This window comes from Penaeicola halotolerans (assembly GCF_016464625.1).
Taxonomy (GTDB): Bacteria; Bacteroidota; Bacteroidia; order Cytophagales; family Cyclobacteriaceae; genus Penaeicola; species Penaeicola halotolerans.
The window spans coordinates 460,746-518,416 of the sequence record NZ_JAEAGO010000002.1; the positions used below are offsets into that span (position 1 = coordinate 460,746).

Consider the following 57,671-nt stretch of genomic DNA (forward strand, 5'->3'; position numbering starts at 1 on the left):
TCCTACGACTAATTTGGCCAATGTGCAAAGCATCGAAGCATTGAAAGGGCCAGCTTCCGTATTATTTGGACACTCAGCCCTAGGCGGAGTTATCAATATCACTAGAAAGCAACCAACAAGGGAGTTTAGCGGAGAGCTCAATGCAGCAGCTGGCAGCTACAATACCAAGCGTCTTTCTGCTGGTGTGGGAGGACCTATCAATGATAAGCTTCGCTACAGACTAGACTTTGGGATGTCCGATACGGATGGTTTTAGAGGGGCAGGCTTTCAAACAAACAATGTTTACCTAGCCTTAGATTATCAGCCGACAGCCTTTGATGTCATCCAGCTGAAAGTGCAAGTCAACAAAGACCTATACGATACCGATACAGGAGTACCTACTGTGGGTGGTAGGCTACCAGATGGGTTTGATGTGCGTACGCGTCTGAACGATCCGCAGGATTATCTAGGACATACGCGCTATGACTATCAGCTGAGGTATGAGCGTACTTTTAGAAACGGAATGGTCTTGTCTAATCTACTTTCCTACTATGATGATGATATCGATTATTTCTCTACGGAAGAGTTGACACTCAATGCATCCTTAGACTCTGTACAACGTACTTTCCCATTTTATTTTAATCACGAGACCAAGCCTATCCAAAATCAGGTAGAATTGACGCAGACGTTTAATCTTGCGGGGATGCAGCTCAAGAGTTTGGTAGGGCACTCATTCTCCTACATGGATCGCAAAACCTACAATGGCACTATCTCCGGGCCTGGCAGAGGAGCTAGTACTTCCCTGATAAACCCAGTGCTCAATCAGGGGGCATTGTTTATCACGGACACGAGGTATCAGGCTAGACTTGAGACAGTTCATGGGATTTACATGCAGCATTGGTTAGAAATATCCCCTAAATTAAAAGCTTTGATTGGTGGGCGATACGACATTTTTGATGGTTTGTATTTTACGGATCAAGTATCTCCCAATAGGGAGGTAACCAGCCGTGGGGATCGGGTAGACTACAATAGAGCAGCTTTTACATATAGAGCTGGTTTAGTGTATCAGCCAACTGAGCAATTGAGTGTATTTGGTTCATACTCGACTTATTTCAAGCCGACACGTACTGTTACCCTACAGGGTGAGATATTTGACCCAGAGACAGGCTATCAAGGGGAGTTTGGTGTGCGATATGAGCTAGATGATGTTTGGAGCGTACAGGCTTCTGCCTTTAAGCTTGTGAGGACAAATATCTTGGAAAATCTAGGTAGTGGCATCCAGCGTAATGTAGGGGAAGGGCAGTCACAAGGTTTTGAAGCGGAGCTGATAGCTAATCCGATCAAAGGATTGAATATCCGTACAGGCTATACTTATGCTGCTACAGAGATCATTGGTTTTGACACGGACATCGCTACCAATCCAAATGCAGGCAACAGACTGCCAAATGCCCCTCAAAACTTATTTACCAGTTGGGTAAACTATCAATTCAGCGAGGGACCTCTAAAGGGCTTTAGCATCGGAGGTGGTACGTATCACCTTTCGGAAATATTTAATAATGCAGCCAATACAGCGGTGCTTCCAGCATATTGGGTGATAGACACTACTATTGGCTATAAGTTTGGCAATTCGGAGCTAAGACTCAATGTCAATAATGTAGCTGATCGATTGTACTATACGAGTGCAATATACAACACGCAGTTTGTCGTGGGTAATGACCGTAATTTCATGTTGTCATTTAGACACCAGTTTTAAAATAGAAAAGGGGAAGCATCATCAGGCTTCCCTTTACTAGCTCAATACAATTTGAATGAATAAAAAGCTCAAAAAAACGCTCACTAAGGTCATATTGGTGACTCACCAATACACTGGCTTTTTCTTTTCATTACTTTTTTTGATTTGGTTTTTATCGGGCTTTGTCTTGATGTATAAGGATTTTCCTTATCTACAGGAAGACGAGAGATTATCGAAAATCAGCCCATTGTCCGTTCAGCAGGTTTTGGCGCCTCAGTATGTGGTGCCTGCTGAGGACATAGGAAGTGTCGAATCTCTAAAGTTGCTCATGCTGAGAGATAGACCTATCTATCAATGGGAGGTAGATGGTGTACCCTATCAAGCCCATGCTGATGATGGCACTGAGGTCTCTAAAGTTAGCAAAGAAGAGGCTGAAGAGATAGTTCGTGCCTTTGATCAAAAGGACTATCAGGTAGCCCAAAATGAATCTTCGCTAGAGATGGATCAGTGGACGGTCAGGACACGGTTTGTTCCTTATTTACCTTTTCATAAGATCACTGTGGCAGACCATCAAGGCTTGACTTTCTATGTGTCCTCTCAGACGGGTGAGGTGATGCAGCGATTAGATAATGTGGACAAAATGTGGGCTTGGCTAGGTGCTATTCCGCATTGGATATACTTTAGAGACCTGAGGGTGGATACGCCTCTGTGGCGTGTGGTGGTGATATATCTATCGGGCTTTGGTATACTGATGAGTGTAAGTGGTCTGGTGATGGGAATCATCAGGCTCAAGTATCGTAAGAAACAGCCACTCAAATTTAGTCCTTACAAAAAGTTTTGGTTCAAATGGCATCACTATACAGGCTTTGTCTTTGGCTTGATTGTTTGCACTTGGATCATTTCGGGGTATTTCTCCATGAATCCGAGTAGCTGGAGTCCAAGCACTTCCTTGTCCTCTGAGGAAGCAGCTATTTGGAAAGGTGATCGTAGGAGCCTTTTTATGACTGACTCCTTGCTTGATTTGAGTCTTTTGTATAAAAAAGAGGTGCCTAAAGAAATCAAGTTTGATCATCTTGACGCTAGACCCATAGCCGTTGCTCAGTATGGTGACCGCTCTACTCAGTCGATGTATTTGGATAGTCTTCAGCTTTTTACCCTAGGAGAGCAAGAAGTGAGACAACTTATTCGAAAGTTTAATTCAAGCGAAGTCAAAGACATCAGCTTACTCAATCAATATGATGCTTACTACTACTCTAAATGGAATCGAAAGAACCTACCTGTTTGGAGAGTCAGCATGCAAGATGACCAACAGACCCTCTACTATATTGATCCTAACAAGGCAAGCGTGGAGATGAAGTATATCAAGCTTAACCGCTTCAGCAGGTGGATATATCAGGGGCTTCATAGTTTAGATTTTCCAGCACTTTTACAACGCAGACCGCTATGGGATATCGTAGTGATTATTTTGATGCTAGGTGGCACGGCTGTATCTATCACAGGAGTGGTTTTGACCTGGAAGTGGTTGAAAAGAAGCTTTAGGAAAGCTACTCGTTAGTTAATTCTCCGTTAAATGGATTCAAAGGACGCTTTAGGGCGTCTTTTTTGTGCTAGAGCATTTTTAATTAAAATTTTATTGATATTATTGAATACAGATTTCATTAAATACTTAGTGTTTTTAAGCATTGTTGATGAAAGCTTTTTGTATAGTTTAAAATGAGTTGAAATGACTGTGAAGAAAAGATTACTCAGATTTTTGAAGCGCTATTTTATAGGCTTGGCAGTGTTGTATGTAGGTGTTTTGGCAAGTGGATACTATTTGTGGGCCAAGATGGACGCCCATGTACTGAATGCACAAAAACCCAGCTTTGCTATATCCAATCATCTAGGCGGTCGGGATAAGATTACTGACTTTGAGGGGAAATATGTGCTGGTTGACTTTTGGTTTGCTGGCTGTAAACCTTGTATCAAAGAAATGCAGTATTTTCCTCAGCTTTTGGATAAATATGGAGATGAGTTGGTTATCATGAGCATTAGTGTTGATCCTCCTGAACTGTTTGATCACGTGCTCAATAGTCCCGACAGACCTTTCGACTTCATTGAGACCAATAGGGATAATTGGAGGTTTTATCGTGATTCTAAACTTACGGAAAGTTACGCCAAGGCTTATGAAGTAAGTGCCTATCCTACCTACCTTTTATACGATCCTTCAGGTGAATTAGTGGCTATTCCGATGAGTGGTGTATTAGCAGTAGAGAGCAAGCTTGGTGGGATATTTGACTTAGGACTATCATTACAGCTTTTTAAAGATATACTGGTTAAACTACCTATGGTATTGGTGCCCTATACCATGCTTGTGTTGCTTATTTTGGGTATTCAACTCATCATTTTCTTGATCAGAAAATATATCTTCAATAGCTCTACTACTTTAGTTTCTACTACTAAATCTTAATTCCTCTTCTATGAAGCATTATATTAAATTGTTATTCATCCTTTGTTTTTTCATTACAGTATCATGCTCAAGAAATGATGATAGAGCAAGTGTCAATCATCTAGACTTTACTAGTTTGAATAAGCTTGACGCTAGCTTTGATGACGTGTTAAATGATTTGAACATAATTGATTTGAAACTGCCTGACACTGTTTTTTTAGGTAAAATTGATAATGTAATATCAAACGATAATTTTTATATACTTCAAGATAGTGAATTTGCTAATGCTCTTTATTTTTTCAACAAAAAGGGGTATTTTGTTAATCAACTAAATAAAAAAGGTGACGGGCCCGAAGAGTATAGAGCTCTCTCCAATTTTGTTCTCATTAATGATACTATTAAAGTTTATGATAGAGCTTCAAGAAAAGTAGTCAAATATTTATTACCTGATCTTAAGTTTATTAGTTATAAAAACATTGACCATTACATTTTTGGGACTATATATGATGAAAATAAAGAATTTATTTTATCTATTAGTGATGAAGAAACATCAGATGTAGATTATTTAGGTATTATTATTCATGATAAAGATTTCAACATTTTAAAAAATTTCAGCAGAGCTCCTGCTATTATAGAGGCGAGTTTCACTGAAAATTTATTTATTCACGATAACAACTATTTTTATTCCGAGCCTTTTAACGAATTAATTTACAAAGTAGAAAAGGATACTCTTACCCCTTTATATAAAATTGATTTTGGTTCTTATAAACTTCCTGATGAGATTGTAAATATTTCAGATCCTGAAGAGTTTTATGATAGAATTCGTCTAGGAGAATATGCTTTTGCTATTCATCATGTAAATTTTACAAAGAATTCGCTAAGTTTTAATTTTTATCGAAATCTAGATTTTGACAACAAACTCTTGGGGATTTATAATATGAATACAGATAAAGGCGGTATTCTAAGAACTGAAAATATATTTCAAGAATATTTAGCTAATCCAATTTCTAAAAGTGGCAACCATTATTACACGATAGTTTATCCAAGTGAGAGCGAAACACTTGATGAATCACTTAAAGAGCGACTGAAAGTCAGTGCTCTAAACGATAAGCCGCTTTTGTTAGAATATAATTTTGAGTTAAAGAACTAAGTTATGGTGAAATTTAAAGTATTATTTTCAGTTTATTTTATGCTGTTGGCTTCGGTATTTGCTCAAGCCCAATCAAAGATCACTGTACGTTCTGAGGTAGATAAAAAGCCGATTCCATTTGCTTTGCTTGTAGAGAAGGAAGGTAAAAAGGGCCTAGTGGCGGATGAATCGGGTGTACTGAATATGCCTCAAGTAGCCTTAGAGGCAGGCAATACTATTATCATTTCAGCGACTGGCTATCAAGAGTTGGAGATCAAAAGCGAGGCTTTGGCTCAGTTAAAGGAAGTCTTTTTGCAGCCTAAGACTTTTGAACTGGACGAGTTTACCATCACTTCTTCGAACCTTGAGCCTGTTATGCTGGGAGATACTTTATGGCCAATATATAGATCAGAAAAGGGAATTCAGTCAGGCGATAAAGATGAAGATGCGCGTTTTGGGGGTTACCTTAATTTGAAAGACAACAAGGACAGGCTATTTTCTAATGTGTGGATTTATTTTCATAATGTTGACCTAGAAGATCCCACTAAGTTCAGGATTAGATGGTTGGTCTCCAATGAGGTAAGAAGGCCCAAACCCGCCAAGATTTATAAGAATGACCAATTCTTTGACGTGCAAAACGTAACGACTGTCTATCAAGTGAAAAATGAAGGTTGGAATAGTTTTGACTTAAGTAAGGATGAAATTGTGATTCCTAAAAACTACAAAGGGGTCTTTATGATCATTGATAAGTTGCCAGACGTCTATGGCGAGATAGACAGTACTATTATCCCTTTTCAGGATAGAGGAAAGAAGCAAATAGAGCCTGCGATCTTTAGTTCATGGGGCTTAACTGCATTGGATGATCCTTATAGTCAAGCTTTAGGTATCGCTATAGAGTATCTGCGTTGATAGTTTTTTGATTTTATCACAGCTTGGATTAATTTGAGTGATGTATCAAATATGAGGTTGATGAGCAAACGGTTTGGGCTATTGATACTTTTGATCTTTAGTGGGCAATGCTTATTTGCTCAGCGCTACCTGTCTTTGAGTGCAGGTCCAGGGAATACTTTGGCCCATCATGAGGAGATCAATGCGATCAAAGGCAATCCCTTTATCATGCGCTTGGACTATGCAGCAAAATTGCAAGGCAGGGCCTATCATGAGCGTTTGGGTAATCCACTTTCTGGCTTAAGCCTGACCTTTATTGATCATGGAGATCCTAGTACGGGTCGTTCTTATGCACTGAGTACCTTTTTGCAGCCCACGATTATCTCTGGTAAAAGGCATGCCCTTTCAGGCAGGATGTCTGTTGGAGCTGCTTATATCGAAAAGCCTTTTGACGAAGCTAGAAATCCTTTACAGTTCGCTATCGGGTCGCATCTCAACTTCTTCGTAGAAACCCACTTGGTCTATGAGGCTAAGCTATCCGAGCGCTGGGGTATGCATCTACAGGGAGGTATCCTGCATCTAAGCAATGCCGCTGCCAGACAGCCCAATGCAGGTCTCAATATCCTGACGGCTAGTGTTGGTACAACTTATCAATTGTCCTCTGAGGGGAAGCCTGCCTTAGCTTTTCTCAATCGCAAAGACTTGATCACGGAAACCAAGACTTGGCAGCACTTTTTAGATGTATCTATCGGGATGAAAACGGTGAATAGACTGGGCGATAGCCTGTATCGAGCGATCGGTGCGAGCTACAATGCGCAGTATCGCTATGGTGTCTTGAGTTCTTTGCTCGTAGGCTTAGATGTAGACTACAATGAAGGTTATATCGCAGAGCGTGCTTATCTGAATATTCAGCGAGGAGAGGGCAATGAAGTACCATTTAAAGAAGTTCGCTGGGCAATGCTACTCGGTCATGAGTTTCACCTCAACCGCGTCAGTCTGGTGATGCAAATGGGACGTTATATCGTTTTACCATTCAATGCCCATAGCCGTTATTTTCAGCGATATGGTTTGCGGTATTATCCAAGTGATAAGCTTTACGTATCAGCTACCCTACGTACGCATGCTGCCAAGGCAGATTATATGGAGTGGAGTATAGGCTATCGCTTATTTAAAAAATCAAAAGCCACCCAAAACTAGGTGGCTCTCATATTACTGCTGATTCTTTTTAGTCCAGACCAAAGAGGCCTTTGTTTAGGCTTTTGAGAGCATCTACTTTGTATTTGGAGTCTACAAGTAGCGAAACATTGTGTTTGCTCCCTCCATAGGAAACCATACGAAGAGGGATCTCTACCATAGCATCCATGATATTTTTGATCACGCCTTTGCTTTCGGCTACCAAGTTGCCTACGATACAGATGATGCTTTGATTTTCATCAACTTCTGCGGTACCGTATTTTTTGAGTTCTTCGAGGATCTGAGGCAAATAAGTGCGGTCATCGATGGTCACTGATACAGCTACTTCAGAGGTAGTGATCATATCGATAGGCGTTTTGTATTTTTCAAAAATCTCAAAGACTTGTCTCAAGAAACCATAAGCTAGTAGCATTCTGCTAGACTTGATCTTGATGGCGATGATTCCATCCTTAGCCGCGATGGCTTCTACGCCTGCTCCTTGCTCTTCAGCTGTGATGGTCGTTCCTGCCGCTTCTGGTTGCATGGTGTTGAGTAGTTTCACTGGGATATTGTGCAACTGTGCTGGCCAGATAGAGGCTGGGTGTAGGATCTTAGCACCAAAGTAGGCTAGCTCAGCAGCTTCCTCGAATGATAAATGTGCGATCGGTCTTGTCTGCTTAACCACTCGAGGATCATTGTTGTGCATGCCATCGATGTCTGTCCAGATCTCGATCACGGAAGCTTTGATCGCTGCTCCGATGAGAGAGGCAGAGTAGTCACTGCCCCCTCTTTTGAGATTGTCTACTTCATTGCGGCTGTTCTTGCAGATGTAGCCTTGTGTGATGAAGAGCGTGTCTTGAGGATATTTAGCCAAAAGGGCTGTCAGGCGTTCTCCGATTTTGCCTAGTTCTGGCTCATTGTTTTCATCGATTGACATGAAGTCGAGCGCTTGCAATAAGACTGACTTGATCCCAGCTTCTTTGCAGTAGATGTGGAAGAGTTTGGTAGACATGAGTTCTCCCTGCGCGAGGATGTCACGGTTGATCGCCTCATTGAAAGAAATCTTGAGGATGATATTGAGAAACTCAAAATGCTCATCAATGATCTGGTGTGCTTCAGCTCGGTAACTATCAGATTGTAGTAAATCTTGGATGAAAGTTTTGTAGTGCGCGTGTAGCTGATCGATGATGGCTTTAGCTTCTGTTTTTTGACCTGCTGCTAGGCTTTCACCGATTTGAACGAGTGTATTGGTAGTTCCTGATAGGGCAGATAGCACGACTATTTTAGCTTGTGCATCTGCGGTCACGAGCTTGGCTACTTGGTGCATGCGCTGAGGCTGACCCACTGAGGTGCCTCCAAATTTCATGATTCTCACTTGAGTGCTGATTAAATAGGTTTTTGAATGAATTAGAATCCGAGCATTTTGATGGCAGTGATGGCTGCTTCATCTCCTTTGTTGCCATGCTTTCCTCCTGCTCTGTCGAGGGCTTGCTGCTGTGTATTGGGCGTGAGGACTCCAAAGATCACGGGCTTGTTGTACTTCAAGCTCACGTTAGTGATCCCATGGGCTACGGCATCACAGATAAAGTCAAAGTGACGCGTTTCTCCTTGGATCACGCAGCCTAGACAGATGACAGCATCGATTTCTTCTTTTTGAGCCATCCACTGTGCAGCTAGGGTGAGTTCAAAGCTGCCTGGGACATTTTTGCGGATGATATTTTCGCGTGTAGCCCCATTTTTTACGAGGGTTTCATAAGCACCACTGTAGAGGGCTTCGGTCACACTGTCGTTCCACTCGGAGACGATGACTGCAAATTTTTTGTCAGCGATGGCTGTGATATTTTTATCACTGTGCTGGCTGAGGTTTTTTAGATGAGTTGCCATGATAGATAGATGTCTCTTAGGTATAAAAAAAGAGTAAGACCCACATCGGTCTTACTCTTCTTCGTAAAAACTTATATAGCAAGCTTTACTTAGAGGCAAGACCTTCTAAGCGCGCTTTATGCTTTCGTGCTGTAGTAAATTCAGCTGATTCGCTGTATTTAGTGATGATCTCATCATAGGCTGAGATGGCTGCTGCATTGTTGCCTGCAGCTTCTTCTGCTACTGCTATTTTGATCAAATAGCGTGGAGATGTGTACTTATTCGTATTGTTGTCCAAGGCTCTGTTGTAGTATTTCACTGCCTCAGAAGTATTGCCCAACTCCATGTGTGCATCACCGATGAGTGAAAGTGCTCTGGCTTGTACTAAGTAGTCGTCTGAAGAAAATGACTGTAAGTGATCAAGTGCCTTTTCAAACTCACCCTCTCTCATGTAGATGATACCAGTGTAGTAGTGTGCTAGGTTCGCAGCTTCTGTTCCGCTGTACTCTTCGATGATTTGAAGGAAACCTTTCTGTGCTCCTAGGTCTTCGATCGTTTGGAAAAGCTCTTCACGGTTGGTTTCCCAAAGTTGTGCTGTGTTGTACTCAGCTGGATCTAGGCTACCATATAATGCTTGGTCAAAGGCATCTTCTTCAAAGAAATAAACTGCTTGAAAGATCTCATTTTGAGCCTTTGTATTTTGGTTGCTGATGTAGTAATTGTATCCTACGATACCACCCACTACCGCGAATATCAAGACAAATACTCCTATAACGAGCGCAGAATTTTTCTTTAAGAAATCTTCTCCTTTGGATAGTTCCTGAGCGATTACATCAGGGTTTTCCATGAATTCCGCACCTGTTTTTCCTTTTTTAGTTTGCTTTGTAGCCATTTTTTCAAAATTTCGAACGCAAATATATCAAATTTATCGAATCTCCAAATCTTGGATTACTCCATGATGTAAGGATAGTCCTCTTGGTAGTAATTGTCCTTGAAGATTTCTTCAGGATCTGGCCAAGGAGACTCTTCGGCAAATTGTACCGCGTCATTTACTTGTTGTTTTACTTTGTCATTGATCGCTTCGATTTCTTCTTCTGTAGCGATTTTATTGTCCATGATGGTCTTGAGTACCATTTCGATTGGATCTTTCTTTTTGTACTCGTCTACTTCCTCTCTAGATCTGTATTTCTGAGGGTCAGACATTGAGTGACCTTTGAATCTGTATGTTCTAAACTCTAGCAGAGTAGGACCATCCCCTTTTCTAGCGCGCTCAGCTGCTTCGGCTACTGCCTCATGCACTGCTTCTACGCTCATCCCGTCTACTGGGAATGAAGGCATGTCGTAAGACTCACCTATGGTGTATAGTTCCGTCACGTTAGATGATCTGCCTACAGCAGTACCCATGGCGTAACCATTATTTTCAATGACGAAGATCACAGGCAGCTTATATAGCATGGCCATGTTGAAGGCTTCGTGTACGGCACCTTGTCTGACAGCACCATCACCCATGTGACAGATGCAAAGATTTTTAGTGCCATTGTATTGTTCTGCAAAGGCGATACCTGCACCCATAGGGACTTGCGCCCCTACGATACCGTGTCCACCGATGAAGTTGACGTTCTTATCAAATATGTGCATCGAGCCGCCCTTACCTTTGGTGGTACCAGTAGCTTTACCATACAGTTCCGCCATGACTGCTCCAGGATCAGTACCTAGTCCTAGTGGGTGTGCGTGATCTCTATAGGCTGTGATCCACTTGTCATCCTTTTCCAAAGCTGTGATCGCTCCAGAAGCACAAGCTTCCTGTCCGATATAGAGGTGGCAAAAGCCTCTGATCTTTTGCTGACCATATAACTGGCCTGCCTTTTCTTCAAACTTCCTCATGAGTAGCATGCTCTCATACCAGTACATGTAGGTTTCTTTTGAATATTTAGCTTTAGATTTTACTTTTGTCGAAGTCTTCTCTTTACTAGTCGCCATATCTTTTGTAATATTCTTTATTTCAAAGCCAAGCGCCAAATATAGGCAAATCAGCTCGATAAAATCACTTTAACGCTGCGAAATTAGTCAAAAAGGCCTAACAAAGAAACTTATGCACCTCGAAAATATCAGTTTGACTCATTTCAAAAATTACGCGTCTCAGGAGGTAGCATTTTCACCACAGATCAACTGTTTCGTAGGGCCAAATGGCAGCGGGAAGACCAATCTGCTGGATGCCATCTACTACTTGTGTTTGACCAAGAGTGCCTTCAATGCAGTAGACATGCAAAATATCCAGCACGAGGCTGATTTTTTTACCATCCGATCAAGTGCTGTGAAAGCAGATAAATCGTATAAGCTAGCCTGTATACAAGAGCAGGGCAAAAAGAAACAAGTCAGTAACAATGGCAAAGCCTATGACAGAGTTAGTGAGCATATTGGGGAGTTTCCCTGTGTGCTCATTGCTCCAGATGATACGCAGCTCATCAAAGAAGGTAGTGAAGAGAGGCGTAAGTTCTTTGATGGAATCCTATCGCAATTGGATAGAGTTTATTTGGATCAGTTGATGCAGTACGGGCACTACTTGAAGCAGCGCAACGCCCTGCTGAAGCAATTTGCGGAGCGACAGTATATCGAACAAGACCTCTTGGACTCTTATAATTCGCAACTTTTTAGACTGGGACGATTGATCTATGAGAGGCGAAGGGAGTTTATTTTATCCTTCATCCCAATCTTTGAAAAGCACTATGCCATGCTCTCTGATGACAAAGAGCAAGTTGGTGTACGCTATGAATCAGACGTGGCTGCTGCTGATTTTGAACAGGCGTTTAGGCAGAGTCAGCGCAAGGACTTGATCTTGAAGCGGACGACTATGGGCGTGCACAAAGATGAATTTGTCTTTGAGATCGATGGCTTTCCCATCAAGAAGTTTGGATCTCAGGGACAGCAAAAGTCCTTTTTGATTGCTTTGAAACTGGCTCAATTTGAGATATTGGCTGCTGAGAAGGGAACGAAGCCCTTGCTACTGCTAGATGATATCTTTGATAAGCTGGATGATCAGCGCATTGCTAAGCTACTGGAATTGGTGGCAGCACAGACTTTTGGGCAGATCTTCGTGACAGATGCGAGGCCAGAGCGGTCTAGAGAAATACTGGCTAGCATCGAGGCCGAGGTTCGGTTTTTTGAGATTCAATCGGGTAGGGTAGCACTTATCAATTAATTTTTGAGACTTATTATTTTGTTGAATATTTCTCCTGATTTTGGCTTCAATATTTAAACAGAATTTCCTTAAATTAAGCGAAATTGCAAATTATGGACATCAAGGGTATCGTGGGAATAGGTGCCTCTGCAGGGGGATTAGAGCCTTTGGAGACATTTTTTAGTCATGTACCCCAAGGTTCAGGATTGGCTTTTATCGTGATACAGCATTTGGCGCCTCATCATAAAAGTATGATGAATGAATTGCTTAGTCGCTATACTACGCTGAAGATCAGTGTGATCACTGATGGGATGAGCATAGCGCCAGATCATATCTATCTCAATCCACCTCAGAAGTTTGTCTACATTACTAAGCAGCAGACCTTTCGATTGATAGATAAGCAAGACAAGGCACTGAGCTTTCCAATCAATTCATTTTTTATTTCTCTGGCAGATCAATTTTCTGCTAAGGCCACTGCGGTTATTCTATCAGGTACTGGAAGTGATGGCTCTGAAGGCATCAAGCGGATCAAGGAAAATGGAGGTTTAGTCGTAGTCCAAAGCCCAGAGGATGCCAAGTTTGACGGGATGCCTAAGAATGCAGTATTTACAGGAACGGCTGATCTGATCCTCCCAGTGCTGGAAATACCTCAGCGAATCATCGATTACTATCAAGGTCTCCCTATCCTGTCAGAAGAAGGCGATGAGCAAAGCATCGAATCAGAGCACATACATAAGATATTAGGAGTTCTCTATACTACTTCAGGGATTGATTTTATTGGTTATAAGGTCTCTACGATCTACCGAAGGATACAGCGCAGGATGTCCATATTAGGTATCAAGCGTTGGAAAGACTACATCACATTGCTCAAGGAGTCCTTTGATGAAGCGCAGATTCTGACCAAAGATTTATTGATAGGAGTGACGAAATTTTTTAGGGATGCGGATGCCTTTGAAGCGATCAGAGATCAAGTATTACCGGAGATATTGGCTGGTAAAAATAAGCCTGATGATGCACTCAGGGTATGGATTCCTGCTTGTTCTACTGGTGAAGAGGCCTACTCAATTGCGATGCTGATCAAAGATTTTTTGATAGAGCACAAGCTTTCTCTTCAAGTATCCATCTTTGCTACCGATTTAGATCGAGAGGCTATCAAAACAGCAGGGAATAGGGTTTTTCCTGATAGTATCATTCATGAGGTGCCTGAGCATATTTTAAAACGCTTTTTTGTGCCGGTTGCTGGAGGCTTTAAGGTGACCAAGGAGATCAGAGAGATGATCGTATTTTCTGTGCATAATATCCTCAGCGATCCACCTTTTTCTAGGATAGACTTAGTCTCTTGTCGTAATTTCCTCATCTACCTGAAGCCAGAGCTACAGCAGCGGGTTTTTTCCTATTTCAGATATACTTTGGTGGATGGAGGCTTTCTCTTTTTGGGAGCTAGCGAGTCTTTAGGTGCTTCTCAAGATTACTTCACAGAAGTTGACAAGAAGTGGAAAATCTATCGTAACAAAAAAAGTTTGCCACTGGCAGAAACACCTTCACTCAAATATCCAAAGATCACCCCTATCAGCACTGATAGCTCGGGAGGTGGCCTCAAAAAATATAAAGAAGCCAATCAAAGACAATTGATAGAGCAGATCAATAAACAGCTGATACAGAAATTTGTCCCACTATCGGTGATCTGTGATGATACGGGTAAGATCATCCATACAACGGGGAATGTTTTTGAGTTTTTGAAAATCGCTCCAGGTGAAGTCAGTCTCAACCTGATCGGTATGCTGCCAAAGGAGCTTTCTTTGACATTTGATGTAGCGATGACCAAAGTTTGGGCTACAGGCCTGAGCTTGAATATAGATCATGTACATATCCATCATCATAGAAGTTATCATTTTTCCGTGAGGCTTTCACTCATTGAGTTGGATGAAGTGGGCAAAATGATCATTGTGCTGTTTGAAGAGCGCTTAGACGATGATAGCAAAGAAACCAATACTGTCACTCAGTCTATAGATCTGAGCAAGGATGCTCAAGAGAAACTTCACGCACTGGAACGCGAGATTCGTGTCACCAAAGAAAATCTCCAAACGACCATTGAAGAGTTAGAATCCAGCAATGAAGAGTTGCAAGCAGCCAACGAAGAACTCCAAAGCTCCAATGAGGAGTTAGAATCTGTCAATGAAGAACTCTACACTGTCAACTCGGAGTTTCAAGAAAAAGTCCAAGAACTCTCCGTAGTCAATGATGATCTCAATAACTTGATCAATAGCACTGATATCTCCATGCTATTTTTGGATGAGGACTTGATGATCAGAAAGTACACCCGCTCTATGCAGGGTATCTTGAGTATCAAAAAGCAAGATATCGGAAGGCATATTAGTGACTTGAAAGAGCATCTGAAGATCGATAATTTTCTAGGAAAAATCGAAGAGGTACTGCGTACCTTGATCTCCTCTGAGGAGGTAGTGGAGGACTTTTCAGATAAAAAGTATTTGCTCAAAATCAACCCTTTCAGAACAGGAAAAAATGAGATCAAAGGAGTGGTCTTATCACTTTTAGATATCTCTCAGCTAGAACTGACTAAAGATAAACTTTCTCAATCAGAATCTAATTTGTTTGCTGCCAAACAACGTATCGCAGAGCAAGAAGATCTCTTCAAAATGATTGCCCTGCATTCAAGTGACTTCATCGGAGTACATGATGTGGATGGTCGTTTCGAATATGTTTCTCCAAGCTGTAAAGAGTTGACGGGTTACACGCCTGAGGAGTTGATCGGTAGAGATCCTTATGATTTTTTCTACCCTAAAGACCGCGAGCGTATCCGAGAGATGAGTCATCAGCCGGTAGCTAAGCAGAAGCAGAACACTGCCATAGAATATCGCTACGTGACTAAGTCGGGGGATTTGAAGTGGTTTGAGACGACTTCTAGTGCGATCACTAATGAGTCGGGTGAAATCGTCAAAATACTTACCGCTACCCGAGATATAACGAAGGGTAAAACCTACGAAAGAGAGTTAGCGCTACTTTCTCTGATCGCTACAGAGACAGCCAACGCGATCATCATCACAGATATCAAAGGTCAGATCACTTGGGTTAATCAAGGATTTGTGAAATCAACGGGTTATACCTTAAACGAAGTCAAAGGCAAAAAGCCTGGTCAAATACTCCAAGGAGAGGAGACTGAGCTAGACAAGGTCCAAGAGATGAGCGAGGCGATCAAAGCAGTGAGGCCATTTGATGTAGAGCTGTTTAATTATAAAAAGAATGGTGAGAAGTTTTTAAGCAAGATAGTTTGTCAGCCATACAATGGAGAAGATGGTACGCCAGATGGCTTCTTTGCTATACAGACAGATATCACGCTAGAGCGTCAGTATCAGTTTGAGATAGAAAAGGTTAATACGCAACTCGAGCAGCAAAATCAGAAGCTGGCTATGATCAATAATGAGTTGAAGGACTTCGCGCACATCACCTCTCATGATCTCAAGGAGCCCGTCAGGAGCATTACCTCTCTGCTAGACATCATCTTAGAAGATCACCACGAAAAGCTCGATCAAGAGGCCATGGAGATGCTCAAGCTGGCGATACAGTCAGGAAAGGGGATGATCAAGATGATCAATAACCTGCTCGAATACTCCAAGACGGGTCAAAGTGACGAGCCACTCACTGAAGTAAATCTCCAACTAGTCGCTCAAGAGTCTGTGAAACGACTCAAGAGCCAAATTAGCTCAAATCATGTCACAGTACACGTGGAAAATCTAACACATGATGTGAAGGGCTATGAGGGATTGCTTGTTAGGCTTTTTCAAAATCTGATCAGCAATGCTATCAAATACAAAAAGACAAATGTCTCCCCAGAACTTTATCTCAAGAGCGAGATAGAAGATCAGTACGTCAAAGTAACTGTCACAGATAATGGGATAGGTATTGCCCAAAAGAACATCCCTAAGATCTTCAAGTTATTTACCAGAGTAGGGAGGTATGAGCATGTAGATGGCTCAGGCATTGGCCTTTCTATTTGCAAAAAAATCATGGATCGACACGCTGGAGAGATTTCGGTCAGCTCAGCACTAGACAAAGGCACCACTTTCACTCTTAAATTTCCCCAAGCCATATGAGTCATATCCAGTTAATCATGATCGATGACAGTTCGATAGATACTCTCCTAGTGACGCAAGCGATCAAACGATTAGAGATAAAAGTTGATTTACTGGTCTTTCAAGAACCACAAAAAGGGCTTGACTATCTGCTCAGTACAGAGCGAGATGAGACCATTTCATATATTGTGCTTCTGGACTTAAATATGCCGGACATGGACGGCTTTGAGTTGCTCACCAGTTTGCGGGCATCTCACGTTCCTGCTAGTCATATTAAGGTATTGATATTCAGCACGAGTAACTATCATAATGACGTTGAAAAAGCCTATAAGTTGGGAGCAAACGCTTATTTGGTCAAACCTGTAGAAAATAAACATTACACAGAAATATTACAGGCAGTCATTGATTTTTGGTCAAAATCGATGTAAATTATGCAATAGAACAATCCCCAAACCTGCAAGCCTATGACCATTCATATATTAGAGGATAGCGCGCTTGAGTATATGATACTTTCCAAAAAACTTCTCAAAGGAGGTTACGAACCGCAACAACTCATTCAGTATAAATGGCTCAGAGATTTGCTCAAAGCTTCCGTATCAGTTGGAGACATCATCTTATCAGACCTTCATGTGCCTGATTCTAATGGAATAGAGACTGTTTATAAAATCAAGGAGCACTTTCCTGACAATCGTGTCATAGCGCATACAGGGAGCTTGTTACAAGAATTTTCAGATCAAGATAGAGCTCGTTTTGAGTTTTTGATCAAGGGCGAATACGAGACTGCTGATTTAGTGAAGTTTTTAAATAATGGTAGAAGTCACTAGCGCGATCATGCCTTAGTTTTGAGTGCTGATACTTATTGATTTTAGCTTTTACATCATCACTTGTGTTTTCCTTCTTGATTTTTCAAAAAAAGAACGTATTTTCATTGAACAGATTTTGGCTTGAAGGATGAACGAATTTGAGCCGAGACACCTTCTTATACTTTAACAAACATCCCAAACTTATGCAAACGACCACACTCGACACACAACAAGCGGAAAAGATCCAAGCACAAATCGCTGAGCTAAAAGAAAAGCTCACTGGCGATATGTTTAGTGATATGGAGATCAGAGATCAAATTCATAACCTAGAGATGGTTTTGAAGGGAACTAAGCCATCAAGCTCTGAATTTGAATGTGTAGGCTGCGGTAGCTGATGAGCCTTCGGTATTTTTTGATCTATAAGCCCTTCAACACAGTCACACAGTTTAGTGGTGAGCCACCTACGCTAAAGGAACTAGCTGATTTTCCTCCTGATGTGTATCCTGTGGGTAGGCTGGATAAGGATAGTGAGGGACTGTTGCTCATCACCAATGATAAGCAGCTTAATCATGCCCTGCTCAATCCTAGGTTTAGGCATGAAAAGACCTACTATGCTCAAGTGGAGGGCATTCCTGATGCAGAGGCGATCAGGCAGCTAGAGGCAGGCGTCACGATCACAGTAGATGGTAAGCCTTACCAAACGCTTCCTGCTACTGTACGCTTATTGGCAGAGGAGCCTGAATTGCCACCAAGAAATCCACCGATACGGTATCGCGCACAAATACCGACTGCTTGGCTAGAGATCAAAATCGTGGAGGGCAAAAACCGACAAGTGAGAAAAATGACTGCCGCTGTGGGCTATCCTACCTTGAGATTGGTTCGATGGCAGTTTGAAGGGCTGACTGCTGCTGGATTTGATAGTGGAGCGGTGCGCGAGCTTAGTCAGCAGGAAGTATATACCGCTTGTCGCATTCCTGCACGGTCTGAAGAGATTAGTTCAAAGCCGAGATTTAGCCAACAAAAGAAGCAGTTTCCTAAATTGAAGTCCAAAAAATAATGGCTGTTCCAAATTGAATTTATATTTTTAGAACCAATTAGGTTAAGTATTATGGAAAATGACAATATAGCAGCTGTAAAAGGCATTCATCAAGAGAAGATCAAGCAAGTCATAGAAGAAGTCAAAAAGGTGGTAGTGGGTCAAGACTATATGGTCAATAGGCTACTTATTGGACTGTTTACCAATGGTCACATCCTCTTAGAGGGTGTTCCGGGACTTGCCAAAACACTTACGGTCAATACTTTAGCGCAAGTGCTTCACTTAGACTTTAAGCGTATCCAGTTTACCCCTGATCTATTACCTGCGGATCTCGTGGGTACGATGATTTACAATCAGCAAACGAGTAATTTTGAGGTCAAGAAAGGGCCCATTTTTTCCAATATCATCCTAGCAGATGAGGTGAACAGATCCCCTGCTAAAGTGCAGTCAGCTCTCCTAGAGGCTATGCAAGAAAAGCAAGTGACTATCGGAGATCATACTTATCAGTTAGACAGACCTTTCCTCGTTTTGGCTACTCAAAACCCAGTAGACCAAGAAGGAACCTATCCGCTACCAGAAGCGCAAGTGGATAGATTTATGCTCAAAGTGCACATCGACTATCCTAAAAAGCAAGATGAATTAGAGGTTATGCGTAGGATGTCCAATATGCAGTTTAAGGCGGAGATCAATCCTGTACTGACCAAAGAGGACATCTTTGCGATCAGAGATGAGATCAACCAAGTCAAGATAGCCGAGTCACTAGAGCAGTATATTATTGAGTTGGTATTTGCTACGAGAAATCCAGCGGCTTATGGACTCAAAGAGGAGGCGAAGTATATTCAGTTTGGTGTGTCACCTAGGGCAAGTATTAACTTGAATTTGGCCGCTAGAGCCATTGCTTACTTTGAAGGAAGAGACTATGTCTTGCCAGATGATATCAAAGCGATAGCTGATGATGTACTAAATCACCGTATCATTCTCAACTATGAAGCAGAAGCTGATGGGGTCACTACGCATGACATCATCGCTAAGATTTTGAGCAAAATTCCTATTAACAAATAGGTAACACGCGTAAAAAACGATCAGAAAGCCCGAAAGGGCTTTTTTTGTATCCTTTCATTTTTTGACCTAGCTGAGGCTTAACAGCAAATTAACAAAGTCCATTGCTAATTAATGATTAATTAAATTCTCATGACCGATGGGTTAATATGGGAGTGTCACCTTTGTGATGAAATTTTATCTAACTCAATTAACCATTATGAAAAGACTTTCTTTATTATCCTTCATGCTCTTAGGAGCGCTACTCACGTTCACAGCGTGTAATGATGATGACGAGCCAAATCCAGATCAAGGTTCTAATGAGCTTATTGATGATTACAACAATCCAGAAGAGCTTAAGAGAAGACTTCCAGGTTCTATCACTACAGACAGAACATTGACTGCTGATACTACTTACTACATAGATGGTTATGTCTTCGTAGAGGGTGGTACTTTGACTATAGAGCCAGGTACTGTGATCATGGGTGTATCTCAGCCAACTGGAGAAAATCCAGGTAACGAGTCTGCACTGATCATCACTAGAGAGGCTCAAATAGATGCAGAAGGCACTCCTCAAGCACCTATCATTTTTACTTCTGAGTTAGACTCTGAAGCATTGGGTGGAGATATCTCTTTAAATCAAACAAATTCTAAACTTTGGGCAGGTCTTATCATCTTGGGTAAAGCTGAGATGAACGTAGGTGGAGCTACTGAAGTACAAATCGAAGGTATTCCTGACGGTGAGGCTAGAGCACTTTATGGTGGAAATGATAATGACCATAGCTCTGGTATCTTGAAGTATGTTTCTATCAGATTTACAGGTGCTGAGATCGGTCCTGGTGATGAGATCCAAGGTCTTACACTTGGTGGTGTAGGTAGAGAAACTGTCATAGAGGACATCGACATCTTCGTATCTGGTGATGACGGTATCGAGATCTTTGGTGGTACTGTAAATATCAAAAGAGTATCTGTAGCTTTTGCTGAAGATGATGCTTTTGACTTTGACCTAGGATGGTCTGGATATGCACAGTTTGTCTTTGCACTACAAGGTGGTAATGAATCAGATCACCTAGGTGAGTGGGACGGTGCTTCTCCTGACGATAGCCCGCTATACTGTACTGCGAGAATCTATAACGCAACATTTATAGGAAGAGGTCTTACAGATGGATCTAGATCAGCTGATGCTGCTACGATCTTGATGAGAGATGGTGCGGCTATCTCACTTTATAACTCTATCATCACTGAGGCAAACGGTAAAGGCTTAGAGGTAGAAGATAGAGGTGATAGCTTTGATTCTTATAACAAACTTGTGACTGAAGAAGAATACACAATCGGTGGTAACGTATGGTATGCTGGTAATGCTACTGGTATAGCAGATATGCTAGCGATCACTTCTGGTGCTACTGACGCAAACGGTCAAGCTATTATCGACCATTTGAATGCAAATGGGAATTCATTTATGAACCCAATGTTAGGTGGCATCGGTAGAACAAATGGTAGTGGGACATTGAACCCAATACCAGGTGCTGACCTAGGTGCACCAGTAGCTACTCCAACTGAAGCTGAAACTGTTAACTACAAAGGTGCTTTCAATCCTTCAGGTGCTTCTTGGATCGCTGGATGGACTACACTTGCGAGATTTGGATATCTTGCTGACTAATATTCAAGCATTAATCTAATGTTAAGGGAGTCGAAAGACCCCCTTTTTTATTTAATTTTTTGATAACCAGAATGAGGGTGATGCCTGCTCAAACAATACATAATTTTGTGCGGGTTAAATAAATAACAAATGAAAAAAATATTTCTTCTCTTATCATTATTCCTAATGACAAGTGCTTTGGTTTACGCTCAAAAAGGCACGATTACAGGAAAAGTAATTGATGAATCAAATGGAGAACCTCTTTTAGGAGTCAATGTATACATTGCCGCATTAGAAAAAGGTGTCTCTACGGACTTGGACGGTAAATTTTATTTAGAAGTAGAGCCAGGCACGTACTCGGTATTATTTTCTTATATTTTTTATCAAAAGAAAACTGTCAGTGATGTAGTCGTGACTGATGGTAAAGTAACTACGCTCAATCTTAGCCTACTTCCTGAAGATTTTCAGATGGAAGAAGTGACTGTCTCTGCAAAGAGAATGGATAATAATGAAATCGCTTTACTTCAACTACAGAAGCGTTCGCTATCTGTACAGGATGGTATCTCTGCTCAAGAAATCAATAAAGTAGGCTTCACCAACTCAGCTGAATCTATGAAGCAAGTCACTGGGGCTACTGTAGAAGGCGGAAAATACATCGTCATGAGAGGCTTAGGTGATAGATACAGTATCTCTACGATGGATGGTGTGACACTACCTAATACTGATCCTTATAAAAATAGTGCTGGTCTAGATCTTATCCCTACTTCTATGGTGGATAACCTAGTAGTTAAGAAAACATTCACTCCTGATTTACCGGGTAACTTTACAGGTGGAGCAGTCAATATCACTACTAAGACACTACCAGATCAGTATTACTTTACTTTTAATACTTCTTTTGGATTCAATGATCAAACTACCTTCAATAACGGTTTCAAAAGAGATCGCGTCAGAGGATCTTTAGATTGGTTAGGATATGATGATGGTAGCAGGGCTATTCCAAGAGGCTTTGAAAACAATCCATACCTAAGCAATACCAACTTATACAGAGTACAAATTGCTAATGGTGTGGCTTCACAGTCAGATATCGACAACTACAATGCTGCTATGAGAGGCTTTTCTGATAGGTCTTTTGAAGTAGACAATTACTCTCCTCCTATCAACCACTCAGTCAATGCTACAATAGGTAATAGAATAGCCGTTGGGGATAACTACTTGGGTTACAATGTCGGTATCAACTACAGAAGAAACTTTACTCAGTTTGATAACCGTGTCATCAATTCATACTTTGCTCAGATCAGTCCTGAAAATAGGATGCAAGATTTCTTGATCAACTCTGGTACAGAGAGTAATGAGCAGATTACACATGGACTTGTGGGTACACTTGCTTATCAGTACAAGCAAAAAAATAATATAGCGCTCAGTATGATGTATAATAATGGTACAGATAAATTTGTACTAGACATGACAGAAGGCTCATTTCCAGGGGCACTATCATTCGGAGCATACAGAAACAGGGTAATTGGTTTCACGCAAAGAAACTTGCTTAATTCACAGATCAAAGGTGATCATCAGTTAGACAAAACAAAAATTATCTGGTCTGCTAACTATATTGTCTCTAAGCAGTACGAGCCTGATACAAGATTTATCGGTTCTCCAGTGGATAACAATGGTGAGTACTTCTTCGTGAGAGAGGTAGATAGACCTTTCCACTTTTTTAGAGACTTGGTGGATAATCAAATAAACTTAAAACTAGACCTAGAGACCTCTATCAATGATAAATTAGATATCAAATATGGTTTCTTCGGTACGCGAAAAGATAGAGACTTCTCGGAAAGAAGATATCAGTTAGATGATACTGGCGTTCCAAACAATGACGAACGATACGTTACTTATCGTCAAGCCACTGGAGATTTTGATAGATTTTTTGCAGCAGGAAATATGGGCGTGATAGCTTTTGAGCAAGACGGCACACCAATATTTGGCAATGCTTTTAACGATAACTCAAGACCTGAAAACTTTTACACTGGTACAGAGCAAGTATTAGCTGGATATTTTATGGGTGTTTACGATTTGACAGCGAAGTTGAAAACAGTTATCGGTGCGAGAGTAGAGAAGACAGACTTTGAGGTGATCTCTCAAGTGCCTAATGCTACTCCAGGCATAATAGATGCGCTAGATGTGCTGCCTTCAGTAAACTTTATCTACAAATTGAGAGAGGAGTCAAATTTGAGGGTTTCGGCTACACAGACGCTCGCAAGACCTAATATGAGAGAGTTGGCTCCTTTTGCTTCTTTTGACTTGTTAGGAGGTTTCCCTGTCGTGGGTAACCCAAATTTGGATAGAACAAACATCACCAACTTGGATTTGAGATATGAGTTGTTTCCATCTGCAGCCGAATTATTTGCTATCAGTGTCTTTTACAAAAATTTCCAGAATCCTATCATACAAGAGCTAGATGTTGCTACAGATCAACCTCAATATAGATATGTAAATACTAATGAGGGTAATATCTATGGCGCAGAGATCGAGTTGAGAAAGAATCTTGACTTCATCACACCTGCTTTGAAAAACTTTAAGTTTAGCACTAACTTCACTTATATCTACTCCAGAGTTGATTTGAGCGAGCAGGAGTTTGAAGTAAGAAGAAGAATAGTTCCAGATATCGAGTCTTTCAGACCTTTTGCTTCTCAGTCTCCTTATATCTTTAACTTGATGTTGGGTTATGAGAATATCGACAAAGGCTGGGATATCAACTTATACACCAATCTATTTGGGGCTAGATTATTTGCAAATGGCTCGGGAGCAGCACCAGATATCTATGAGGTATATGGTAAAATCACCGATAAGGAGAACAATAGAATCACAAGTAATAGACCGACTCCTGAGATGAACTTGAAAATATCAAAAGCACTCAATGAGAAGTTTTCAGTGTCACTTACGGCTAATAACTTACTAGATTACAGTGTTATCAGGTATCAAGAAGATCAGGGTACTTTCTATACCACAGAGGCGTTTAACCCCGGAAGAACCTTTAGATTATCTTTCAACTACAATATTCAATAGTTTATTTATTTAACCATTTAACCTACTAATGCAGACAACCTGGCTTAATGAGTCAGGTTGTTTTTTTATTTTTAGCCAATGAAAGAAAGAATAGAAGCTTATAAACAATTCATCTGTGAGCGCGCTGCTAGCTATACCAAGCATCAGTATAATATGTATGAAGTAGATGCGCTACTGCGTCTTCCAGATAAGTTTGGAGGTGTCATTCCTCAAGAGCAAGCCGCTTCTGTAATGGATCAATTGGAAGCTTTGGTTAGTGTCATGCCTACCGCCTCTCAAAATGGTAGTGTGTATATCAAAGAGAAGACTAAGCTATTTTCATATTTGCAGAAAGCGTATAAAATATACCGTAAAGGCTTCTGGATGGTCATCATGATGCCTGCGATGATGGCTATAGGTATTCCGATCGGCATGGCTATGGATAATCTAGCACTAGGTATTCCAATTGGTATGTCCATAGGTTCTGTCATTGGCCTGCTCATAGATCAAAAAACTGCGAAAGAAGGTCGTCAGCTTTGACATAAAAAAGCCTCTACTTTACAGCAGAGGCTTTTCGTTGTATGATCAAATCATTTTACCTTCCTTGTTCTTTCATGAAGTCTGATTTCTTGATTCCTTTTAGGATGATATACAAGATACCTGATCCTATGAAGCCATAAAACCAAATACCTTGATTCCATGAGGCTTCCAGCTGTCCATCTATAGCGAGTGCTACCAATTCAAATAGATAGATCAAGACGAAGATAGCGAGCAAGCCATTTTTTTCTTTTTTCAGCACTTTTTTGATGCTAAACGGAATGCTAGGCTTTTTGAAGTTTTTAAAACTTGGGATAAAAGCTGGTGTTCTCGCTGCCCAATCGGTATATCTTTCAGCAAATTTTTTGCGTAAAAACTGCTCCTCAGCGTACATGATGCGCTCATAATATACCCAGTACATCAGGCAAAATGCTACGATAAACCAAAGGTTTTCCGTAAGCATAGCGATGCCTAGCCACATAAAGAAGTTGCCAACATAAAGTGGATGTCTCACAGTAGAGTAGATACCTGTAGTATTGACTACATCAGCTACCTGCCCTTCAGCAGTATTTCTACCAGAAGTATTGGCGGGAGTGTATCCTACTGTGTAGATTCTGATCAAGAGTCCAAACAGACACACAGCTAAGCAGATGATTTTAAAGGTTTCTTCCGTCACTATGCCGTCTATACTAGTAGGCACATTAGCCCACTCTTGATAAGCAAATACTGCTAAACTTAATATTAAGATAATCAATGGGAGATTGCTTCGATGTCTAAACAGGAAATTACCCTGTTGCTCCATTTCTTCTTGTAATGCCATAGTTTATTGGTGGTTAATGTATTTTTGACCCTAAAATGCTTTCAATCACTACTAAAGTGTTTGAATCGACTCGAAAGATAAGGACAAGATGTCAATTCTACAGCATCTTAGCTTTCGAGACGCTTATTTTTTTAATTAGCTAGATGAAGTAATTGTTAATAAATCAAAAAAATGTGAAGAAGGCAAACAAAGTCCTAACTTCAAAGTCATCATCATATGGATAAGAATATGCGCATATTGATCACTGGAGGAACGGGTTTGGTAGGAACTGTTTTGACTAAGCTCTTGATAGATAAAGGACATGAAGTGGCTCATCTCAGTCGTAGTAAAGCTGATGGCTTGATCAAGACTTTCACTTGGGATATTACCAAAAGGCAAATAGACCAAGAAGGGATCGAGTGGGCAGATGCTATCATACACTTAGCAGGGGCTGGCGTAGCAGAGAAGCGCTGGTCCGTAGATCGCAAGGCTGAAATCCTGCATAGTAGAACACATAGCACACAGCTACTTCGAGAAGCGATTGATCGTGCAACTAATAGGCCCACAATATTTGTATCCGCAAGTGCCATAGGAATCTATGGAGCTGATACAGGAACGTCTCTTCTAGATGAGTCTGCACCAGCTGGTTCTGATTTCTTAGCACAAGTAGTGCAGGCATGGGAGCATGAAGTGACACAGATCGAAACATTGGGTTTGAGAACTGTGATGGTTCGCATAGGTATTGTCTTGGCAAAGGAAGGAGGCGCACTTCCTCAGATGCTACAGCCACCAGTGGCGGCCCCACTCGGATCGGGCGATCAATACATGAGCTGGATTCATATCCAAGACTTAGCGGAGCTCTTTTTATTTGCATTGACGCATGAGATCAGTGGGGCTTTCAATGCAGTGGCTCCACATCCCGAGACCAATAGAGACTTGACTCAAAAGGCGGCTAAAGCTAAAGGGAAATTTTTTCTAGGTATTTCTGTTCCGGGGTTTTTACTCAAATTGATATTAGGAGAAATGGCGCAGATTGTCTTGGGAGGTTCTAAACTTTCAGCTCAAAAGATAACTGCTGCTGGTTTTCAGTTTAAATACCCACGTGTAGAAGATGCGTTAAGGGATATTTTCAGTAAGTGATTGATAGAGCGTTACCATTCCGAGTAAAACGATGAGCACAAGAACGATTTTTTTGAAGAGCATCTCGGGGATATACTGGAGAATTTTCTTTCCTATCCATGAGCCTAAGAATGCGATGATGATTAGCGTAGGGAAGTAGTATAAATGACTGCGGTCTAGATAGCCTTGGCTCAGGTAGATGATACTCCTGCTCAGGTCAACGCCAAAATCTATGGCTGAGGAAGTGGCTATAAATGCATTTTTGCTCAAGCTAAAAGCAGCCAATGTCAATCCACGAATAGCTCCTCCCGTACCTACTAATCCAGCTAGAAATCCTGATATGGTACCACCAAGTAGTGTATTTTTGGTGCTTGGCTGAAACGTGAGGTTTGGTTTGACTAAAAAGAGTGTTCCCATAGCGATCAGAAAAGCACCAAGGGCTACTTTGGCCCAATAAAGCTCTATAAGGTTAGTTAGAATAGCTCCTATTGAGACAAAAACCACTGCAGGGATGCCTAGTGTCCAAGAGATTTTCCAATCAATATGTTTGAAAAACAAGATCAGTTTGGCGGAGTTGCTAAACACATGAAAAAGTGCTGTAATCCCAAGCACCGTCTGAAAATCAAAGAAAAACTGAGCTAGTGGTACAAAGAGCATGGATGAACCAAAGCCTCCTATAGTCCCCAAGATCTCAGCGATGAGTGCTAGTAAGGCAAATAAAATGAGAGATTTGAGTGCCATGTCCTTTTTTAATTAAATGTATTCAAAATCAGCAAGAAGATTTATATTTGCTATACAAAAGGTGATGGGGTTCCACCTGCAACCGCCCTTACAGGGCTGATGACTCCTGTTTCAGTCGCTTTATAAGCTAGATATGCATATGTCCAGAAACAGGTTTGTCTCCAAATTTCTCTCTTCTCGTGATGTCCTTAGTGGCTATTTTCTTATCAAATGGTTCATCATAGCCTTGGTGATCAGCGTGCCTATTGGTATATCTTCGGCATTTTTTTTATGGTCATTGGCGGGGGTGACTGAGTTTCGCACCGCTCATCTGTGGATAGTGGCAGGCCTTCCACTCGCAGGTCTTTTGATTGGTTGGCTTTATCAGCGATATGGCACTTCAGTGCTTAGAGGAAATAACCAGTTGCTAGAATCATATTATGCTCCAGCGCAAGCTATTCCCTTCAGGATGGCGCCATTAGTGTTGATAGGCACTTTGATTACGCACCTTTTTGGGGGATCTGCTGGTCGAGAGGGAACTGCCGTACAGATGGCAGGAGCGATTGCAGATCGTGTCTATGCTTGGATTCCTCTATCCAAGCTTGAGAGGAGATTATTGCTTTTGATGGGAATAAGCGGGGGATTTGCCGCTGTCTTTGGGACGCCTTGGGCGGGCGCTTTCTTTGCGCTTGAAGTGGTTGTGATAGGTCGTTACCGTTGGTGGGCGCTTCCATTTTTGCTCATCGTAGCCTATACGTCTGATTGGGTTTGTCATGCCACAGGTGTAGGTCATATTTCCTATTTCATTGATGACTTCTTTTCATTTTCTGTAGTTGATCTAAGTAGTGTCTTTTTGGCTAGCGTGGCTTTTGGGATCATGGGTGCTGTATTTGCGTGGGCTTGTCATTTTTGGGCAGAGTTTTTCAAAGGCCTTGTGAGTAAAGCTATGTGGAGGCCTTTTGTTGGGGGAGTTTTTATCGCATTAAGTGTTTGGATGATGGGTACAGACAGGTATATAGGTTTGGGGATACCTACGATCATTGAGTCCTTTGAGGGACCGCTTCCTTGGTATGATTTTATTGTCAAAACACTCACTACATCATTTACACTAGGGGCTGGATTCAAGGGAGGTGAAGTGACACCGCTATTTTTTGTAGGTGCTACCATGGGCAATGCACTCTCTCAGTTTTTTACTACTCCTTTACCTTTATTGGTGGCTAGTGGTTTTGTGGGGGTGTTTTCTGGAGCTACTAAGACGCCTATCGCTTGTACACTGATGGGCATGGAGCTATTTGGAGCACAGCATGGACTTTGGTTGGCACTTGCTTGTTGGGTAGCCTATTGGGCCTCAGGTCAGACGGGTATCTACGGTGCGCAGCGATTTTATAAGAGAGCGATCTTGTTTGGTAAAATGCGGTTTGGCCTTTAGTTGTGATGTATTAAGAAAGCCGATTTTTGCCGTAAGTAAACCAAATGATGGCTCCTAAAAGTGGTGCTATAAGTACTATTACGATCCAGAGCAATTTATCTGTTTCGCTTTTGAAAGTATTCGTTCGAAGTACATCGATCAGAGCGAAGATGCTGATGATCAAGATTATAGAACCGTAGCCAATCATAGCGTTATTTTTTTGAATGAAATTAGGTAAAAGCCTCTAATCTGCCAAGTAAATGCCAGCCCACTAGTCAGATAATGTAACCTTCTGCCAAAAAAGGATATTTGGAGATTTTCTTTTCCCTAAATTAAAGGCACTAATCAGGAAATCAACCTAAAAAAGAACACCATGAAAAGAATATTTACTCTGGTAATGGCTTTATTGACTGTTGGCTTTGTACAAGCACAAGTCACGATGGACTATTACTTACCTCAGGATGTCACTTATGACCCTAACATCCCTACACCTGAGTCGGTACTCGGCTATGTGCCTGGTGAGTGGCATGTGAGCCATGACCAATTGGCAATGTACATGAGAACGCTAGCTGCAGCGTCTGATCGTATGACGATCGAGGAGTACGGGCGATCTTATGAGAACAGACCTTTGTACCTTTTGACGATCACAAGCCCTGCTAACCATAGCAAAATCGATCAGATCAAAGCGGATCATAAGAAACTTGTAGATCCAGCAGTATCTGGGAGTCTAGACGTCAAAAATATGCCTGGAGTCCTTTGGATGGGCTATAGCGTGCACGGTAATGAGCCAAGTGGTAGCAATGCTGCATTGATGGTGGCTTACTATTTTGCTGCCGCACAAGGTCAAGACATTGAAAATAAGCTGAAGGACTTAGTGATTCTTTTTGATCCGTCTATCAACCCTGATGGACTCAATAGATTTGCTAGCTGGGTGAATACGCATAAGAGTAAAAACCTAGTCTCAGATCCTAACTCAAGAGAATTTAATGAAGCTTATCCAGGCGGTCGTACCAATCACTATTGGTTTGATCTTAACAGAGACTGGCTTCCAGTACAGCATCCAGAGTCAAGAGGTCGTATCAAGAAGTTTCAAGAGTGGAGACCAAACATCTTGACAGATCACCATGAGATGGGAACTAATAGCACTTTCTTCTTCCAGCCAGGAGTGCCAGCGAGAAATAACCCGAATACTCCTTGGAAAAACTTTGAGTTGACAGAGAAGATCGGAACTTATCATGCAAAGTTTTTAGATCAAATCGGCTCACTTTATTACAGTCAAGAGAGCTTTGACGACTTCTATTACGGTAAAGGCTCGACTTATCCTGATGTACAGGGTTCGATAGGTATTTTATTTGAGCAGGCGAGCTCTAGAGGACATTTACAGGAAAGTGTCAACGGTCCACTTTCATTTCCTTTTACTATCAGAAATCAGTTCGTAACCTCTATGTCTACGCTACAAGCTGGCTATGAGATGCGTGAGGAATTGCTCAACTTCCAGAGAAACTTCTATCAAGAAGCTAAAAAAGAAGCTGCAGCAGATCCAGTGAAGGCTTATATCTTCGGAGCAGACGAGGACAAGACCAAAGCCGCTCACCTAGCGGATATCATCTCTTTTCACGACATTGAGATGTACCGTCCTGCTGGGGAAGTCAAGATCAATGGAAAAGTATTCAAGCCAGAGAGTAGCTATATCATTCCAACTAATCAGCCTCAGTATAAGCTGATCAATTCAATGTTTGAAACGCGCACCACCTTCAAGGATAGTTTATTCTATGACATTTCTTCGTGGACACTTCCTTATGCATTCAACTTAGAGTTTGATAAAATCAGCGGAAAACCATCCCTTGGAGAGCGTGTAACAGAAGTAAAGCGTCCTGAAGGTAAAGTACTTGGCGGTGTAAGTGACTATGCTTATGCTTTTGAGTGGTTTGAGTATTATGCTGCGAGAGCTGCCTATCAGTTGATGGATAAAGGCCTCAACATCAAAGTGATGCAAGAGCCATTTACTTCAGCTGACGGAAGAGAATTTGCGAGAGGGACTATTTTGATTCCTAATAGTCTACAAAAGCATACGCAAGAAGAGCTACATGCCCTCATGGAACAAGTAGCTAAAGACAACGGTGTCGATATCTACGCGCTTAATACAGGTAATACTAAAGGCGTGATGCTAGGTAGCCCTAACCTCACTAACCTAGAGAAGCCACGAGTAGCTCTCCTCGTGGAGAGTGGCGCAAGCAGCAACAATGCAGGTGAAGTATGGCACTTATTAGATCAGCGATTTGATATTCCGACTACTTTACTTCCTACTGGAGATGTCAATAGAACAGACCTCAGCCGCTACAATGTGATCATCATGGTCAGTGGAAACTATGGGAATATCAATAAAGATGTCCTTAGAAATTGGGTAGCTGGAGGAGGTACGATCGTGGCGATGCAAGGAGCAGTTTCTTGGCTAGCAGCCAATGGTATAGGCAACTTCAAATTCAAGTCTGGCGGTAGCGGAGAGGAGAATCCTGCGCAATTGCCATATGCTTCTAGATCAGACTTCTATGGTGCACAGCGACTAGGTGGAGCGATTTTCAATGCCAAACTAGATCTGACGCATCCAGTAGCTTATGGCCATAAGCGTGCAGAGACGTATCTCTTTAGAAATACAACGCTATTTATGGAGCCAGCGAGTAGTCCATTTGCTAATCCTGTGATGTACACAGATCAGCCTTTGGCATCTGGCTATATCACTAAGCCACAGCTAGCCCAACTGAAAAACTCTGCTGGTGTAGTAGTGTCTGGAGTTGGTAGAGGCTCTGTTATAGGCTTTACAGACAATCCAAACTTCAGAGCATTCTGGTTTGGAACTAACAAACTTTTCATCAATAGTATCTTCTTCGGACAGATCACTAGATAAGTTGAATTGAGCATTCATTTAAACCCGACTGCTGAAAAGTGGTCGGGTTTTTCTTTTGCATCAAATGCGTAAAAAGCTGATTTTCGCTTTTGATCAGGGATAAATTCCTTAATTTTAAGCATTCATATAGGAACAGATGAATCAAAAGTTTTTTCCCCTAGATAAGAATTACATCCTGAGGCAAGCTCAAGAATCGGCAGAAGCGCAATTATTGCCAGCACTTATTGCTATACTGAAGGAGTCATACGTCCAACTTTTTAATCCGCTAGGTCTACAGGATAGCTTGAGTAGACAGATTGCTCAAGCTTCAAACTTTCCGACTACTTACATCAGTGCTATCTATCATCAGTTAGCAGGGATTTATCGCTATAAGTTTGGGTCAAATCAGCTAGAGTTTCTTTTTGATGGTCGCACGCATTTGGAAAAATATCAAGAAGACTGGACCGAACAGCTATGCGCTTGGATGAGATTTTTCTGCCAAGATGAGACTTTTGTAAAAGCTGTGCTAAAGATGACAATTCTATTCGACAAAGATACCAGAGCGATCTGTGCGGAAAACATGATCAAGGTAATGATCAATGAGCACTTTGCTGTGAAGGTAATCAAACGAAAAGGTGTCTTGAAGCTAAAGACAGCCTGATATTATCTTCGAAAGTCAAAGTCTTCATAATTTTTCAAACTCAGCTCTTCTACCTCCACTTTGTCTACAACTGCTTGACTAGGTCCTGAGTGCACCCATTCGATGAGCTTTTGTACTTGTTCCTCGTCACCTTCTGCTTCTATCAATACACTGCCATCTGGCATATTGCGTACCCAGCCAGTTAGTCCGAGTGAGACAGCTTTTTCTACGGTGCTGGCACGATAGTATACTCCTTGTACTTTGCCATAGACTTGTATGCGTTGACAGACTTTCAAGGCTTATTTAATTTGAGTGATGATATTTACTCCGGAACTAGTGCCGAGTCTATCAGCTCCAGCGGTGATCATAGCGATGGCTTGCTCGTATGTTTTGATGCCTCCTGAGGCTTTGATGCCTATGTTAGAGGGTAGTACTTCGCGTATGAGCTTGATATGATTGACTTGTGCCCCTTCTGGTGCAAATCCTGTAGAGGTCTTCACAAAATCCACTCCAGCATCTGCACATATTTTGCAGGCTTTGATGATTTCATCTTCCGTCAGATAAGCGGTCTCTATGATGACTTTGAGCACTTTTTCAGCTTCATGTGTAATGCTAGCTATTTTAGCGATTTCTATCTTTGGCCATGTGAGCCCTGCCTTAAAAGCAGAAATATTCCAGACCAAGTCTAGTTCATCCGCACCATTTTTGATGGCTTGCTTGGCTTCAAAGGCTTTGACTTCAGTCATCTGATAGCCTAATGGAAAACCGATCACAGTCACTAGCTGTGTATCACTTTCTCCAAGGTCTCTTTTTGCCTTTTCTACCCAAAATGGTGGGACACATATGCCACCAAATTCATGCGTTTTTGCGTCAGAAACAAGTTGTTCTATATCGGCATCTACGAGTGTGGGTTTGAGGTTAGTTTGCTCTATGTATCTATGTAGATTTTTCATGCGGAGGACTCGTCTTTGATTGATTAACCAAAATTAGGCAGGAGCGTTCACATAATCACTTAAATAGGCATAAGGAGGCGTTAATTTTCCAGCATGAGCAATAGTGGCTCTTTGTAGCATAGGGTTTTGAGCGTCCATGATCACGGGTATGACATGGGTCATTAGTTGCTTGCCAAAAGATAAGGAAGCGTCTCTTGGTAGCTCACAAGGAAGATTATCTATAGCCATGACGCTGATATGGTCTTCATCAGAGAAAGCAGATTTTTCTTCTAATGAGATGGTCTCTATATCATATACTGGATCTAAGATCGTACTCGCTCGATGTGTGGTAGGGATGGATCCATCGATATCACAAGTCACATCTGCAATCACACGGATTTTAAAGTCAATATTTCCAACAGCTGCTTTTTCAAAAAGTCTAGGCGCTTTAGGATCCCAGTAGGCACAAGCGATCAACATATCAGCTACAGCAGCAAAGTGCATGAAGGTACTTTTAAAAGCCGTTGGGTCTTTATAAAAATCTTGTTTAGAGAAATCGCCACCATCTTTTCTCTCATGATAATCTGCACTACTGAGTGCTGCATAGACGGGATGGTCAAAGTTTTGCTCTAGAAGTTCTGTCGGTGAGACTTTGGCTATGCCCATACGATCCAGCACTCCCATAGCACCACCAGCTACTCGGCCACCTCCTGTGAGGACGATTTTGATTGGAGGTAGATTCACTTTAGCATACTCTGTTTCCATATCTGCTAAGTCAAAACAGTCTTTGGCTCGTCTTAGATCAAAGCATTTGTACTTTTTACCATAAGTCCAAATGGCATTATAAGCACCGACTATTCCAGCATATTTTCCAAAAGCTGTCACTCGCTCCCCTCTCTCGTCTACGAGGCATTCATAGTCTATCAGGGTGATATTTTTAGCCAAAATGGCTTGAAGTAGCTTTCGATTATGTGCTTGTTTTTTGATCGTATGAGAAAAGAAGAAATAAGTCTTATCAGGAATCAGTGAGTCGATAGGTACTTCTTTGATTCCTATGAGGATATCAGATTGACCGAGTGCCGCGCTACATTCGATTCCATGGTCTTTATATTCTTGATCAGTATAGCATCTAAACTCACTTGGCTCGATACTTATAGAAAGTTGGTTCTGCGAGTCTTCTTGAATTTGCTTACATTGCTGTGGACTAAAGGCCACTCTTTTGTCAGCGGGCACTTTTCCTTCTCTGATGAGTGTGATTTTCATAGATGCTCAAAAAAATTATCAAACTGGTTTCTCATGATAGGTGATTATACAATCTTAATCCTTTCTTGGGTCGCTTTTTACAGCTTACATAGCTTGCTGGCTAGCGACAAGTTAACAAGAAAATATCAGCCAACTGAGGCTTCTCGATTTAATCGCTACCGGCTGTTGTTTTCCTTATTTTTCACCATATTTTTATTGGTCATCATGGTCTTTTCGGTCAGGATCACAGAAGATTTTTTGTTTGAACAAAGTCGCCAAACGATCTACATAGGATTATTGCTGACTACTGTTGGCGTGCTGATCATCAAGCGGGCATTTAGACACATGAGTGTTAGATCATTTTTAGGTTTGCAAAAAGAGCAGCAAGGCAAAAAAGAGCTAGTCATCCAAGGAGCTTATGCTTGGGTGAGGCATCCCATTTATTCTGGTACTTTATTGATTTTTATAGGTTATCTGATTTACTACCCAACTGGGTCAAGTCTGATTCATTTACTGATGACATTGGTATATTTACCTATCGGGATTAGGCTAGAAGAGCAAAAGCTGACTGCCCTATTTGGAGAGGATTATTTGAGGTATAAAACACGAGTGAAGGCAGTCATCCCTCGGCTACTATAAAAAAACCTCGGTGTTAGCCGAGGTCTCTGTTATCATTTCTTTCCTTTTTTCTTAGGGATGTCTAGATCGTCTCTATCTCTGAGTTTCTTATCATCTACTGTCTTATTGAGAAAATCATTGATCTTGTCAATATCAAAAGAAGTCTTGATCTCTCCAAAGGAGTCAATATTGATATCGAAGCCTTTCAAGTCATCATGAACTCGAGGCTTTTGCTCTTCTTTTTTTTCTTTATCCTCAGATTTCTTTGCCATATCAATGAATATAAGCTTTCAAATTGTCAATTGCAAAATCAATACGCTTAATGACTTCCTCTTTGCCAATAATTTCGATCACTTCCATCAGATCAGGACCAGCACCGACTCCAGTGATGGCGAGTCTCACGCCTTGCATGACTTTGCCCATACCGATTCCTTTTTTCTCTAAAGCAGTAGTCAAAAGCGCCTTAGCTAGCTCTGGGGTGATTGTTTCAGTGTTTGCCAGTAACTCTTCTTTATAAGCGGTCAAGGCATTGACAGTATCGTTATTCCATTTTTTCTCAGCGATCTTCTCATCAAAGCTCGTTGGAGATAGGAAGAAAAATTTACCCTCTTTCCAAAAGTCTGTAGGGAAGGTAGCACGCTCTTTCATCACCCCACATACTTTAGCGGCTTTCTCAGGCGTACAAGCTATTCCCTCTTGCTTCAGTGAAGCTAGTAGGTATTCAGCTAGTTCCACATTTGGCTTGGCTCTGAGGTATATTTCATTGAACCAGTTGGCTTTGTTGATGTCAAACTTAGTCCCAGACTTACCGATACGCTCGACTGTGAAGGCTTCGATGAGTTGTTCTTTAGAGAAAATCTCCTCTTGATTGCCTGGATTCCAGCCAAGTAGTGCTAGGAAGTTGACAAATGCGTCTGGAAGATAGCCTGACTCTCTGAATCCTGCTACTTGACCACCAGTATTTGGATCGGTCCACTCCAGTGGAAATACAGGGAATCCGTGCTTTTCGGCATCACGCTTACTGAGTTTGCCATTACCATCAGGCTTGAGCAAGAGGGGTAAGTGTGCAAATTGAGGCATGGTATCTTCCCAGCCGAAGTATTTGTAAAGTAGGACGTGTAGCGGTGCTGAAGGCAGCCATTCTTCACCCCTGATGACATGCGTGATTCCCATGAGGTGGTCATCTACGATATTGGCCAAGTGATAAGTAGGCATCCCGTCAGACTTCATGAGTACCTTATCATCTAGTGTAGATGAATGTACCATGACCCATCCACGGATCATGTCATTGAGTCTGACTTCCTCTTTTCTTGGGATTTTGATACGGATCACATAAGGTTCTCCAGAAGCTAGTCTCGCTTTTACCTCATCTTCAGGAAGGGTTAGCGAGTTTTTCATGGTAGTTCTGGTGATCGAATTGTACTGTGGGGATACCACACGGGCAGCAGTTAGGCGCTCACGCATCGCATCTAGTTCTTCTGAGGTGTCAAAAGCATAGTAAGCGTGGCCTTTCTCTACTAAGTCTAGGGCGTACTGCATATACATAGCCTTACGCTCAGACTGTCTGTATGGGCCATGAGGACCGCCTTTCCACGGATCTTCATCTGTTTCTATCCCTGCCCAGGCTAGGGATTCTTTGATATATTCTTCAGCTCCAGGGACAAATCTCGTCTGGTCAGTATCTTCTATTCTGATGAGGAATTTCCCTCCATTTTTCTTTGCAAAAAGGTAATTGTATAGGGCCGTTCTCACCCCTCCGATATGTAGAGCTCCTGTTGGGCTAGGAGCAAATCTTACGCGAACTTCTCTTTCCATATTGATATGAATGCTGTGTAAGGGAAAATGTTTGCTAATCCCTATTATTTGAAAATTTAGGGGCAAAGGTACGAAAATTAAAATAAGTCGCTATGTGCCTGAATAATATTAGCTACAGCTTATTTAGTGAGGAGTTGGTGAAGTAGTCGCTGACTTGCGCGCATTTTTCTAGAGAATGTGTTGACTGCAAAAAGGTAATTGAATGTGCCAAAGCTGATAAATAAAGCGGCAAAGAGTATTTGCTCTTTGAGGATGATCAGATAGAGCGCCATCAAGAGGCAAACTGCTGACCAAAAGAACAGAAAACAGATAGAACTAAAGAAAAGCTGATAGGTGATGAATATGATGGTGCCGCTTTTGGCAGTTTCTATTCTTCCTTTGATTTGGGGCAAAAAGCTATCCGCTCTTTTGATAAAGGGCGAAATACTAAATGAATGCTCTCCGATTTTGCCATTGAAGAAATAATGAGACTCCTCACGATAAGTACTGCTATCTAAAAAGTCTACATCTAAGGTAACTGTTTCCAGTCTGGTACAGACATCTTCTCTTGTAAGGGAGGATACGAGTATTTCACTGGATTTTGGGTAGAGCAGCATGATAGCATAAATCAAAATGAAGGGTAAGTGTTTACCTACCCTTGATTATTTAACGGCTATGCATGAGATCTCCACATTGACATTTTTAGGTAAGCAACTCACCTCGACAGTCTCACGAGCAGGAGGGTTCACTTTGAAGTACTGCCCATAAGCTTCATTAATCGTGGCAAATTGCTCCATGTCTTTGATGAAAATGGTACACTTCACGATATCAGCAAACTGATAGCCTGCGGCATTGAGTATGGCATCTAGGTTTTTCATCACAGCATGGGTCTCTTCTGTGATGTTTTCATTGATGAGCTCTCCAGTGTGTGCATCTAGTGCGATTTGGCCTGATACGTAGAGGGTATTGCCTGCTTCTATTGCTTGATTATAAGGGCCTATTGGAGCAGGGGCTTCTTTTGTTTGAATGATTCTTTTAGACATATTCGTATGATTTATTTCAAAATTAAGGATTATCAAGGAATGAAAGCTACACAGGTCTCGATACATAACTGAGAAGTACTAAAAAATGAATCAGTAATAAATAATAAAGCTCAATAGGCAAAAGCCACAAAGCAATGATATAGACTAGTGGAAAAGTGATTAGGCCTATGCTAAACTTGAAAGTGCCATAGAAAACTGGGTCTTGCACTTTAGGTTTGAAATAGCACCAAATCAAATAAAGTGGAGCGATTAGTACTCTATAGAAAGCTCTAGGATAACTTTCGCGGGTTTTAGCCCGAGGTACTTTATCTAGGTCCAAGTCTGTCTGATCAAGTATAAATGGCTGTTGAAAATCGGTATGCTCCTTCAGACTTTCTTTCTCTTGAGGGCTTAGACTGGTAGTGATGTGTACGGTAAGTTTTTCTAATGCACGCTGAGCGTCTGCTACCAGCATATTTATGGCTTGATCATCATAATTTTCTAAATCGAGCGCTTCACCAAAAAATATAGATACTTTGCTTCTACTGTACTGATGTGCACTGTAGTTGAGCCCTACTGGGACGATGACAGGCACTGCCGCTGGATATGCTTCTCTAGCACCAAAGGCTAGCTTTGCAAAGCCCTTTGTTAAGGGTCTTACTCTCCTTTCCAAACTATGATTGCCCTCAGGAAACATCACTATAGAGCCACCGTTACCTAAGACTTCAAAGCCCTTATTGAAGGTTTCTTGATTATTTTTCATAGCGGCAAGTCCATCTCTAAATCGATAGATAGGAATCATTCTGATAAAGTCCAGCATCCTAGCTACCATGGGATTTTTAAAGGCACTCGCACGTGTGAGAAAATGTGGCTTCTGATCGATATGTGTAGCGATCATCAATGGATCTAAAAGTGCGTTTTGATGATTGGCTATGAAGATGATCGGCCTCCCTTTAGGGATATTTTCTTTCCCATACACGTGGATTTTATGATAGAAAATATGAAGCGCTACCTTCACAAGTAATCTCAAAATGGTATTGAAAATATCTTTCATCTTTTGTTTCTTTCTTCACTCCAAAAAGTGGCTAAACCCATACCTGCGATGATGTGCCATATACCCCACCAAGCTGCGATGATAGCCATACCTCCCAATCCATCAAAATAAGTGAAAATGATCACCAAGGCCAAGCCAGAATTTTGGATGCCCGTCTCGATAGTGATCGTCTTAGTATCTGCTAGATTTAGACGGCCTAGTTTGGCTATGGTGTAGCCTGTAGATAGTGCCGCAAGGTTTTGTATCAAGACCCAAGCAAAAATTGTCCAGATGAATTTTAAGAATAAGCCATAATTATTGGCAAAGGCAACTGCTACAAACCCAGCAAAGATCAGAATAGAAAGAGGCTTGAGAATTTTACTAGCTTTCGTAGACCAAGCCGGCAGGTAATGACGTACTAGCATACCAACAAGTAATGGAATTCCCAAGATGATCAGTACAGTGAAAAAGACTTCCTCATAATCTAAGCTGATAGTTTGGAGCATATCAGCCGTAGGTGTGTACAAGGACGCCCATAAGCTGAAGTTTAAAGGAGTTAAAAAAATGGCAAATACGGTAGAAAAGGCAGTAAGACTAACAGAAAGTGCAGTATTTCCTTTAGCCATATGGCTGATAAAGTTGGAGACATTGCCTCCTGGACAAGCCGCTACGAGCATCATGCCCAGCGCGATGCTGGGTTGAGGAGTAAAGATAATGACGAGTAGATATGTGACTAAAGGGAGTAGTACAAACTGGGAAATTACACCTATAAAGAATGATCTGGGAGATTTGGCTATATACTTAAAGTCACTGATCTTCAAATCAAGTGCTACACCAAACATGATGATTGCCAGTGAGAGATTGAGCAGCAGGAGTGATCCTTGGTTAAACTGTAAGTTAGCGCTATCTAATGCCTGATTCATAGAGGTGGAATAGCGACAATAATACTAAAAATCTATGGATAAAAAGAAAGACTCCTTTTGGTGTACCCCTTCTTCAAACAATCATGAGGAAGCCCAACACCAAAAGGAGTCTAAGAATTGTATGTAGTATGGGTTATTCCACCGTTACTGATTTGGCCAAGTTTCTTGGTTGATCTACATTACAGCCTCTCATGACAGCGATATAGTAAGAAAGTAGTTGAAGCGGTACGACAGATAATAGCGGTACAAAAGCTTCATGTGTATCTGGAATCTCGATTACGTGATCTACCATGTTTTTCACATCATGATCACCTTCTGTCACTACTGCGATTACCTTTCCTTTTCTCGCTTTTACTTCTTGGATATTGGATACTACTTTCTCGTATGAACTATCCTTAGTCGCGATAAATACTACTGGCATCTCTTCGTCTATCAGGGCGATAGGTCCATGCTTCATCTCTGCCGCAGGATAGCCCTCAGCGTGGATATACGATATTTCTTTCAACTTCAATGCGCCTTCTAGTGCCACAGGGAAATTGTATCCTCGGCCTAAGTATAGGAAGTTTCTAGCATCTTTAAATTTAGCTGAGATTTCTTCGATCAACTTAGCAGATTTGAGTGCTTTCTCTACTTTGCTAGGAATTTGCTCTAGCTCATTAAGCAGCATCATATAGTTGCTCTCAGTGATGGTGCCTCTTCTATGACCTAGCATGAGTGCCATCATCGTGAGCACAGATATCTGCGCTGTAAATGCCTTGGTAGAAGCTACACCGATCTCTGGTCCAGCGTGTGTGTAAGAACCTGCATGTGTTGCTCTTGGAATCGATGATCCTACGACATTACATACGCCAAAGATGATCGCTCCTTTAGATTTAGCCAATTCTATAGCCGCTAGTGTATCAGCAGTTTCGCCTGATTGTGAGATAGCAATGACAAAATCACCTTCTCTGATCACTGGGTTTCTATATCTAAACTCAGAAGCATATTCAACTTCTACAGGGACACGAGCAAACTCTTCAAATAAATACTCCGCTACAAGGCCAGCATGCCATGAGGTGCCGCAAGCCAAAATAACAATGCGATCTGCATGCTCAAACTTATTCATGTAGTCTCTTAAGCCGCCAAGGACTACTCGACCACTCTTAGCATCTAGACGACCTCTGAGACAGTCAGCGATAGACTTAGGTTGCTCATAGATTTCTTTCAGCATGAAGTGCTCAAAACCACCTTTTTCGATAGCTTCTAGCTCCATTTCAAGCTTATGGATGTAAGGCGTATTCTCTACGTTCTCTATGTTTTTTAGTTGGAGCTTATTGTCACGAATGATCGCGATCTGAAAGTCGTCAAGGTAAACAACTTGATTAGTATACTCAATGATTGGTGTTGCATCAGAAGCTAAGAAATGCTCATTTTCTCCAACGCCTATGACGAGTGGACTACCTTTTCTTGCTGCGATAAGCAGATTTGGATCTTCTTTAGACATGATCACGATCGCATAGGCACCTACTACTTTGTGCAGAGCTAGTCTGACAGCTTCTTCTAGTGTACAGTTAGCGTTCTTTTTGATGTCTTCGATAAACTGTATGAAGACTTCAGAGTCTGTGTCACTATTGAAAGTATAGCCTTTATTGAGCAAATCTTGCTTGATAGAAGCATAGTTTTCTATGATTCCATTATGGATCAAGGCTAAGTTTTCACTTTGTGAGTAATGCGGGTGAGCATTTCTATCATTTGGTTCACCGTGAGTGGCCCATCTTGTGTGACCAATACCAATATGACTTTTTAAGTTTTTCTGATCGAGTAAGTGCTCTTCTAAGTCTGAGACTTTTCCTTTTTTCTTATAGACGTTGAGACCGTCACTATTTAGCAAAGCTACTCCGGCACTGTCATAACCACGATATTCTAGTCTTTTTAGACCTTTGATGATGATTGGGAGTGCTTCTCTCTGCCCTACATAGGCGACTATTCCACACATAAAAATATTGGATAAAGGTTGAAATATGAATTTAACGCTAATTCTTAAAGTTAGCGAATTTTACTGTAGTAGATTCTTAGTCTGATTTGATTTTCATCTACTATGAATCCAGAAACTCTCGTTTGATAATTGCTTGGATATATGAACAACTCTGGAATCTCATTAGGTTCGCCTAGACCACCTCTATTGACAAAGTCTAAGAAGTCAGTGATGGAGACACTATATAGTCTATCATCATTGTCAAACTCTATTTGCGCTGGAGCGGTGATTCCTCTAGGATCAGAGCGATCTCTCTGAACCGATCTAAACTGTCCATTTAAAGAATCTCTGAGAAATTCGTTTTGCTCATTGACATAATACAATACCCCTACAGGAAACGGTGTCGTATTAGCAGTGAAGGTATTTACAGGCCCTACAGCAAACTCTGCACGATTGATTACTAGGTTTTGTACAGTATCCTTAAAGGCGAAATAATTGTCAAAATTCACTTTAGCCAATAATCCTATGCCAGACTTAGAGGCTACTAAGCCGTTTTGTGGAGGGTATGTTTGTCTTGATTCAGTTACATTAGCAAATGTACTTCCTGATTTATCGTTTAGCACTTGAGAGAAGTGCTTGCCTCTGGCTGTGTTAAATATTACTGTTGCACTGTCATTTGAGTTTGTTGGATCTTTATAGAAAAGAATCAATCTAGTTTCAGAGTTAAGAAAGGTGATAATTGATTCTGGGTTATTATTTAGTGAAATTTTTATTCCTTTAAAATACTGCTTTAATGTACTATCTGATTCGACTGATGGATCATTGTTTTTAATTTTATTAAATAAATCATTGCCAAAATCATCCTCAAGTTTAATAGTGATTAATGTGTCTACTCTAGTCTCAAAATTGAAAGTATTTTCCCCCAAAGAGATATTCTCCGATGCCAATTGATCTCTTGAAAAATAAATAACGGAATCTAAAGGGCTTATATCTTCTACTAATCTAAATACCTGAATGTCCTTAGCGCTAGTCCTGTTTCCGAATAGTGAATTTACTCTAAGTTCAAGAACTAAAGAATCATAAATAGTTTCTTGATCTAAAGTAGGTTTCGCTAAGGCATAGCCGAAGTTAGTGAAGCCACTAGCGTCTATACTGCCAAAGTCACTATCTGAGTAGCTACCAGCTATGAGTGTTCCTGTGTTAGTTGTATTAGTAGAGTCTAGGAAAACTTGAGAAGCAGAAAGGGGTATTTCTGTATAAAATACCCCAAACTTATTTCTATCAGGATCTATTTCTAAACCTACTTCCGCAGGGTCAGTACAAGCATTTAGTAGGATAAAAGTTGCTGCTAAGCCTAATAGCTTAACCGGCAAGGTCTGTATAAAAGTTATAGTAGCTTTCGACAAAATTGTCGTCTTGATCACTGATTTCACACTTTTTATCTTTTGGTAATTCTTCAACTAATTTATTCAAGCTATCGGAGAAGTTGTCTTCGGCCTTGATGACTGCGTCTGCATATTCCATACCAAGCTTGATGAATCCCTCAAAATCGGCAGTTTTTAGACTCTTCAACATATTGTCTTCGATGTCTATCATCTTTACCTTTTCGATTAGATCAGTGCCAAATTTATGATTAAATCCGTTATTATAAACCCCGAACACACTTTTTGTATTTTGGAAGAGTGGATCGTTTTTATAAGTAGTCTTGAGATACATAGGGATCAAGCTCGTCATCCAATCATTGCAATGAACGATATCAGGATTCCAACCAAGTTTTTTGACAGTTTCTATCACGCCTTTGCAGAAGAAAATCGCTCGTTCGTCATTATCCTCATAAAACTTGTTTTCCTTATCGAAGAAAACGGACTTTCTCTGGAAATAGTCTTCATTATCTATGAAATAAACTTGAAGCTTTGCGTTTGGAATAGAAGCAACCTTGATAATCAATGGCTTCTCTTCATCTCCTACAGAGATATTGATTCCAGATAATCTAACGACTTCGTGCAACCTGTTCTTTCTTTCATTGATCAATCCGAATCTTGGAACTAGGATTCTGATCTCCATACCTCTCTCTTGCATGGCTTGAGGCATTTTTCTGACAAATTCGGCAACTTCAGATGTTTGTAGGAAGGGATTGATTTCACTTGCAACGTAGAGAATACGAAGTTTAGACATAATACTGTGGGGTTAATTGAAATTCAATATTTAGGGCATACAAAATTACAAAAAAATAAGATAATTTCATTGGAAATCATTGGGAAAATATACCTTTGCCGGTATTTTGATATAGCTTGAGCCCTCCTATATGCTAGTGGTAAATACAAAAAAAGCCCTTAGAGAACTGATTAAAGGGTATAAATCTAAAGGAAAGACCATCGGTTTTGTACCTACTATGGGCGCACTACATGAAGGTCATATTTCTCTCATCCAAGCTGCTAATCAAGCTTCAGATATCACGATCTCTTCTATTTTCGTCAATCCTAAGCAGTTTAACAATTCGGAAGATCTACAAAAATACCCTCGAACTGCTCAAGCAGATACTGATCAACTAAAGGAGGCTGGCTGTGATGTACTATTCATGCCCTCAGAATCAGAGGTGTACTTGGATGGGGAGACGCTTCAGCTTTCTTTTGGTTCATTAGAACATGTGATGGAGGGTGCATTTAGACCAGGACATTTTAGTGGTGTAGGTCTTATAGTAAGCAAGCTATTCAATTTAATACAGCCTGATAAAGCATATTTTGGTTTGAAGGACTTGCAACAGTGCACGGTTATTTCTAAGCTGGTAGCTGATTTAGATTTTCCTGTAGAAATCATCAAAATGCCTACGGTAAGAGCTCATGACGGTTTGGCACTCTCCTCGAGAAATGCACGCCTCAATCCCTCAGAAAGAACTGCGGCCACGATACTCTATCGATCATTGATCCATGCACAAAGCTTATTAAGCAAAGGCGTAGCGGTAAAGGAAGTGATTGATCATTCCAAATCTATGATAGCGCAGGAGCCACTAGCTCAATTAGATTATTTTGAGGTGGTAGATACCAAAGAATTAAAGCCACTTACTAATGTACAAGGCCAAAATGAAGTGGCTATTTGTATCGCTTGCTTCATAGGAAGCGTTAGGTTGATAGACAATCTGGTATTTATTCCCTAGTTTTGCCCGCAAATCCAATTCAATCATGCTTTTAGAAGTATTAAAGTCTAAGATTCACAGAGTGAAAGTCACTCAGGCAGAACTCCACTATGTAGGCAGCATCACTATAGATGAAGCGCTCATGCTAGAAGCTGGTCTGCTGGAAAATGAGAAGGTACAGATCGTCAATATCAATAACGGAGAGCGTCTAGAGACTTATGTGATCAAAGGAGAAAAAGGCTCAGGGACTATCTGTCTCAATGGTCCTGCTGCGAGAAAAGCGCAAGTAGGAGATGTCATCATCATCATAGCTTATGCACTGATGAGCCCTGAGGAGGCGAAGACATATCAACCTAAGGTGATCTTCCCAGATAGCCACAATAAACTCATATAAGCATTGAAAAGTACAATCGGTCAGGCAATTAGGTTCATCATATCACTTGGGATCGCGCTGGCTATTTTTTGGTTTTTGTACAAGGATTTCAATCTCAATGATTTGAAGACATACTTCAAAGAGCTTTCAGTTTTTTGGGTTTTTGTCTCTATTTTCATTTCTCTTCTGGGTTATGTGATGCGCACACTGCGCTGGAGATTACTATTAGAGACTAGTGAGACGCATTCGGATATTGGGTTTTTCAGGGTTTTTTGGGGCTTGATGTTTGGCTATGTAGTTAATCTAGTACTACCAAGAGCTGGAGAGCTGAGCAGATGTGTTTACCTGCGAGATACTACAGGTTATCCTGTGTCTTCTGCTTTGGGGAGTGTGATTACAGAACGAGTGATCGATCTTATCTGTTTGATTGTGATTACCTTGCTTGCCTTGATTTTTCAATTTGGTGTTTTTACAGACTTGTTCGAAGAGCTCGTGTTGAGTGGTTTTGAGCTCTCTTTTGTTTATTTTATTGTTGGCGCTTTACTGATTGCGTTGGTTGGACTTTGGGGAGCTATTGCTTTTTTCAAAAGGCTATCCGATACGAATAGATTCAAAGTGAAGGTCTTAGACTTTTGGAAGGGTTTGAAAGAAGGCCTTTCGGGGATTTTCAAATTGAGAAAAAAGCGTACATTCCTGATGTATTCGGTACTGATTTGGCTATTTTATTTTTTGATGATGTGGACTATCAGCAAGGCAGCTACTGATACAGCTGCCCTGAGTCCAGCTGCCATTTTGGTAGTTTTAGTGATGGGAAGTATTGGCATGATCGCTCCCGTCCAGGGCGGCATTGGCACATTTCATGCCTTGATCGCGTTCATTTTGTCAGTATATGGTATTGAAGAGTCGCAGGGTAAGATTTTTGCTATCATTACTCATAGTTCACAAGTACTGACTGTCATGGTGCTTGGGCTTGGAAGTTTGATTTATCTAGCCAGAAAAAGAAATAAAAATCGGGTAGTAGAATCAACCACAAAAAGCTAAATTCGTATCAAGTAAAAAATTAACCTTAAAGAGAATATGCTTATCCTCATTTTAATTGTATTTGGAATCATCAGCTTTGCGGTCAGCCGTAAGCTTAAATCAAAATTCAGAAAGTATTCACAGATTCCATTAAGTGCAAACCTCTCTGGTAGAGAAATCGCAGAACTCATGCTCAGAGACAATGGTATCAACGATGTGAAAGTAATCAGCGTAGAAGGTCAGTTGACAGACCACTATAATCCAATGGATAAAACTGTCAATCTAAGTCCAGATGTCTATCATGGAAGGTCTGCTGCTGCTGCTGCAGTAGCTGCCCACGAGTGTGGTCACGCGATACAGCACGCTACTGCCTACAGCATGTTAGAGTTCAGATCGGCCATGGTGCCTATCCAAAATATCAGCGCCAAAATCCTCAATATCATATTCATGGTGAGTATTTTCGGAGGGATGTTCTTGTTCAGTGGATCAGGTGGAGCCAACTGGAACATGATTTTATTAATTATCATAGGGTGCTATGGTGTCATGACACTTTTCACCTTTGTGACGCTTCCAGTCGAATTTGATGCAAGTAAGCGAGCGCTTGCTTGGATAAAAGATAGAAACATCGTCAATGCTGGTGAGCATGATATGGCTAAGGATGCCTTGAAGTGGGCAGCGATGACTTATGTGGTAGTAGCTATCGGTTCACTGGTGACGCTTTTATATTATATCTCACTATTCTTAGGGAATAGAGACTAATTGAAATTGCACTTAGTTTAGTACAAAAAAGGGACAACAATTTGTCCCTTTTTCTATTTTATAACTATCTTTCCACGCAAAATACAAACAGATGAATTTCGAACTTTCAGAAGAACAATTAGCAGTACAAGCAGCAGCAAGAGAATTTGCGCAGATAGAACTTTTACCAGGTGTCATAGAGAGAGATAATGAGCAGAAATTCCCTGCTGAGCAAGTCAAAAAGTTAGGCGAGCTAGGCTTTATGGGGATGATGGTAGACCCAAAGTATAACGGTGGCGGTATGGATACATTATCTTATGTCATCGCTATCGAAGAGCTTTCTAAAATAGATGCTTCAGCCTCTGTCTCTATGTCAGTGAACAACTCACTAGTGTGCTGGGGATTGGAGAAATATGGTACGGAAGAGCAGAAGCAAAAGTATTTAACCAAATTAGCTGCAGGAGAAGTGATAGGGGCTTTTTGTCTATCAGAACCTGAGGCGGGCTCTGATGCTACTTCTCAGAAAACAACTGCTGAAGATAAAGGTGATCACTATATCCTAAATGGTACTAAGAACTGGATTACTAATGGAAACTCAGCTTCAGTTTACCTAGTCATTGCACAGACAGATGCTAGTAAAGGGCATAAAGGTATCAGTGCTTTTATCGTAGAAAAAGGATGGGAAGGATTCGTTATTGGTAAGAAAGAAGATAAAATGGGTATAAGGGGTTCTGATACGCATTCTTTGATGTTTACCGATGTGAAAGTCCCTAAAGAAAATAGGATTGGAGCAGAAGGATTTGGTTTCACGTTTGCTATGGAAACGCTCAATGGAGGTCGTATCGGTATTGCAGCTCAAGCGCTAGGTATCGCAGCGGGGGCTTTAGAAGCATCTATCAAATACGCTAAAGAGCGTAAAGCTTTTGGTGTAGAAATAGCAAAGCATCAAGCGATACAATTCAAACTTGCCGATATGGCTACTGAGATTGAAGCTGCTAGACTTTTAGTTTACAAATCAGCTGCTCTCAAAGATGCTGGACAGGACTATGCGCATGCAAGTGCGATGGCTAAGCTTTATGCTTCTGAAGTGGCAATGAAAGTGACTACTGAGGCTGTTCAAGTACATGGGGGATATGGCTATGTAAAAGAATACCATGTAGAGCGTATGATGAGAGACGCCAAGATCACTCAGATATATGAAGGAACTTCTGAAATTCAAAAAATAGTGATTTCACGAGGATTGCTTAGATAATTCCTGTCATAGTACAACAATAAAAAAATATCGAGCGATTTTTGCTCGATATTTTTATTTTTAAAATAATAATCTATAAATTGTGAAGAATTAAAGTTAGAATAGTCCAATTGCATTTTTTACATTAAAACAAACAAACATGGAATACTATAATAAGATCGTTGAGTCGCTAGGGATACGATTCAGCAAAGCAGGCAACTCTAAGCAAGTAAAGCCTTTCACTATCATGGATTACTATGATGTGGACAACACTGTCATCTTAGTACACAATGGCGAAATCTTCTTTGATGAGGAAGAAGAGCCTGTGAGAGAGGGTGACATTCTATTCATTCCTGGTGGTAGAGCGACTAAGCTTACTTATGGAAATGGAAAGAAAAATGAAATGAGCTATGAGGACTTTAAGGTAGACAAGAGGAAATATCTTCAGTCGATCAGTTTTCATGACCTCAGAGAGGTGAGAGAAGAGAAATTCACGACAATCACTTTCGAGACGAAGGTTTTTGATGTGGTCAACTTTTTTTCTTCATTGAGTATTCCTCCTTTTGTGATCAAGTTTAATGACAAGATCGCCTACATCATCGAAGAGCTCGCTAAAGAAAGCGAAGGTACTCAGCAGGTAGGTAAAGAGCGTATCATTCAGGTGACTGCAGAGTCTCTTGTCATTGAGATCGTTCGTCATATCTTGAAAAACAGACTATTCGTAGAAGAGCTTACTACCAACAGTACTTACTTCAAGGATCCTCGTTTGATCGCGATGTTTAATCACATCAAGCAGAACATCGGTGGTGATCTATCTAATAAGGTACTTGCGAAAGTAGCCAATGTATCTGAAGACTATGTAGGACAGTACTTTAAAATGCTCACTGGTATCAATCCTCAGGACTATATCGAGTATCAGCGTATGGAAGCTGCGATCAACTTACTCAGAACTACAAAAGATAGTATCAGAGATATCGGCCGTAAGGTTGGGTACAAGGATACTGCTTACTTCTGCCGTAGATTCAAGATGATGTATGGTATCCCAGCGGGTAAGATGCGTAGAAGAGAGACTTTAATTAATGTTTAAAATATCATTATAAGCCAATATTTTCTCAGAAACCTCAACGATCAAGTTGGGGTTTTTTTCTATCCCATTGCCTATGACTACCATGTCTGCTCCCGCTATGAGCGCATCCAAGACTCTTTGAGACGTATTGAGTCCACCACCTACGATGATAGGCGTATCTACAGCTTTTCTCACTGCTTGTATGACGCGTGGATGTACGGGTTCTTTGGCTCCGCTACCGGCATCTAGGTAGGTGAGCTGTAGACCTAGCATCTCCCCAGCCATAGCAGTACTAGCAGCGATTATGGGCTTATCATTAGGGATTGGTTGAGTGCCACTGATGTAGCTCACACTGGTTGGTTGGCCACTATTTATGATCATGTAGCCAGTAGACAGGATCTCTAGTTGGCTCTTTTTTAGAATAGGGGCAGAAAGTACATGTTGCCCAATAAGTAAGTCTGCATTGCGACCAGAGATCAGCGATAAGAGTAAGATCCCATCTGCAGAGAGGTCGATTTGCATATTGCTACCAGGAAAAAGGATTACTGGGATTTCACAATTTTTTTTGATGGTTTGAATGACTGTAGACAGGTTATTAGCTGTCAGCAGGCTACCTCCTACCAAGAAAAAATCTATTTTGCTTTCTACTCCTATTCGGATTAGTTGAAGCAAATTGTTTTGTTCCTCTGCTTTCTCAGGATCAATGAGTACAGCAAAGGCCTTTTTTCCCTTACTTTTTAAGGATAGGATTTTCTCTCTGAGTAGTGTTGGTCTCATGGGATGTTTTCTTGTCAAATAGTCCGTCCAAAAGTCTGGATTTTACCAAGCCAAAAGCAAGCAGTCCAGCTTGAATCATGATTTTTCTACCAAATGAGCTAGATGATGTGGTGCTTTTAGTAGACTTTTCTTTTTTGCCACTGAGTAGCCTTGAGCCTATGGCTATGATGCTTACTCCAGCTGCGGCTGCGCCAGCGTATTTCAGGTATTCATTTGCCGAGGCACTGATCTGATCTACATCCTTACTGATACTCTGTGTGAGTTCAGCTTCTCTAGCCAAAAGTCTGTTTTTATCTTCTAAAATGCTGCTCATGGTTATTTCTCTTTAAAGATAAAGCTGTAGATGAAATCAGTGATTTGAACTTTGATCTTCTCACTTTTCCACATTTGAAGGATAATGAAAGCTAGTATAATGTAGGAAAATGAGACAATCACAAAGCCCATATAGATGCTCTCTAAGAGCCTATTGAGCAAGAAACAAAGGGCAAAACTGGAGAAAAGTAAGGCTAAGAGCCCGACTAGAGAGAGCGTAAGTAGGATAAAAACTTTGGTGATCAGTGTGCTAAACTCCTTTTTGATGTCGAGTTTGAATAGCTCCACCCTGTTTTCAACTAAGGCGATGATATTTTTTATCAGATTTTCTATAGGAGGCATGTGCTATATATTTTACTTAAAGATACATAATGCCCTTTGAAATACTAAATCTTAAGAAAAATGAGGCTTCTTGCTACAAAAATAGGTGTAAGAAAATTAATAGAGGGATATTTCTACCCCTCTAATTTATTGTTTCTTGTAGATGTATTCTGAAGTATTGTTGGTGAGTCTATATGATGTTTTATCTATTTGCTCAATAGCGTAGCTTATACGTTTTTCTTCAATTTGTCGATATCTATCTAGTTTCATGTGGCATTCAACACTTAAGGAAAGTCCTTTCTTGTTTTTAAGAGGGATATTGATAGCCTGGTATCCTAAGCCCCAAATTTTGATTTTATCGACTGATGAATTATTAGGTATACTAATCTGCATGATTTGCTGTTCAGCATAAGTAAGTCGTGTGATAACTTCATCATACTTATTTAAAAGTGTGACAAAAGCATTTGCAGGATTCATGTCATTTTCTGAGTCAAGAATCTTTAAGTTTATTAAAGTTGATTCGGAAGATAAATTTTCTTCTTTGATAATAAATGTTGACTGCTTCTCTTCTTTGATAGGCTGAAAAAAGAAGTAAATGGAATCATCTTCTATTAAGTAAAGTCCTTTTCCCTTCAAACTATCTAAACCATTTGATTCAGACCAATAGAATTTATTTCCCTCAAATTCGATTAAACGCGCGAACTCTTTAGTTGGGTCAGTTTTTAAGAAACTTCCATTAAGTGATTGCGAAAATGCATTTGTAGAAATTGAAACTATAAAAATTGACAATAATAATTTCATTTTTTATCAATAAGTTTATAAAAAAATTATTTAATCAAAAGTATTGATAATTTTATATAATTCAAATTATTAGTGAAATCATTATTTTACTACTATGATAAATCAGACTTATTTGTGTCTTTTTCTTCTTTAGGTATAGACCAAAAAGTTTCTGCTTTTTTGCGTGTTTGTAGTCTACTCTGGTCAGATCTATTGAAATAGATCAATAGGAAGGGGATCACAAAGAAAGTCATTAAAATATAGGCAAAACCAACAAAACGGGTTTTTGTGGTCATATTGCCAAATCTAGCAGCTAGATTGATAGGGATGTTTCTCAAAAATGGGAAGGGGAGGAATAAAAGTGCTCCAAATAAATTGAACAACACGTGAGCAATAGCAATGCTCACAGCAGCTTCAGATTTATATAATGAAGCGATCACAGCAGTGATAGTCGTGCCGACATTTGCTCCGATGATGAAAGGGAACACTTTGCTCAAACTCACTTTTTTGGCTGCTACTAGGGGAACAATCAGTGATGTAGTCACAGTACTAGACTGAACAGCAGCAGTGATCAGCGTACCCATAGAGAAGGCGCTAAGAGGTGACTTGAAAATTTTCTTACTTGTCTTTTTGAACCCCTCTACAATAAATGCCTTGTATATGATACCTGATAGGAGTTTAATCGCTAGGAATAAGAGCAAAACAGAAAGTGTGATCGAGAGATACACGTTAGGAATCAAAGACATGATAGCCTCTGTGAGTGGCCTTGTGAACAGTTTGCCATAGCTCAACTCTCCTGAGAAGTTTTGATCAATGGAAAAATAGTTGGTAGCAATATAAGCAGCTGAACCAGAGAGTGCCTGGAAGTAATATTCCAACGGGAGCAGTATAATGACTATGAAGATATTGAAGAAGTCATGGAGAATGCCAGCAGAGATTGCTTTTCTAAACTGATCTTTTTTGATCACATAGCCAAGTGAAACGAGTGTACTCGTCAGAGTCGTACCAATATTTGCACCCATGATCATCGGAACAGCACTAGCAAAGTTGAGATTACCTGAAGCGACTACTGCCACCACCATAGAAGTCACTGTAGAGCTACTTTGGATCAGGGCGGTCATTAGTAAACCGATAAATAGACCCACAAATGGATTGGCTGTGGCAGAAAAAATTTCTCGTGCAGTATTGTCATTTACTTGACTCACCGCAAAAGTCAACCAATCTATCGCTAAAAAGAACAAAGCTAGCGCAAGGATCATCTTGATTACCAGTGCAGCATAGTTCACTGGTTTCGGTATATCAGAAATAACTTGAGCTTGCGTCATAGTGAGGTGTAGAAAGGCACTTTAGCTAGTGTTGAGCTTTGGTCTTTATCAATTTACAAAAGTACTGGTTAGCTAAAGGATAAATGAATATTCTATATGAAGCTTTTGTTAATTTGCTTTAAGAAATTAATCGCTGCCTGAATCAGATATTCAAAAGATTATTTTGGCCTTTCAGAAGGGGAAGCTGAGTATTTTGGCGTTTAGATTTGTACAAAATGAATGTAAACTCAAAGGGGTAAAAGCGATTCGAATTATTTCTCATAGTTAACAATTAATTAATATGCCACCTTGCCAAAGTTCTTTAACTTTGCACAAAACAAAATTTGCTTTGTATAGCAATTAACTCTTTATGGCCAAACTTAAAGACCAAAACATCAATCAGGACGTACTATCTAAAGTCGCCTATAATCTCTTTGATGTTTCCAAAAAAGAAAAGACTTTCCTCCTTATCGTTTGTATACTAGTCACCACCGCAGGTGTCATTGCTGATTATACTTATGCGGCTATGTGGTTTGGATTTTTCTTAGCAGCATACTCAGCTGTAGCCAATGATAGTATCCAGACTATAGGGACTTTCATCTCATCAAATTACGATAGAAAGTGGTACTGGTTGTGGTTATTCATGGGGATCATTTGGCTATTGACTGTAGGGTATAGCTGGTTTGTATATGACGGAGATGTGAGTCATCAGCGTTTGGCAGTGCCAGGACTTGATCAGGCTCCACAGTCCTTTGAGTTTTTGCAACTTTTGGCTCCGATCGTACTCTTGGTGATGACGCGCATGCGTATGCCAGTGTCGACTACTTTCTTGCTCCTCAATGTATTTACTTACAAAGCAGGAACACTATTTAGTGTCATTGGTAAGAGTTTAGCAGGATATGTTCTCGCATTCGGTATTGCGATCCTTGTTTGGTTTTTGATGGAGCGTTTTGTGGAAAATTTCCTTAAGGGGAAACCACATCCTGCTTGGTATATATTTCAATGGATTATTTCTGGCTTGCTTTGGTCTGTCTGGATCATGCAAGATGCAGCCAACATAGCAGTATTTTTACCTAGGCAACTGAGTGCTGTTGAGTTTACTGTTTATGCAGGTTTTGTTTTCTTTGGTTTGGGCTTCTTATTTTACATGAAGGGAGACAAGATCCAAAGTATCGTGAATGCTAAAACACGTGTAACTGACGTACGTGCTGCTACTTTGGTAGATTTCGTTTATACGATCATCCTGTTTTACTTCAAGATGTATAGCAATATCCCTATGAGTACTACTTGGGTATTTATTGGTCTACTCGGAGGTAGAGAGATTGCTATAGCTATCGGTAAGAAAAAGGCTAAAGCAAATAAGAAGAAAATCAGATTTTTTAGATCACTTGGTATGGCAAGTAGCGATATCGGAAAAGCTAGTATAGGCTTGATCGTATCACTGATCCTAGCGATCTTGATCAATGAAAATATCAGAACAGAGATTTGGGAATACTTTAAATAAGCCCTCTAAATAACTCAGAGAAGCCCTAACATTCAGTTGTTGGGGCTTCTTCTTTTTATATGATTTTCAATTATTAATTAAGCCTCTAGCTCTTTGATTGCTAGCCAAGTCATCAAGCCTGCTCCGATCTCTAGCGCATCTTCGTCTATATCAAATGTAGGCGTATGTACACCTGAGGTGATGCCTTTGGCTTCATTGCGTGTGCCGAGTCTATAGAAGCAAGCGTCCATCTCATGCGTATAGTAAGCAAAGTCTTCAGCAGCCATCCATAGGTCTAGGTCTACGACATTGTCTGCACCTAAGTATTCTATGGCGGCAGTTTTAGCTTTAGCAGTGAGTTCTGGGTGATTTTCTAAGTAAGGATATCCATTGACTATTTTGAATTCACAGCTTCCACCCATGGCTTCTGCGATGCCCTCCGCCATTTTTTTCATGCGCTTGAGTGCATCTGCTCTCCAAGGTTCATCCATGGTACGAAAGGTGCCTTCTATTTTGACTTCATTGGGAATGACATTCGTAGCTCCATTAGCTATAAATTTGCCAAAGCTCAATACGGAGGGTACTTTAGGAGAAGCATTGCGGCTGATGATTTGCTGCAAACTGACGATGATATGACTGGCGATAAGTACAGGATCTATACCCATTTCAGGCATGGCACCGTGTCCACCTTTTCCCTTGACAGTGAGATAGAGTTCGTCAGCGCTGGCCATATACATCCCTGGTCTGAAACCTACTTTTCCCACTGGGATGAGTGGCATCACATGTTGTCCAAGGATAGCATGTGGCTTAGGATTTTGGAGAGCCCCGTCTTTGATCATGTAGGAAGCGCCTCCTGGGGCAGTCTCCTCTCCAGGTTGGAAAATAAGTTTTACTGTTCCTTCAAAACTATCTTTTACCTCAGTGAGGATCTTGGCTACTCCAAGCAATGATGACGTGTGCACATCATGCCCGCAAGCATGCATGATGCCTTCTTTGGTAGATTTGTAGCTGACATCGTTAGCTTCTATGATGGGTAGAGCGTCCATATCAGCTCTAAGTGCTACTATTTTTTTATCTGGATTTTTGCCTTTGACCAAGGCAACGATGCCTGTGGTAGCCTTACGCTCAAGTTGCGTGATACCTAAGTCCTTTAGCGTTTTTTCCACATAATTGGCTGTCTCAAACTCCTGAAAAGAAAGCTCGGGATTTGCATGAAGGTGCCTTCTATGTTGGATGATTTGTTCTTTGTATGCTTTAGCTAGGGACTGTATTTGCTCCTTGAGTGTTTGCATGATTATTTGTTTGGGAATCTTTGTGGGATCACATTGGCATCTTTGTAGACTTCTTTGATACGTCTAAAGGTGCTCTGCGCTTCTATCCTACTGATATATTGGCCAACTCGCACGATATAGCGAGTGGACTCATAGCTGATATCTGGTGTCAGGTCGGGAAATTTATCATAAAGCTCATTTCTCAGTGCATAAGCAGCCTCTCTATCTTGACCAGAAAAAAGTTGAATAGTGTAGCCAGAATAGAAGTCTTGCTTTTTATTTCTAGTCACTAGACTATCAATAACTAGTTCAAGTTCTGCATCTATCGTCCTTGTGCTGATGACCTTTTCATCCCCATCATTTTTAGCACTAGTTTTTTGACTAGCTTCCATCTGTTCTTGATAGGTAGCGTCTACTAGAGGTCTATAGGCTGAGAGGTCTTCAGTATAGCTAGTGGGGCTACTGGTCGTCACTTTAGTACTGGTACAAGCTACTGACCCTATCACTGCCAATAGGCAGCAATAGGTCATTACTTTTTTCCAGTTTTCGAATGTTATTCTTCTAAGAGTATACATTTCTTGTTCTTGATATCTTCCTCTACTGTTTTGAACTTGACATCTTTTTTCACAGTACCATCCATGTACTGTACCGAGACTTTATCATTTCTACCGATCAATTTTTCAGATTTGATTGGTGCAGTTACTGTCTGAGTTTGTGTCGCATTAGTAGCTACTGCTCTATTTCCTTGAGGATTTAGTACAGATTTAGAGTCTTCTTTGCTTGCTTTTACATTTTGCTGAGGGGCTCTTTGGCTTTTAGCTTCGCGCACATCGTCAGGCTGTGTCACTGGCAGGTCAGCTCTAGTCAAGAACGATACAATGTCCTCATTTAGTTTAGAGACAAATCTTTTGAAGAGTTCGTATGCTTCAAATTTGTAGATCAAAAGCGGATCTTTTTGTTCATAAACAGCATTTTGTACGGATTGCTTCAAGTCATCCATGTCTCTGAGATGTTCTTTCCACTGCTGATCGATGATCGCTAGGGTGACAAATTTCTCAATAGATCTGATGAGCTCACGACTTTCAGTTTTGATGTTCTTCTCTAGATTAGTCACGATACCGATCTGTTTGATGCCATCTGATACAGGCACCATGATATCCTTCACAGTAGCACCTCTTTTCTCATAGACATCTTTGAAAACGGTCAGTGTTTTCTCAGAGATACGCTTATTCTTTTCTTGATATGACTTAAATACTTGATCAAAAAGCTGTTGAGTCAAGTCTTCTACGCTGCCTCTTTCTACTTTATCTTTATCTAAATTAAAATCAATGTTGAGTGTACTGTAGGCGTTCATTCTAAGCGTTTCTACATCTCCGCTAGCCTTGGCCATGCGGATGAGTTCTTCGCAGGTATCATAAATCATATTCATGATATCCAACTCGAGACGCTCTCCCATGAGGGCATTTCTACGCTTCTTATAGATGACTTCTCTTTGAGAGTTCATCACATCATCATACTCTAGTAGCCTCTTTCTAACCCCGAAGTTATTCTCTTCTACTTTTTTCTGAGCCCTTTCGATAGACTTAGTGATCATCGAGTGTTGGATAACTTCACCTTCTTCAAGCCCCATACGGTCCATGAGTTTGGCGATACGGTCAGATCCAAAGAGTCTCATGAGGTTGTCCTCTAGAGAGACAAAGAACTGAGAAGATCCTGGATCACCTTGTCTACCTGCTCTACCTCTTAGCTGTCTATCGACTCTTCGAGATTCGTGACGTTCAGTACCGATGATCGCGAGACCTCCAGCCGCCTTGGACTCGGGTGTCAGCTTGATATCTGTACCACGACCAGCCATATTGGTAGCGATGGTGACTGTGCCAGGCTTACCTGCTTCACCAACTACCTCTGCTTCACGCGCATGCTGCTTGGCATTAAGGACTTGGTGCTTTATCTTTTTGAGCGTCAGCATTCGGCTGAGAACTTCAGAGATTTCTACAGATGTCGTACCTACTAGAACAGGTCTTCCTTTTTCCGTAAGAGAGACGATCTCCTCTACGACTGCATTGAATTTTTCTCTGACAGTCTTGTAGACTAGGTCTTGCTCATCTTTTCTCGCGATTTCTCTATTGGTCGGGATGACGACTACATCAAGCTTATAAATCTCCCAAAACTCACCCGCTTCTGTCTCGGCAGTACCAGTCATACCAGATAGCTTGTG

The 57,671-nt window shown here is 40.9% G+C and carries 55 protein-coding genes and 1 riboswitch (2 of these 56 cut by a window edge); of the genes, 28 read left to right on the forward strand and 27 right to left on the reverse strand.

The window, feature by feature from the left end:
- From I5349_RS06265 to I5349_RS06290, 6 genes are all read left to right on the forward strand, one after another.
- A protein-coding gene (locus I5349_RS06265) for a TonB-dependent receptor (protein ID WP_226389889.1) crosses the window boundary here: on the forward strand, positions 1-1,732 show its 3' portion. It extends 611 nt beyond the left edge of the window; 1,732 of the gene's 2,343 nt are visible here — the last part of the coding sequence; its start codon lies off the left edge, out of view; it ends in the stop codon at positions 1,730-1,732.
- A 55-nt stretch (positions 1,733-1,787) separates the two neighbouring features.
- Positions 1,788-3,266 carry a PepSY domain-containing protein gene (locus tag I5349_RS06270; RefSeq protein WP_226389890.1) on the forward strand — a complete coding sequence of 493 codons (1,479 nt, stop codon included), beginning with the start codon at positions 1,788-1,790 and terminating at the stop codon, positions 3,264-3,266.
- A gap of 168 nt (positions 3,267-3,434) precedes the next feature.
- Entirely contained in the window at positions 3,435-4,160 is a 726-nt protein-coding gene (locus tag I5349_RS06275; RefSeq protein WP_226389891.1) for a TlpA family protein disulfide reductase, read from the forward strand.
- Between the two features lie 115 nt (positions 4,161-4,275).
- Entirely contained in the window at positions 4,276-5,289 is a 1,014-nt protein-coding gene (locus I5349_RS06280) for a DUF4934 domain-containing protein (protein ID WP_226389892.1), read from the forward strand.
- Positions 5,290-5,292: 3 nt separating this feature from the next.
- The gene (locus I5349_RS06285) at positions 5,293-6,177 is read left to right on the forward strand and encodes a peptidase associated/transthyretin-like domain-containing protein (RefSeq protein ID WP_226389893.1); all 885 of its coding nucleotides are present in this window, start codon (positions 5,293-5,295) and stop codon (positions 6,175-6,177) included.
- A gap of 60 nt (positions 6,178-6,237) precedes the next feature.
- Positions 6,238-7,353: an acyloxyacyl hydrolase gene (locus tag I5349_RS06290; RefSeq protein WP_226389894.1), complete on the forward strand. Its 1,116-nt coding sequence runs from the start codon at positions 6,238-6,240 to the stop codon at positions 7,351-7,353.
- Between the two features lie 28 nt (positions 7,354-7,381).
- Here the strand turns inward: I5349_RS06290 and I5349_RS06295 are convergent, their stop codons facing one another.
- The 4 genes from I5349_RS06295 to pdhA all read right to left on the reverse strand — a co-directional run bounded on the left by I5349_RS06295 (position 7,382) and on the right by pdhA (position 11,172).
- Entirely contained in the window at positions 7,382-8,704 is a 1,323-nt protein-coding gene (locus tag I5349_RS06295; RefSeq protein WP_226389895.1) for an aspartate kinase, read from the reverse strand.
- Positions 8,705-8,736: 32 nt separating this feature from the next.
- On the reverse strand, positions 8,737-9,213 hold the full coding sequence (gene ribH / locus I5349_RS06300) for a 6,7-dimethyl-8-ribityllumazine synthase (protein WP_226389896.1): 477 nt from the start codon (positions 9,211-9,213) through the stop codon (positions 8,737-8,739).
- Positions 9,214-9,298: 85 nt separating this feature from the next.
- Positions 9,299-10,084, reverse strand: a complete 786-nt coding sequence (locus I5349_RS06305) for a tetratricopeptide repeat protein (RefSeq protein ID WP_226389897.1) — start codon at positions 10,082-10,084, stop codon at positions 9,299-9,301.
- A gap of 56 nt (positions 10,085-10,140) precedes the next feature.
- Entirely contained in the window at positions 10,141-11,172 is a 1,032-nt protein-coding gene (gene pdhA / locus I5349_RS06310; protein WP_226389898.1) for a pyruvate dehydrogenase (acetyl-transferring) E1 component subunit alpha, read from the reverse strand.
- Between the two features lie 112 nt (positions 11,173-11,284).
- Here pdhA and recF point away from each other — a divergent pair, with 112 nt between their 5' ends.
- The 10 genes from recF to I5349_RS06360 all read left to right on the forward strand — a co-directional run bounded on the left by recF (position 11,285) and on the right by I5349_RS06360 (position 24,559).
- Positions 11,285-12,391 (forward strand): DNA replication/repair protein RecF, encoded by a 1,107-nt coding sequence (gene recF / locus I5349_RS06315; RefSeq protein WP_226389899.1) that lies wholly within the window; start codon positions 11,285-11,287, stop codon positions 12,389-12,391.
- Between the two features lie 92 nt (positions 12,392-12,483).
- Positions 12,484-16,482, forward strand: coding sequence for a CheR family methyltransferase (locus I5349_RS06320; protein ID WP_226389900.1), 3,999 nt, complete (start codon positions 12,484-12,486; stop codon positions 16,480-16,482).
- Positions 16,479-16,889: a response regulator gene (locus I5349_RS06325; RefSeq protein WP_226389901.1), complete on the forward strand. Its 411-nt coding sequence runs from the start codon at positions 16,479-16,481 to the stop codon at positions 16,887-16,889. The genes I5349_RS06320 and I5349_RS06325 overlap by 4 nt, the downstream gene beginning before the upstream one ends.
- A 36-nt stretch (positions 16,890-16,925) precedes the next feature.
- Positions 16,926-17,285, forward strand: coding sequence for a response regulator (locus tag I5349_RS06330; protein ID WP_226389902.1), 360 nt, complete (start codon positions 16,926-16,928; stop codon positions 17,283-17,285).
- Positions 17,286-17,467: 182 nt separating this feature from the next.
- On the forward strand, positions 17,468-17,659 hold the full coding sequence (locus I5349_RS06335) for a hypothetical protein (protein WP_226389903.1): 192 nt from the start codon (positions 17,468-17,470) through the stop codon (positions 17,657-17,659).
- The gene (locus tag I5349_RS06340) at positions 17,659-18,321 is read left to right on the forward strand and encodes a pseudouridine synthase (RefSeq protein WP_226389904.1); all 663 of its coding nucleotides are present in this window, start codon (positions 17,659-17,661) and stop codon (positions 18,319-18,321) included. The genes I5349_RS06335 and I5349_RS06340 overlap by 1 nt, the downstream gene beginning before the upstream one ends.
- 84 nt (positions 18,322-18,405) lie before the next feature.
- The gene (locus tag I5349_RS06345) at positions 18,406-19,362 is read left to right on the forward strand and encodes an AAA family ATPase (RefSeq protein WP_226390152.1); all 957 of its coding nucleotides are present in this window, start codon (positions 18,406-18,408) and stop codon (positions 19,360-19,362) included.
- Positions 19,363-19,558: 196 nt separating this feature from the next.
- Complete coding sequence (locus I5349_RS06350; RefSeq protein ID WP_226389905.1) at positions 19,559-20,998, forward strand: beta-helix domain-containing protein; 1,440 nt, start codon at positions 19,559-19,561, stop codon at positions 20,996-20,998.
- 129 nt (positions 20,999-21,127) lie between these two features.
- A complete protein-coding gene (locus tag I5349_RS06355) occupies positions 21,128-24,040 on the forward strand; it encodes a TonB-dependent receptor (protein ID WP_226389906.1) in 2,913 nt (970 codons plus the stop codon).
- Positions 24,041-24,118: 78 nt separating this feature from the next.
- Positions 24,119-24,559 (forward strand): hypothetical protein, encoded by a 441-nt coding sequence (locus tag I5349_RS06360; RefSeq protein ID WP_226389907.1) that lies wholly within the window; start codon positions 24,119-24,121, stop codon positions 24,557-24,559.
- 55 nt (positions 24,560-24,614) lie between these two features.
- On the opposite strand, the gene I5349_RS06365 is transcribed toward I5349_RS06360, so the two are convergent.
- Positions 24,615-25,376 (reverse strand): methyltransferase family protein, encoded by a 762-nt coding sequence (locus I5349_RS06365; RefSeq protein ID WP_226389908.1) that lies wholly within the window; start codon positions 25,374-25,376, stop codon positions 24,615-24,617.
- A 216-nt stretch (positions 25,377-25,592) separates the two neighbouring features.
- On the opposite strand from I5349_RS06365, the gene I5349_RS06370 reads away from it, so the two are divergent.
- Positions 25,593-26,495 (forward strand): TIGR01777 family oxidoreductase, encoded by a 903-nt coding sequence (locus I5349_RS06370; RefSeq protein WP_226389909.1) that lies wholly within the window; start codon positions 25,593-25,595, stop codon positions 26,493-26,495.
- On the opposite strand, the gene I5349_RS06375 is transcribed toward I5349_RS06370, so the two are convergent.
- On the reverse strand, positions 26,472-27,215 hold the full coding sequence (locus I5349_RS06375) for a sulfite exporter TauE/SafE family protein (protein ID WP_226389910.1): 744 nt from the start codon (positions 27,213-27,215) through the stop codon (positions 26,472-26,474). The genes I5349_RS06370 and I5349_RS06375 overlap by 24 nt on opposite strands.
- Positions 27,216-27,266: 51 nt before the next feature.
- Positions 27,267-27,331: riboswitch (Fluoride riboswitch) on the forward strand.
- A gap of 23 nt (positions 27,332-27,354) precedes the next feature.
- Here I5349_RS06375 and I5349_RS06380 point away from each other — a divergent pair.
- Positions 27,355-28,623, forward strand: coding sequence for a chloride channel protein (locus I5349_RS06380; protein WP_226389911.1), 1,269 nt, complete (start codon positions 27,355-27,357; stop codon positions 28,621-28,623).
- Between the two features lie 10 nt (positions 28,624-28,633).
- Here the strand turns inward: I5349_RS06380 and I5349_RS06385 are convergent, their stop codons facing one another.
- A complete protein-coding gene (locus I5349_RS06385; RefSeq protein ID WP_226389912.1) occupies positions 28,634-28,810 on the reverse strand; it encodes a PLDc N-terminal domain-containing protein in 177 nt (58 codons plus the stop codon).
- A gap of 165 nt (positions 28,811-28,975) precedes the next feature.
- On the opposite strand from I5349_RS06385, the gene I5349_RS06390 reads away from it, so the two are divergent.
- Together I5349_RS06390 and I5349_RS06395 are read left to right on the forward strand one after the other, a co-directional pair.
- Positions 28,976-31,507, forward strand: coding sequence for a M14 family metallopeptidase (locus tag I5349_RS06390; protein ID WP_226389913.1), 2,532 nt, complete (start codon positions 28,976-28,978; stop codon positions 31,505-31,507).
- 136 nt (positions 31,508-31,643) lie between these two features.
- The gene (locus I5349_RS06395) at positions 31,644-32,147 is read left to right on the forward strand and encodes a hypothetical protein (protein ID WP_226389914.1); all 504 of its coding nucleotides are present in this window, start codon (positions 31,644-31,646) and stop codon (positions 32,145-32,147) included.
- Positions 32,148-32,149: 2 nt separating this feature from the next.
- Here I5349_RS06395 and I5349_RS06400 read toward each other — a convergent pair whose 3' ends face one another.
- Genes I5349_RS06400 through I5349_RS06410 form a run of 3 tightly spaced genes read right to left on the reverse strand, consistent with a single transcriptional unit; the run spans position 32,150 to position 34,321 of the window.
- Entirely contained in the window at positions 32,150-32,422 is a 273-nt protein-coding gene (locus tag I5349_RS06400; RefSeq protein WP_226389915.1) for an acylphosphatase, read from the reverse strand.
- Between the two features lie 3 nt (positions 32,423-32,425).
- The gene (deoC, locus tag I5349_RS06405; protein ID WP_226389916.1) at positions 32,426-33,079 is read right to left on the reverse strand and encodes a deoxyribose-phosphate aldolase; all 654 of its coding nucleotides are present in this window, start codon (positions 33,077-33,079) and stop codon (positions 32,426-32,428) included.
- 33 nt (positions 33,080-33,112) lie between these two features.
- Positions 33,113-34,321, reverse strand: coding sequence for an NAD(P)-dependent oxidoreductase (locus I5349_RS06410; protein ID WP_226389917.1), 1,209 nt, complete (start codon positions 34,319-34,321; stop codon positions 33,113-33,115).
- 33 nt (positions 34,322-34,354) lie between these two features.
- Here I5349_RS06410 and I5349_RS06415 point away from each other — a divergent pair, with 33 nt between their 5' ends.
- A complete protein-coding gene (locus I5349_RS06415) occupies positions 34,355-34,939 on the forward strand; it encodes a methyltransferase family protein (protein ID WP_226389918.1) in 585 nt (194 codons plus the stop codon).
- A gap of 32 nt (positions 34,940-34,971) precedes the next feature.
- Here I5349_RS06415 and I5349_RS06420 read toward each other — a convergent pair whose 3' ends face one another.
- From I5349_RS06420 to I5349_RS06460, 9 genes are all read right to left on the reverse strand, one after another.
- A complete protein-coding gene (locus tag I5349_RS06420; protein ID WP_226389919.1) occupies positions 34,972-35,190 on the reverse strand; it encodes a hypothetical protein in 219 nt (72 codons plus the stop codon).
- A gap of 1 nt (position 35,191) precedes the next feature.
- Positions 35,192-36,733, reverse strand: a complete 1,542-nt coding sequence (gltX, locus tag I5349_RS06425) for a glutamate--tRNA ligase (protein WP_226389920.1) — start codon at positions 36,731-36,733, stop codon at positions 35,192-35,194.
- Between the two features lie 119 nt (positions 36,734-36,852).
- Positions 36,853-37,329, reverse strand: a complete 477-nt coding sequence (locus tag I5349_RS06430) for a hypothetical protein (protein WP_226389921.1) — start codon at positions 37,327-37,329, stop codon at positions 36,853-36,855.
- A 45-nt stretch (positions 37,330-37,374) separates the two neighbouring features.
- On the reverse strand, positions 37,375-37,755 hold the full coding sequence (locus I5349_RS06435) for a RidA family protein (RefSeq protein ID WP_226389922.1): 381 nt from the start codon (positions 37,753-37,755) through the stop codon (positions 37,375-37,377).
- A gap of 46 nt (positions 37,756-37,801) precedes the next feature.
- Positions 37,802-38,788, reverse strand: a complete 987-nt coding sequence (locus I5349_RS06440) for a lysophospholipid acyltransferase family protein (protein WP_226389923.1) — start codon at positions 38,786-38,788, stop codon at positions 37,802-37,804.
- Positions 38,785-39,690, reverse strand: coding sequence for a bile acid:sodium symporter family protein (locus I5349_RS06445; protein ID WP_226389924.1), 906 nt, complete (start codon positions 39,688-39,690; stop codon positions 38,785-38,787). The genes I5349_RS06440 and I5349_RS06445 overlap by 4 nt, the downstream gene beginning before the upstream one ends.
- Before the next feature lie 133 nt (positions 39,691-39,823).
- On the reverse strand, positions 39,824-41,665 hold the full coding sequence (glmS, locus tag I5349_RS06450) for a glutamine--fructose-6-phosphate transaminase (isomerizing) (RefSeq protein ID WP_226389925.1): 1,842 nt from the start codon (positions 41,663-41,665) through the stop codon (positions 39,824-39,826).
- Positions 41,666-41,715: 50 nt separating this feature from the next.
- Entirely contained in the window at positions 41,716-43,050 is a 1,335-nt protein-coding gene (locus I5349_RS06455) for a DUF4270 family protein (RefSeq protein WP_226389926.1), read from the reverse strand.
- A complete protein-coding gene (locus tag I5349_RS06460; RefSeq protein WP_226389927.1) occupies positions 43,007-43,819 on the reverse strand; it encodes a glycogen/starch synthase in 813 nt (270 codons plus the stop codon). The genes I5349_RS06455 and I5349_RS06460 overlap by 44 nt, the downstream gene beginning before the upstream one ends.
- A 130-nt stretch (positions 43,820-43,949) precedes the next feature.
- Here I5349_RS06460 and panC point away from each other — a divergent pair, with 130 nt between their 5' ends.
- From panC to I5349_RS06490, 6 genes are all read left to right on the forward strand, one after another.
- On the forward strand, positions 43,950-44,798 hold the full coding sequence (gene panC, locus I5349_RS06465) for a pantoate--beta-alanine ligase (protein WP_226389928.1): 849 nt from the start codon (positions 43,950-43,952) through the stop codon (positions 44,796-44,798).
- 25 nt (positions 44,799-44,823) lie between these two features.
- The gene (gene panD, locus I5349_RS06470; RefSeq protein WP_226389929.1) at positions 44,824-45,171 is read left to right on the forward strand and encodes an aspartate 1-decarboxylase; all 348 of its coding nucleotides are present in this window, start codon (positions 44,824-44,826) and stop codon (positions 45,169-45,171) included.
- A 3-nt stretch (positions 45,172-45,174) separates the two neighbouring features.
- Positions 45,175-46,191, forward strand: coding sequence for a lysylphosphatidylglycerol synthase transmembrane domain-containing protein (locus tag I5349_RS06475; RefSeq protein WP_226389930.1), 1,017 nt, complete (start codon positions 45,175-45,177; stop codon positions 46,189-46,191).
- Positions 46,192-46,227: 36 nt separating this feature from the next.
- Positions 46,228-46,929 (forward strand): zinc metallopeptidase, encoded by a 702-nt coding sequence (locus I5349_RS06480; protein WP_226389931.1) that lies wholly within the window; start codon positions 46,228-46,230, stop codon positions 46,927-46,929.
- A 91-nt stretch (positions 46,930-47,020) separates the two neighbouring features.
- Positions 47,021-48,160, forward strand: coding sequence for an acyl-CoA dehydrogenase (locus I5349_RS06485; RefSeq protein ID WP_226389932.1), 1,140 nt, complete (start codon positions 47,021-47,023; stop codon positions 48,158-48,160).
- Between the two features lie 139 nt (positions 48,161-48,299).
- The gene (locus tag I5349_RS06490; RefSeq protein WP_226389933.1) at positions 48,300-49,226 is read left to right on the forward strand and encodes a helix-turn-helix domain-containing protein; all 927 of its coding nucleotides are present in this window, start codon (positions 48,300-48,302) and stop codon (positions 49,224-49,226) included.
- Here the strand turns inward: I5349_RS06490 and I5349_RS06495 are convergent.
- From I5349_RS06495 to I5349_RS06515, 5 genes are all read right to left on the reverse strand, one after another.
- A complete protein-coding gene (locus tag I5349_RS06495) occupies positions 49,212-49,982 on the reverse strand; it encodes a phosphoglycerol geranylgeranyltransferase (RefSeq protein WP_226389934.1) in 771 nt (256 codons plus the stop codon). The two genes, I5349_RS06490 and I5349_RS06495, sit on opposite strands and share 15 nt — an antisense overlap.
- Positions 49,936-50,295 carry a hypothetical protein gene (locus I5349_RS06500; protein ID WP_226389935.1) on the reverse strand — a complete coding sequence of 120 codons (360 nt, stop codon included), beginning with the start codon at positions 50,293-50,295 and terminating at the stop codon, positions 49,936-49,938. The genes I5349_RS06495 and I5349_RS06500 overlap by 47 nt, the downstream gene beginning before the upstream one ends.
- Positions 50,296-50,297: 2 nt before the next feature.
- A complete protein-coding gene (locus I5349_RS06505) occupies positions 50,298-50,636 on the reverse strand; it encodes a phage holin family protein (RefSeq protein ID WP_226389936.1) in 339 nt (112 codons plus the stop codon).
- 126 nt (positions 50,637-50,762) lie between these two features.
- Positions 50,763-51,416, reverse strand: a complete 654-nt coding sequence (locus I5349_RS06510; protein ID WP_226389937.1) for a hypothetical protein — start codon at positions 51,414-51,416, stop codon at positions 50,763-50,765.
- Positions 51,417-51,508: 92 nt separating this feature from the next.
- Positions 51,509-52,720, reverse strand: a complete 1,212-nt coding sequence (locus I5349_RS06515) for a Na/Pi symporter (protein ID WP_226389938.1) — start codon at positions 52,718-52,720, stop codon at positions 51,509-51,511.
- Positions 52,721-53,069: 349 nt separating this feature from the next.
- Between I5349_RS06515 and I5349_RS06520 the strand changes: the two genes are divergently transcribed.
- A complete protein-coding gene (locus tag I5349_RS06520; protein WP_226389939.1) occupies positions 53,070-54,203 on the forward strand; it encodes a hypothetical protein in 1,134 nt (377 codons plus the stop codon).
- Positions 54,204-54,280: 77 nt separating this feature from the next.
- Here the strand turns inward: I5349_RS06520 and I5349_RS06525 are convergent, their stop codons facing one another.
- The 3 genes in view from I5349_RS06525 to secA are tightly spaced (at most 2 nt apart) and all read right to left on the reverse strand, a layout consistent with a single transcriptional unit that may run on beyond the window.
- Positions 54,281-55,474 (reverse strand): M20 metallopeptidase family protein, encoded by a 1,194-nt coding sequence (locus I5349_RS06525; RefSeq protein ID WP_226389940.1) that lies wholly within the window; start codon positions 55,472-55,474, stop codon positions 54,281-54,283.
- A gap of 2 nt (positions 55,475-55,476) precedes the next feature.
- Positions 55,477-56,028, reverse strand: coding sequence for an SPOR domain-containing protein (locus tag I5349_RS06530; RefSeq protein ID WP_226389941.1), 552 nt, complete (start codon positions 56,026-56,028; stop codon positions 55,477-55,479).
- Positions 56,007-57,671: the 3' portion of a preprotein translocase subunit SecA gene (gene secA / locus I5349_RS06535; RefSeq protein WP_226389942.1), read on the reverse strand. It continues 1,707 nt past the right edge of the window; only the last 1,665 of its 3,372 coding nucleotides appear in the window; the start codon falls outside the window, past its right edge; the stop codon is at positions 56,007-56,009. The genes I5349_RS06530 and secA overlap by 22 nt, the downstream gene beginning before the upstream one ends.

Bases quoted from the DNA above. Each gene is read 5' to 3' on its own strand.
- I5349_RS06410 (WP_226389917.1), bottom strand. From the start codon at position 34,321: ATGAAAATCACACTCATCAGAGAAGGAAAAGTGCCCGCTGACAAAAGA.
- I5349_RS06480 (WP_226389931.1), top strand. From the start codon at position 46,228: ATGCTTATCCTCATTTTAATTGTATTTGGAATCATCAGCTTTGCGGTC.
- gltX (WP_226389920.1), bottom strand. From the start codon at position 36,733: ATGGAAAGAGAAGTTCGCGTAAGATTTGCTCCTAGCCCAACAGGAGCT.
- I5349_RS06440 (WP_226389923.1), bottom strand. From the start codon at position 38,788: ATGAAAGATATTTTCAATACCATTTTGAGATTACTTGTGAAGGTAGCG.
- I5349_RS06520 (WP_226389939.1), top strand. From the start codon at position 53,070: ATGGCCAAACTTAAAGACCAAAACATCAATCAGGACGTACTATCTAAA.
- ribH (WP_226389896.1), bottom strand. From the start codon at position 9,213: ATGGCAACTCATCTAAAAAACCTCAGCCAGCACAGTGATAAAAATATC.
- I5349_RS06490 (WP_226389933.1), top strand. From the start codon at position 48,300: ATGGAATACTATAATAAGATCGTTGAGTCGCTAGGGATACGATTCAGC.
- pdhA (WP_226389898.1), bottom strand. From the start codon at position 11,172: ATGGCGACTAGTAAAGAGAAGACTTCGACAAAAGTAAAATCTAAAGCT.
- I5349_RS06395 (WP_226389914.1), top strand. From the start codon at position 31,644: ATGAATCAAAAGTTTTTTCCCCTAGATAAGAATTACATCCTGAGGCAA.
- I5349_RS06515 (WP_226389938.1), bottom strand. From the start codon at position 52,720: ATGACGCAAGCTCAAGTTATTTCTGATATACCGAAACCAGTGAACTAT.
- recF (WP_226389899.1), top strand. From the start codon at position 11,285: ATGCACCTCGAAAATATCAGTTTGACTCATTTCAAAAATTACGCGTCT.
- I5349_RS06500 (WP_226389935.1), bottom strand. From the start codon at position 50,295: ATGAGCAGCATTTTAGAAGATAAAAACAGACTTTTGGCTAGAGAAGCT.
- glmS (WP_226389925.1), bottom strand. From the start codon at position 41,665: ATGTGTGGAATAGTCGCCTATGTAGGGCAGAGAGAAGCACTCCCAATC.
- I5349_RS06430 (WP_226389921.1), bottom strand. From the start codon at position 37,329: ATGCTGCTCTACCCAAAATCCAGTGAAATACTCGTATCCTCCCTTACA.
- deoC (WP_226389916.1), bottom strand. From the start codon at position 33,079: ATGAAAAATCTACATAGATACATAGAGCAAACTAACCTCAAACCCACA.
- I5349_RS06445 (WP_226389924.1), bottom strand. From the start codon at position 39,690: ATGAATCAGGCATTAGATAGCGCTAACTTACAGTTTAACCAAGGATCA.
- I5349_RS06485 (WP_226389932.1), top strand. From the start codon at position 47,021: ATGAATTTCGAACTTTCAGAAGAACAATTAGCAGTACAAGCAGCAGCA.
- I5349_RS06360 (WP_226389907.1), top strand. From the start codon at position 24,119: ATGAAAGAAAGAATAGAAGCTTATAAACAATTCATCTGTGAGCGCGCT.
- I5349_RS06355 (WP_226389906.1), top strand. From the start codon at position 21,128: ATGAAAAAAATATTTCTTCTCTTATCATTATTCCTAATGACAAGTGCT.
- I5349_RS06460 (WP_226389927.1), bottom strand. From the start codon at position 43,819: ATGTCTAAACTTCGTATTCTCTACGTTGCAAGTGAAATCAATCCCTTC.
- I5349_RS06365 (WP_226389908.1), bottom strand. From the start codon at position 25,376: ATGGCATTACAAGAAGAAATGGAGCAACAGGGTAATTTCCTGTTTAGA.
- panD (WP_226389929.1), top strand. From the start codon at position 44,824: ATGCTTTTAGAAGTATTAAAGTCTAAGATTCACAGAGTGAAAGTCACT.
- I5349_RS06325 (WP_226389901.1), top strand. From the start codon at position 16,479: ATGAGTCATATCCAGTTAATCATGATCGATGACAGTTCGATAGATACT.
- I5349_RS06305 (WP_226389897.1), bottom strand. From the start codon at position 10,084: ATGGCTACAAAGCAAACTAAAAAAGGAAAAACAGGTGCGGAATTCATG.
- I5349_RS06335 (WP_226389903.1), top strand. From the start codon at position 17,468: ATGCAAACGACCACACTCGACACACAACAAGCGGAAAAGATCCAAGCA.
- I5349_RS06320 (WP_226389900.1), top strand. From the start codon at position 12,484: ATGGACATCAAGGGTATCGTGGGAATAGGTGCCTCTGCAGGGGGATTA.
- panC (WP_226389928.1), top strand. From the start codon at position 43,950: ATGCTAGTGGTAAATACAAAAAAAGCCCTTAGAGAACTGATTAAAGGG.
- I5349_RS06340 (WP_226389904.1), top strand. From the start codon at position 17,659: ATGAGCCTTCGGTATTTTTTGATCTATAAGCCCTTCAACACAGTCACA.
- I5349_RS06415 (WP_226389918.1), top strand. From the start codon at position 34,355: ATGATAGGTGATTATACAATCTTAATCCTTTCTTGGGTCGCTTTTTAC.
- I5349_RS06385 (WP_226389912.1), bottom strand. From the start codon at position 28,810: ATGATTGGCTACGGTTCTATAATCTTGATCATCAGCATCTTCGCTCTG.
- I5349_RS06275 (WP_226389891.1), top strand. From the start codon at position 3,435: ATGACTGTGAAGAAAAGATTACTCAGATTTTTGAAGCGCTATTTTATA.
- I5349_RS06375 (WP_226389910.1), bottom strand. From the start codon at position 27,215: ATGGCACTCAAATCTCTCATTTTATTTGCCTTACTAGCACTCATCGCT.
- I5349_RS06530 (WP_226389941.1), bottom strand. From the start codon at position 56,028: ATGTATACTCTTAGAAGAATAACATTCGAAAACTGGAAAAAAGTAATG.
- I5349_RS06330 (WP_226389902.1), top strand. From the start codon at position 16,926: ATGACCATTCATATATTAGAGGATAGCGCGCTTGAGTATATGATACTT.
- I5349_RS06380 (WP_226389911.1), top strand. From the start codon at position 27,355: ATGTCCAGAAACAGGTTTGTCTCCAAATTTCTCTCTTCTCGTGATGTC.
- I5349_RS06270 (WP_226389890.1), top strand. From the start codon at position 1,788: ATGAATAAAAAGCTCAAAAAAACGCTCACTAAGGTCATATTGGTGACT.
- I5349_RS06525 (WP_226389940.1), bottom strand. From the start codon at position 55,474: ATGCAAACACTCAAGGAGCAAATACAGTCCCTAGCTAAAGCATACAAA.
- I5349_RS06505 (WP_226389936.1), bottom strand. From the start codon at position 50,636: ATGCCTCCTATAGAAAATCTGATAAAAAATATCATCGCCTTAGTTGAA.
- I5349_RS06370 (WP_226389909.1), top strand. From the start codon at position 25,593: ATGGATAAGAATATGCGCATATTGATCACTGGAGGAACGGGTTTGGTA.
- I5349_RS06290 (WP_226389894.1), top strand. From the start codon at position 6,238: ATGAGCAAACGGTTTGGGCTATTGATACTTTTGATCTTTAGTGGGCAA.
- I5349_RS06495 (WP_226389934.1), bottom strand. From the start codon at position 49,982: ATGAGACCAACACTACTCAGAGAGAAAATCCTATCCTTAAAAAGTAAG.
- I5349_RS06285 (WP_226389893.1), top strand. From the start codon at position 5,293: ATGGTGAAATTTAAAGTATTATTTTCAGTTTATTTTATGCTGTTGGCT.
- I5349_RS06510 (WP_226389937.1), bottom strand. From the start codon at position 51,416: ATGAAATTATTATTGTCAATTTTTATAGTTTCAATTTCTACAAATGCA.
- I5349_RS06350 (WP_226389905.1), top strand. From the start codon at position 19,559: ATGAAAAGACTTTCTTTATTATCCTTCATGCTCTTAGGAGCGCTACTC.
- I5349_RS06435 (WP_226389922.1), bottom strand. From the start codon at position 37,755: ATGTCTAAAAGAATCATTCAAACAAAAGAAGCCCCTGCTCCAATAGGC.
- I5349_RS06420 (WP_226389919.1), bottom strand. From the start codon at position 35,190: ATGGCAAAGAAATCTGAGGATAAAGAAAAAAAAGAAGAGCAAAAGCCT.
- I5349_RS06390 (WP_226389913.1), top strand. From the start codon at position 28,976: ATGAAAAGAATATTTACTCTGGTAATGGCTTTATTGACTGTTGGCTTT.